The 57,671-nt window shown below is 66.1% G+C and carries 50 protein-coding genes (2 of these 50 running past the window's edge); 24 read left to right on the forward strand and 26 right to left on the reverse strand.

Going from position 1 to position 57,671, the window contains the following annotated elements:
- The 3 genes in view from mycP to QQ25_RS28970 are tightly spaced (each overlapping or abutting the next) and all read right to left on the reverse strand, a layout consistent with a single transcriptional unit that may run on beyond the window.
- Window positions 1-1,269 carry the 5' portion of a type VII secretion-associated serine protease mycosin gene (gene mycP, locus QQ25_RS28960; protein WP_039382500.1) on the reverse strand. The gene continues 114 nt to the left of window position 1, outside the view, so 1,269 of the gene's 1,383 nt are visible here — the first part of the coding sequence; its start codon is at window positions 1,267-1,269; its stop codon lies off the left edge, out of view.
- A complete protein-coding gene (eccD, locus tag QQ25_RS28965; RefSeq protein ID WP_039382501.1) occupies window positions 1,269-2,717 on the reverse strand; it encodes a type VII secretion integral membrane protein EccD in 1,449 nt (482 codons plus the stop codon). Before eccD (QQ25_RS28965) ends, mycP begins: the two co-directional genes overlap by 1 nt.
- Window positions 2,714-6,751 (reverse strand): type VII secretion protein EccC, encoded by a 4,038-nt coding sequence (locus QQ25_RS28970; protein ID WP_039382503.1) that lies wholly within the window; start codon window positions 6,749-6,751, stop codon window positions 2,714-2,716. The genes eccD (QQ25_RS28965) and QQ25_RS28970 overlap by 4 nt, the downstream gene beginning before the upstream one ends.
- Window positions 6,752-6,797: 46 nt before the next feature.
- Between QQ25_RS28970 and eccD (QQ25_RS28975) the strand changes: the two genes are divergently transcribed.
- On the forward strand, window positions 6,798-8,309 hold the full coding sequence (gene eccD / locus QQ25_RS28975; RefSeq protein ID WP_234711996.1) for a type VII secretion integral membrane protein EccD: 1,512 nt from the start codon (window positions 6,798-6,800) through the stop codon (window positions 8,307-8,309).
- A 4-nt stretch (window positions 8,310-8,313) separates the two neighbouring features.
- Here the strand turns inward: eccD (QQ25_RS28975) and eccB are convergent, their stop codons facing one another.
- Window positions 8,314-9,819, reverse strand: a complete 1,506-nt coding sequence (eccB, locus tag QQ25_RS28980; protein WP_039325937.1) for a type VII secretion protein EccB — start codon at window positions 9,817-9,819, stop codon at window positions 8,314-8,316.
- 65 nt (window positions 9,820-9,884) lie between these two features.
- Here eccB and eccE point away from each other — a divergent pair, with 65 nt between their 5' ends.
- Window positions 9,885-11,591 (forward strand): type VII secretion protein EccE, encoded by a 1,707-nt coding sequence (eccE, locus tag QQ25_RS28985; RefSeq protein ID WP_052236135.1) that lies wholly within the window; start codon window positions 9,885-9,887, stop codon window positions 11,589-11,591.
- A 15-nt stretch (window positions 11,592-11,606) separates the two neighbouring features.
- On the forward strand, window positions 11,607-12,347 hold the full coding sequence (locus tag QQ25_RS28990) for a DUF5336 domain-containing protein (RefSeq protein ID WP_131546251.1): 741 nt from the start codon (window positions 11,607-11,609) through the stop codon (window positions 12,345-12,347).
- Here QQ25_RS28990 and QQ25_RS28995 read toward each other — a convergent pair.
- Window positions 12,321-13,454: an acyltransferase family protein gene (locus tag QQ25_RS28995; RefSeq protein WP_039325941.1), complete on the reverse strand. Its 1,134-nt coding sequence runs from the start codon at window positions 13,452-13,454 to the stop codon at window positions 12,321-12,323. The two genes, QQ25_RS28990 and QQ25_RS28995, sit on opposite strands and share 27 nt — an antisense overlap.
- Before the next feature lie 119 nt (window positions 13,455-13,573).
- On the opposite strand from QQ25_RS28995, the gene QQ25_RS29000 reads away from it, so the two are divergent.
- The 4 genes from QQ25_RS29000 (at window position 13,574) to QQ25_RS29015 (ending at window position 16,499) form a co-directional block, all read left to right on the forward strand.
- Complete coding sequence (locus tag QQ25_RS29000) at window positions 13,574-15,055, forward strand: glutamate-cysteine ligase family protein (RefSeq protein ID WP_039327013.1); 1,482 nt, start codon at window positions 13,574-13,576, stop codon at window positions 15,053-15,055.
- Between the two features lie 18 nt (window positions 15,056-15,073).
- A complete protein-coding gene (locus tag QQ25_RS29005) occupies window positions 15,074-15,757 on the forward strand; it encodes a class I SAM-dependent methyltransferase (RefSeq protein WP_039325944.1) in 684 nt (227 codons plus the stop codon).
- A 71-nt stretch (window positions 15,758-15,828) separates the two neighbouring features.
- Window positions 15,829-16,071 (forward strand): ribbon-helix-helix domain-containing protein, encoded by a 243-nt coding sequence (locus tag QQ25_RS29010; RefSeq protein WP_039325946.1) that lies wholly within the window; start codon window positions 15,829-15,831, stop codon window positions 16,069-16,071.
- Window positions 16,068-16,499 carry a TA system VapC family ribonuclease toxin gene (locus tag QQ25_RS29015; RefSeq protein WP_039325948.1) on the forward strand — a complete coding sequence of 144 codons (432 nt, stop codon included), beginning with the start codon at window positions 16,068-16,070 and terminating at the stop codon, window positions 16,497-16,499. The genes QQ25_RS29010 and QQ25_RS29015 overlap by 4 nt, the downstream gene beginning before the upstream one ends.
- 87 nt (window positions 16,500-16,586) lie before the next feature.
- Here the strand turns inward: QQ25_RS29015 and egtE are convergent, their stop codons facing one another.
- The 12 genes from egtE to QQ25_RS29075 all read right to left on the reverse strand — a co-directional run bounded on the left by egtE (window position 16,587) and on the right by QQ25_RS29075 (window position 27,869).
- Window positions 16,587-17,702: an ergothioneine biosynthesis PLP-dependent enzyme EgtE gene (gene egtE, locus QQ25_RS29020; protein ID WP_039325950.1), complete on the reverse strand. Its 1,116-nt coding sequence runs from the start codon at window positions 17,700-17,702 to the stop codon at window positions 16,587-16,589.
- Window positions 17,699-18,664 (reverse strand): L-histidine N(alpha)-methyltransferase, encoded by a 966-nt coding sequence (gene egtD, locus QQ25_RS29025; RefSeq protein WP_039325951.1) that lies wholly within the window; start codon window positions 18,662-18,664, stop codon window positions 17,699-17,701. The genes egtE and egtD overlap by 4 nt, the downstream gene beginning before the upstream one ends.
- Window positions 18,661-19,353, reverse strand: coding sequence for an ergothioneine biosynthesis protein EgtC (gene egtC, locus QQ25_RS29030; RefSeq protein ID WP_039382505.1), 693 nt, complete (start codon window positions 19,351-19,353; stop codon window positions 18,661-18,663). The genes egtD and egtC overlap by 4 nt, the downstream gene beginning before the upstream one ends.
- Entirely contained in the window at window positions 19,353-20,630 is a 1,278-nt protein-coding gene (egtB, locus tag QQ25_RS29035; protein WP_039382506.1) for an ergothioneine biosynthesis protein EgtB, read from the reverse strand. The genes egtC and egtB overlap by 1 nt, the downstream gene beginning before the upstream one ends.
- Window positions 20,627-21,898 (reverse strand): ergothioneine biosynthesis glutamate--cysteine ligase EgtA, encoded by a 1,272-nt coding sequence (egtA, locus tag QQ25_RS29040; RefSeq protein ID WP_039382508.1) that lies wholly within the window; start codon window positions 21,896-21,898, stop codon window positions 20,627-20,629. The genes egtB and egtA overlap by 4 nt, the downstream gene beginning before the upstream one ends.
- A 77-nt stretch (window positions 21,899-21,975) precedes the next feature.
- A complete protein-coding gene (locus QQ25_RS29045; RefSeq protein WP_169748654.1) occupies window positions 21,976-22,617 on the reverse strand; it encodes a sensor domain-containing protein in 642 nt (213 codons plus the stop codon).
- 17 nt (window positions 22,618-22,634) lie between these two features.
- On the reverse strand, window positions 22,635-23,162 hold the full coding sequence (locus tag QQ25_RS29050; protein ID WP_039382511.1) for a hypothetical protein: 528 nt from the start codon (window positions 23,160-23,162) through the stop codon (window positions 22,635-22,637).
- 123 nt (window positions 23,163-23,285) lie between these two features.
- Window positions 23,286-23,723 (reverse strand): Fur family transcriptional regulator, encoded by a 438-nt coding sequence (locus tag QQ25_RS29055; RefSeq protein WP_039325959.1) that lies wholly within the window; start codon window positions 23,721-23,723, stop codon window positions 23,286-23,288.
- Between the two features lie 50 nt (window positions 23,724-23,773).
- Entirely contained in the window at window positions 23,774-24,226 is a 453-nt protein-coding gene (locus QQ25_RS30425; RefSeq protein WP_082017722.1) for a hypothetical protein, read from the reverse strand.
- A 196-nt stretch (window positions 24,227-24,422) separates the two neighbouring features.
- Window positions 24,423-25,505: a DUF4185 domain-containing protein gene (locus QQ25_RS29065; protein WP_052236162.1), complete on the reverse strand. Its 1,083-nt coding sequence runs from the start codon at window positions 25,503-25,505 to the stop codon at window positions 24,423-24,425.
- 62 nt (window positions 25,506-25,567) lie between these two features.
- Window positions 25,568-26,602 carry an aspartate-semialdehyde dehydrogenase gene (locus QQ25_RS29070; RefSeq protein ID WP_039382514.1) on the reverse strand — a complete coding sequence of 345 codons (1,035 nt, stop codon included), beginning with the start codon at window positions 26,600-26,602 and terminating at the stop codon, window positions 25,568-25,570.
- Between the two features lies 1 nt (window position 26,603).
- Window positions 26,604-27,869, reverse strand: a complete 1,266-nt coding sequence (locus QQ25_RS29075; RefSeq protein ID WP_039325966.1) for an aspartate kinase — start codon at window positions 27,867-27,869, stop codon at window positions 26,604-26,606.
- Window positions 27,870-27,948: 79 nt separating this feature from the next.
- Here QQ25_RS29075 and QQ25_RS29080 point away from each other — a divergent pair, with 79 nt between their 5' ends.
- A complete protein-coding gene (locus QQ25_RS29080; RefSeq protein WP_039382797.1) occupies window positions 27,949-28,587 on the forward strand; it encodes a nitroreductase family protein in 639 nt (212 codons plus the stop codon).
- Window positions 28,588-28,626: 39 nt separating this feature from the next.
- Complete coding sequence (locus QQ25_RS29085; RefSeq protein ID WP_039382516.1) at window positions 28,627-29,577, forward strand: UTP--glucose-1-phosphate uridylyltransferase; 951 nt, start codon at window positions 28,627-28,629, stop codon at window positions 29,575-29,577.
- Here QQ25_RS29085 and QQ25_RS29090 read toward each other — a convergent pair.
- Window positions 29,574-31,520 (reverse strand): hypothetical protein, encoded by a 1,947-nt coding sequence (locus QQ25_RS29090; RefSeq protein ID WP_234711997.1) that lies wholly within the window; start codon window positions 31,518-31,520, stop codon window positions 29,574-29,576. The genes QQ25_RS29085 and QQ25_RS29090 overlap by 4 nt on opposite strands.
- 208 nt (window positions 31,521-31,728) lie before the next feature.
- On the opposite strand from QQ25_RS29090, the gene efeO reads away from it, so the two are divergent.
- On the forward strand, window positions 31,729-32,895 hold the full coding sequence (efeO, locus tag QQ25_RS29095; protein ID WP_052236136.1) for an iron uptake system protein EfeO: 1,167 nt from the start codon (window positions 31,729-31,731) through the stop codon (window positions 32,893-32,895).
- Window positions 32,896-32,904: 9 nt separating this feature from the next.
- Here efeO and QQ25_RS29100 read toward each other — a convergent pair whose 3' ends face one another.
- Window positions 32,905-34,158 (reverse strand): glycosyltransferase family 4 protein, encoded by a 1,254-nt coding sequence (locus QQ25_RS29100; RefSeq protein ID WP_234711998.1) that lies wholly within the window; start codon window positions 34,156-34,158, stop codon window positions 32,905-32,907.
- Window positions 34,159-34,458: 300 nt separating this feature from the next.
- On the opposite strand from QQ25_RS29100, the gene QQ25_RS29105 reads away from it, so the two are divergent.
- The 7 genes from QQ25_RS29105 to QQ25_RS29135 are packed head-to-tail and all read left to right on the forward strand — an operon-like array spanning window position 34,459 to window position 42,958.
- Window positions 34,459-35,967: a lipopolysaccharide biosynthesis protein gene (locus QQ25_RS29105; RefSeq protein ID WP_039382521.1), complete on the forward strand. Its 1,509-nt coding sequence runs from the start codon at window positions 34,459-34,461 to the stop codon at window positions 35,965-35,967.
- Window positions 35,964-36,563 (forward strand): YveK family protein, encoded by a 600-nt coding sequence (locus tag QQ25_RS29110; protein ID WP_131546253.1) that lies wholly within the window; start codon window positions 35,964-35,966, stop codon window positions 36,561-36,563. Before QQ25_RS29105 ends, QQ25_RS29110 begins: the two co-directional genes overlap by 4 nt.
- A gap of 2 nt (window positions 36,564-36,565) precedes the next feature.
- On the forward strand, window positions 36,566-38,431 hold the full coding sequence (locus tag QQ25_RS29115; RefSeq protein WP_052236139.1) for an O-antigen ligase family protein: 1,866 nt from the start codon (window positions 36,566-36,568) through the stop codon (window positions 38,429-38,431).
- Window positions 38,428-39,621, forward strand: a complete 1,194-nt coding sequence (locus QQ25_RS29120; protein WP_039382524.1) for a glycosyltransferase family 4 protein — start codon at window positions 38,428-38,430, stop codon at window positions 39,619-39,621. Before QQ25_RS29115 ends, QQ25_RS29120 begins: the two co-directional genes overlap by 4 nt.
- 3 nt (window positions 39,622-39,624) lie before the next feature.
- Complete coding sequence (locus tag QQ25_RS29125) at window positions 39,625-40,617, forward strand: hypothetical protein (protein WP_082017723.1); 993 nt, start codon at window positions 39,625-39,627, stop codon at window positions 40,615-40,617.
- Entirely contained in the window at window positions 40,614-41,756 is a 1,143-nt protein-coding gene (locus QQ25_RS29130; protein WP_039382526.1) for a glycosyltransferase, read from the forward strand. Before QQ25_RS29125 ends, QQ25_RS29130 begins: the two co-directional genes overlap by 4 nt.
- Window positions 41,753-42,958 carry a glycosyltransferase gene (locus QQ25_RS29135; RefSeq protein WP_039382527.1) on the forward strand — a complete coding sequence of 402 codons (1,206 nt, stop codon included), beginning with the start codon at window positions 41,753-41,755 and terminating at the stop codon, window positions 42,956-42,958. The genes QQ25_RS29130 and QQ25_RS29135 overlap by 4 nt, the downstream gene beginning before the upstream one ends.
- Before the next feature lie 11 nt (window positions 42,959-42,969).
- On the opposite strand, the gene QQ25_RS29140 is transcribed toward QQ25_RS29135, so the two are convergent.
- The 3 genes from QQ25_RS29140 to QQ25_RS29150 all read right to left on the reverse strand — a co-directional run bounded on the left by QQ25_RS29140 (window position 42,970) and on the right by QQ25_RS29150 (window position 45,358).
- Complete coding sequence (locus QQ25_RS29140; RefSeq protein WP_039382529.1) at window positions 42,970-44,688, reverse strand: alpha/beta hydrolase; 1,719 nt, start codon at window positions 44,686-44,688, stop codon at window positions 42,970-42,972.
- A gap of 65 nt (window positions 44,689-44,753) precedes the next feature.
- Entirely contained in the window at window positions 44,754-45,158 is a 405-nt protein-coding gene (locus QQ25_RS29145) for a holo-ACP synthase (RefSeq protein ID WP_039382531.1), read from the reverse strand.
- Window positions 45,159-45,163: 5 nt separating this feature from the next.
- Window positions 45,164-45,358: an acyl carrier protein gene (locus tag QQ25_RS29150; RefSeq protein ID WP_276014763.1), complete on the reverse strand. Its 195-nt coding sequence runs from the start codon at window positions 45,356-45,358 to the stop codon at window positions 45,164-45,166.
- Window positions 45,359-45,688: 330 nt separating this feature from the next.
- Here QQ25_RS29150 and QQ25_RS31035 point away from each other — a divergent pair, with 330 nt between their 5' ends.
- Window positions 45,689-46,693, forward strand: coding sequence for a lipase family protein (locus QQ25_RS31035; protein WP_234711999.1), 1,005 nt, complete (start codon window positions 45,689-45,691; stop codon window positions 46,691-46,693).
- Between the two features lie 9 nt (window positions 46,694-46,702).
- Window positions 46,703-47,650, forward strand: a complete 948-nt coding sequence (locus QQ25_RS29160) for an amino acid--[acyl-carrier-protein] ligase (RefSeq protein WP_039382533.1) — start codon at window positions 46,703-46,705, stop codon at window positions 47,648-47,650.
- Between the two features lie 10 nt (window positions 47,651-47,660).
- Here QQ25_RS29160 and QQ25_RS29165 read toward each other — a convergent pair whose 3' ends face one another.
- Complete coding sequence (locus tag QQ25_RS29165; RefSeq protein ID WP_052236141.1) at window positions 47,661-49,157, reverse strand: sugar transferase; 1,497 nt, start codon at window positions 49,155-49,157, stop codon at window positions 47,661-47,663.
- Between the two features lie 359 nt (window positions 49,158-49,516).
- Here QQ25_RS29165 and QQ25_RS29170 point away from each other — a divergent pair, with 359 nt between their 5' ends.
- Entirely contained in the window at window positions 49,517-50,887 is a 1,371-nt protein-coding gene (locus tag QQ25_RS29170) for an alpha/beta hydrolase (RefSeq protein WP_039382536.1), read from the forward strand.
- A gap of 7 nt (window positions 50,888-50,894) precedes the next feature.
- Here the strand turns inward: QQ25_RS29170 and QQ25_RS29175 are convergent, their stop codons facing one another.
- From QQ25_RS29175 to QQ25_RS29185, 3 genes are read right to left on the reverse strand one after another with little or no spacing between them, the layout of a single operon-like run.
- Window positions 50,895-51,617 (reverse strand): GntR family transcriptional regulator, encoded by a 723-nt coding sequence (locus tag QQ25_RS29175; protein WP_039382539.1) that lies wholly within the window; start codon window positions 51,615-51,617, stop codon window positions 50,895-50,897.
- Window positions 51,614-52,339: a biuret amidohydrolase gene (gene biuH, locus QQ25_RS29180; RefSeq protein ID WP_052236142.1), complete on the reverse strand. Its 726-nt coding sequence runs from the start codon at window positions 52,337-52,339 to the stop codon at window positions 51,614-51,616. The genes QQ25_RS29175 and biuH overlap by 4 nt, the downstream gene beginning before the upstream one ends.
- The gene (locus QQ25_RS29185; protein WP_039325983.1) at window positions 52,336-53,631 is read right to left on the reverse strand and encodes a cytosine permease; all 1,296 of its coding nucleotides are present in this window, start codon (window positions 53,629-53,631) and stop codon (window positions 52,336-52,338) included. Before QQ25_RS29185 ends, biuH begins: the two co-directional genes overlap by 4 nt.
- A 186-nt stretch (window positions 53,632-53,817) precedes the next feature.
- Between QQ25_RS29185 and QQ25_RS29190 the strand changes: the two genes are divergently transcribed.
- From QQ25_RS29190 to QQ25_RS29205, 4 genes are all read left to right on the forward strand, one after another.
- Window positions 53,818-55,071, forward strand: coding sequence for an ammonium transporter (locus tag QQ25_RS29190; protein WP_039382815.1), 1,254 nt, complete (start codon window positions 53,818-53,820; stop codon window positions 55,069-55,071).
- A gap of 133 nt (window positions 55,072-55,204) precedes the next feature.
- Window positions 55,205-56,518 (forward strand): type III glutamate--ammonia ligase, encoded by a 1,314-nt coding sequence (gene glnT / locus QQ25_RS29195; RefSeq protein ID WP_039382544.1) that lies wholly within the window; start codon window positions 55,205-55,207, stop codon window positions 56,516-56,518.
- Between the two features lie 29 nt (window positions 56,519-56,547).
- Window positions 56,548-57,417 (forward strand): class II glutamine amidotransferase domain-containing protein, encoded by an 870-nt coding sequence (locus QQ25_RS29200; RefSeq protein ID WP_039325988.1) that lies wholly within the window; start codon window positions 56,548-56,550, stop codon window positions 57,415-57,417.
- Window positions 57,405-57,671: the start of a protein glxC gene (locus QQ25_RS29205; RefSeq protein ID WP_082017725.1), read on the forward strand. It continues 426 nt past the right edge of the window; the window shows 267 of its 693 coding nt (coding positions 1-267); it begins with the start codon at window positions 57,405-57,407; the stop codon falls past the right edge of the window. The genes QQ25_RS29200 and QQ25_RS29205 overlap by 13 nt, the downstream gene beginning before the upstream one ends.

Raw genomic sequence — 57,671 nt, forward strand, 5'->3', positions numbered from 1 at the left:
TTGCGGCGGGCCTGCGATCGGTGAACCGGCCGTGACGTCGCGCTCGGCGGTACCGGGCGGGAGCTGGTACGTCAGCGCCGCGACCGGGTCCACGACTCCATAACCAGTGGCCTGGTTGGGGCCATTCCCCGGGGTTCGGGCTGTCCGTTGGACCAGATCCTTGACCTCGCCTGCGGTCAGGTCGGGGTAGCGCGACCTGATCAACGCCACCACGCCCGATACGAACGGCGCCGCGAAACTCGTGCCGTTCAGCGGCGCCAGCCCCTGCTGGCCGAGTTGTGCGTTGATCAGGCCGGGCCCGGCGGCGTCCAGCGAGGTGATCCGCTCGCCCGGGGCGGCCACGGCCACCCATGGCCCGTGCAGGCTGAAGTCGGCCGGGGTGGCCGATGTGGTGACGGCGCCGACGGTCAGCACGTAGTCGGCGAACCAGGCCGGGCTCGCGATGGTGCTGACACTGTTCCAGCCGTTGTGCAGAGGCTGGTTCGGATCGTCCATGTTGTTCTGCGCCTTGCACATGCTCTGCGCGTTGAAGTTGCCCGCGGCGGCCACCACCACGACATTGCGCTCGTAGGCGTACCGCACCGCACGCCCCAGCTCCCGGTCGTCCATTCCCGCCGACACGGGTGCGCAGGCCACCTCCGACAGGTTGATCACCGTGGCCCCGAGGTCCACCGCCCGGGCGATCGCCAGCGCCAGCGTGTGCGTGTTGCCGTATCCGACCGATGTCGCGTTGGGGTCGTCGTTCTGGCCGCTGCTGGTGCCCGCGACGCTGAAGGCGCCGCTGTTCTGCCGGATCGACAGGATCGTGGCCTCGGGGGCGACGCCGGCGAAGCTGTCGCCGTCGGCCGGAGCCGCGGCGATGATGCCGGCGACCAGGGTGCCGTGCGCGTCGCAATCGACCAGCCCGTCGCTGTTGGACACGTAGTCACCGCCCGGTTCGAGCGCCGGGAGCCGCGGATGGCGGTTGACGCCGGTGTCGATCACCGCCACCTTCTGCCCGGCGCCACGGGAAAAGCGCCACGCCTTGCGGTATTCGAGCATGGCCTCCGCGCTGGTTTGTTTGGCAAGGTCAGTGCCGGGAAGCACGCCGGTGACAACCTGGCAGACCGTCTTCTGTTCGGTCGGCTGCGCCGGCGCGACGGGCCCGCTCGGCGGCGGACCGGGTTCGACGACAGGTGGCGTCACAGCACCGGCCGGCGGCGCGCCGAACCCGGACAGCGCCACCGTGAGAACCACGGTCACCACCGCGGTGCACCGCCGGGCGTTCATCAGCCGCCCAGCCGCTCGTACAGTCCGAGCGGCCACAGCGCCAGCGGGATCACCGCGGCGACGGCCACGTATTCGAGATACACCATGACCGCGCGCAGCTTTCGGCCTTCCCGGCCAACCGCACCTACCACCCCGGCGACGGCGAGCACCGCCAGCACGACCACCCCGGTGAGCTGCAACGGCCACACCCCGGTCTGGGCTTGCACACAGGTCACCAGCACGAGCGTCACAGCGGGCACCGCCAGCGCGGCACGCTCGGGCCAGGTATCAGCCCGGCGGCTGTGCAAGGCCGGCACCGCAGCGCAGACCATGGCGAAAGCGAATGCCGGCCAACCTGTGTCGACGCGCATCAGCGCGGTGGCGCTGATCAACGCGGCCGCGGCGGCACCGGCCAGCAAGCCGGAGCGGGTCAACACCGCTGAGTGCACCCGGTCCCACACCTGCTCCGCACTCGGCATGGGGGTGCTGGGCTGGGTCTGTACCGGCGAGGTGACTGCAGACGTGGTGAACGGGTCGTCCGCGCGCGATGCGCGGGCCGACGCCGTCGGGTACTGGTCCAGCCGTGCGGTCAGCGCCGGCACCACCAGGCAACCGAACACCGCGACCACCGCGGCGACGGTGGCCACCGTGGCGACCGGTACACCCAGCGCGCGGACGCCGAAGGCCACCGCGCCGAAGCTCAGCAGCACCTCGGCGGCCACGTAGGTCCAATGGCCGGCACCGATCACGCGGTGGCAGATGACGGTGAGGCCCAACAGTATTGCGCATGCCGCGGCCACGCCGACCGTACCGTGCGGGGCCGCAAGTACCCAGCCCGCCGCGGTGCCGATGGCGATCACCGGCGGACCGACCGCAGCGGCGATGTCGGCCCTGCCGAGGAATCGGCGTACGAGCGCAGCGCCGGCGACCAACGTGACGAGCGTCAGCGTCGCGGCGACCATGAGCGTCGGCCGGTGCGCCGACAACGCGGGGGCCAGCAGGAGCACCACCCACACGGCCGAGCACAGCCACAATCCTGCGAACGCCATCATCTGCGCCGCGGTGGCACTCCAGGCCGCGTACGACGCCCGGTTCAGCCGAGCCGCGGCGTCCACCACGTCGTCGTACAGCGTCGGCGGCGTCAACGCACGGCGGGCCGAGAGGCGCAGCAGCTCACCGTTTTCCACTCCGGCCTCACGCAAGGTGCGGTCGGGCTCCAGCGCGCCGGCCCTGCCTTCGCGGCTGAGCTCCCAGAATGTCCGCCGCTCATCGCGATCGGCCACGTCGTCGCTGCGCTCGTCGTCGCGGGACTTGATCAGCCGGGCCAGCTCGGGAAGGAATGCCGCCACCGGGACGTCGGCCGGGAGCGCGACATCGAGCTGGGTGCGGCCACCGACCACCGACACTCGGATCGCCTCGGGCGCAGCGGACACCACGTGCACCGGACGGAGCTCCTCGACCCCGGTCACAGGTCGGGCATCCTGGACAGTTGCACCACGCCGCTACGGGTGCTGCGCGACACCAGCATGCCGCGGCCCGGAGGCATCGCGGTCGCCTTGAATCCGCCGAACAGACCGCCCTCGTCCTTGCTGCCGCTCATCACCAAACCGTTGCAGGACAGGTCTTTCAGGCGTCCGACGATCGAGTCCATCATCGCGCGGCCGGCACCGCCGCTGCGCCGGGTGATCACGACGCGCAACCCGATGTCACGGGCCTGTGGCAGAAATTCGACCAGCGGGCCGAGCGGATGGCTCAGGGAACCACCGGGGATCAGGTCGTAGTCGTCGATCATCACGAACAGGTCCGGACCAGACCACCAGGATCGCTCCTTGAGTTGCTGCTGGGTGATGTCGTTGGGCGGCAGGCGATCTCTGAGCGCGCCGGCCAGCGCCGTCATCAGGTCCGTGCACGACTGCGGGGCCGTTGCGTAGCCGCCGAGGTATTCGTCGGGGACGACACCGAGCATCGAGCGACGGAAGTCGACCAGGATGATCTTGGCCTCGAGCGGGCTGGCGTTCTCCATCACCCCGGCCGCGATGTTGCGCAACAGACCGGTCTTTCCGCATTCGGTGTCGGCGAAGGCGACCAGGTGTGGCTGGGAATCGAAATCCAGAACCACCGGCGCCAGCTCTTCCTCGTTGATGCCGATCGCGATACGGGCCTTGCTGAGCTGCCCGGCCTCGCGGGCCACCCGCACGACATCGTTGCGGTTCACGTCGTGCGGCAACATCCGGACCTTCGGCGCCTCGCGATCCTGGTAGTGGGCGCGCACCGCCTCGACGGCCGCGGCCACACCGGCAGGCAGATCCTCCACAGCCGAACTGGAGTCCAGGCGCGGCAATCCGATCAGGATGTGCAGCCGCTCGGAGTTGATACCTCGGCCCGGCCGCCCTATCGGCACCAGTTCGGCCGACCGGCGCGCCACCTCGCTGTCGATCGGGTCGCCGAGCCGGAGCTCGACTCGGGTACCGAGCATGTCCTTGACCGCCGGCCGGATCTCCATCCATCGCGATGCGGTGATGGCCACGTGCACGCCGTAGGACAGACCCTGAATGGCCAGCGACTGGATCACCGGGTCGAGCTGCTCGAAATCGCTCTTGATCGACGCCCAACCGTCGACGACCAGCACCACATCGCCGAAGTTGTCCTGGCTCAACGGATCCAGCGCGGCCTCGGCCGGCGGCAGGGTGGCCAGCCGGGCCTTGCGCTGACGGAAGTCGCGCATCGACTCGATGCCGAGGTCGCGAAACAGCTGCTCGCGGCTCCGCAGCACGCCGGCGACCTCGGCCACGGTGCGCCGGATGGCGTCGGCGTCCATCCGGCCGGCCACCCCGCCGACGTGCGGCAGCTTCGCCAGGCTGGTCAGGGTGCCACCACCGAAGTCCAGGCAGTAGAACTGCAGCTGCTCGGGAGTGTGGGTGGCGGCGGCGGACAGGATGAGAGTGCGTAGCGCGGTGGACTTGCCCGACTGCGGCCCGCCGACCACCGCCACGTTGCCCTGGGCGCCGGACAGGTCGACCATCAGCACGTCGCGGCGCTGATCGTAGGGCCGGTCCACCACACCCATCGGCATCCACAGCCGGCCGTTGAGATTCTGCGGGGAGGACCAATCGGATTCGGGCAGAAGCTCGTTCACCGCGGGGCTGTCGTCCAGGGGCGGCAGCCACACCTCGTGGGCGGGCCTGCCGTGGCCGCGCAGCCGGCTGACCACCATGTCGAGCAGGGTGGTCTTGCTCGGCCCGGAACTCGCCCTTTCCGGCTCGACCTCCGGAACATCGTGCAGCGCAGGTACCCGCTCGGGCACCGGATCCTTCTTCACCGGGGTGGCGGTGAACAGCTTGGGAGCCAGCGCCCCCAACTGCGTTACCCGCCCGGTGCGCGCCGAGACCCGCGGTTTGACGTACTCCCCCGACACATAGCACGCGTTGAACCGGATCGGTTCGGAGGCATCGCATTTCAGGAACGCCGAGCCCGGAACGCTGGGCAGGTGGTAGGCGTCGGGCACACCGAGCACGCTGCGTGACTCACCGGCCGAGAACGTCTTGAGGCCGATCCGGTAGGACAGGTGCGAGTCCAGGCCGCGCAGCTTGCCCTCCTCCAGCCGCTGCGAGGCCAGCAGCAGATGCATGTGCAGGGAGCGGCCCAGCCGGCCGATCATCACGAACAGCTCGGCGAAATCCGGTTTCTGCGATAGCAATTCGGAGAACTCGTCGACGACGATGAACAGCGCGGGCAGTGGTTCGAGGTCGGCGCCCGCCGCCCGGGCGCGCTCGTATTCGGTGACGTTCGGGAAGTTGCCCGCGGACCGCAGCAGCTCCTGGCGCCGGTTCATCTCACCGGCCAGCGCGTCCCGCATGCGGTCCACCATGGTCAGCTCGTCTTCGAGGTTGGTGATGATGGCCGCGATGTGGGCGATGCCGTCCAGCCCCAGGAATGTCGCGCCGCCCTTGAAGTCGACCAGAACCAGGTTGAGTTGCTCGGGCGAGTGCGATGTGATCATCGACAACACCAGGGTGCGCAGGAATTCCGACTTGCCCGACCCGGTGGCGCCGATGCAGAGCCCGTGCGGACCCATGCCGCCCTCGGCGGCCTCCTTGATGTCGAGTTCGATGGGCTGACCGTTCGGGGTGATACCGATCGGCACCCGCAGCCGCTCCCGCGGGGACCGCTGCCGCCATATCTGTTCGGGCACGATGCCTGCGGCGTCGGGAATCTTCAGCAGCGCCATCAGTCCCGGATCGACCGCTCGCGAATCGGCCTCCAGGCTGACGATGTGCGCGGCGTTCGCCGGGCGGTAGCGCCCGATCCCCCGGGCCGTGGTCTCAGCCTCGGGGATCGTGATCGTGTCCGGGGTGGCGAAGCGTTCGACACCCACCGCGGTGCGCGCGGCCACGTCGTCGCCCTCGACGACCAGTTGCAGGCTGCGGCGGGCCGACGCGCCTGCGCGCAGACCGTTGAGGTCCAACAGCGTCACGCTGTCCAGCCCGGCGTCGGTGATCAACTGCTCGTCGCCGGTGACGAATCCGTCGTCGAGCACCACGACGAGTTGTTTGAGGCCCTGCGTCGGCTGGGCGTTGCGGGTGAACCGGCCGCGCTCCGCCAACTCCGAAGACAACGCGGTCTCCATCAGCTCCAGCGTGGGGAACAGCAGCCGCATCGAACCCATGCCGTCGCGGGTCGACGAATGCTGCGCGTGCGGCAGCCATTTGACCCAACTCCAGTTCTCACCGTCGGGGTTGGCCGTGACGATCGCCACCTGCACATGATCGGGGCCGTGAAAGGTGCACAGTTCCAGCACCATCGACCGCACCAGCTGCTGGGCGAGCTTGCGCTCGCCTTCGAATGTGATGGTGGGGAACGCGCGCAGCGACACCGCGGTCGGTAGCGCGTGCACCACCGAATGGGTCTTGACGAACCTGCGCAGCGCCACCGTCGACACCGGTTCCAGATCTTCGGGCGGGCCGGTCTCGGGTGCCATCAACCGCGTCGCCAACCGGTGGGTCCCGATACCGACGCGGATGTGGCAGTAATCCGCGTCGCTGGGCCGCCGCTCCCACATGCGCCGGGTGCCGACCACATCGCTCAGTGCGCGCGGATCGGGGTGGCTCCATTCCAGGGCGGTGCGTTGCTCGGCACCGGTGGTGTCGGCTTCCTCGCGAAGGTTCGCCAGATAGCTGAAGTAGTCCTTACGCTCCTCGTTGAGCTCGGCAGCGGCTTTGCCATTGCGCTGCCCGCCGCCCATGAACATGCCGACCATCGACATGATCATCATCATCGGGAAGAGCAGGAACATCGGGCTTCTGGCCATGTCCCTGCCACCGACGGTGATCATCAGCGCGATCATGCCGATCACGGCGACCAGCATCACGAATGGCATCAGACGCATCAGCAGGTTGCCCGGAATGGCGCGCGGCACCTCGGGGGGTGGAGCCAGGTTGACCTCGCCGCCCGGCATCCGCGGCGGCGCGACCCGTAGGCGTCGGACAAACCCCTGCGTACTCAACCTTCCCTCCCCGGAAGCTGCTGAAGCCGGATGCTGGGTATTGTTCGTGTCGAGCAATCCCATTGCGCAGGAGGCCGACTGGATTGTGACCCTACTTGAGCCAGAGCTTGATGCAGAAGCCGAACCCGAGCTGAGCCGCTTGACCTTGGTGGTCGGCGAGCTGAACATCGACGTCGGGCTGCCCGCACACGTCAGCATCGCCCAGTACATGCCCGATGTCATCGACATCGCGAACGAGCAGATCACCGCCCAGGACGCGATCATCGAGTTCGACGCCACCGACGGGCGCTGGACACTGGCCCCGCTCGGCGGCGAGCCGATCGCTCCGCAGCTGTCCCTCGGTGAGGCGGGCGTCTACGACGGCGACCTGTTGATGATCCGTGCGGTGGGCCAGCCGGTCAGTCCCCTGCTGTTCGACGACGTCGACGACACGAGCGCCGCAGACACCGGGCCAGGCACCGTGCGGAGCTGGCTCACGGCCAACGCCACCGCGCTGGCCGGCTTCGGTGTCACCGCGGCCGCCGGTGTCACGCTGGCCGGAGTGCTGGCGCATTGGACCGCCCAGCCCGCGGTGCCCGCGGCGGTGCTGATCCTCGGGGTTCTGGGAGTGCTACTGGCCTGCCTGGTCGCGCACCGCGCGGGGGCAGGCTCAGCGCCGGGCTGGATCGCCGCGGTGTCGACACCGCTGGTTTTCGCGGGCTCGCTGTACCTGGTGCCCGGCGGTTCCGGCGTCACATCCCTGCCGATGGCGTTCGCGCTGACCGCGTTCGGGGCACTGCTGGTGCTCCTCGTCTCGGGCAGCGGATCGGCCGTGTACACCGCGATCATCGCGGTATGCGCTTTCGGCGGCGTCAGTTCCACGGCAATGTTGCTGTGGCAGCCGCCCATCCGCTCGGTGGGGGCTTTGCTCGCGACCGTGGCCGTTATCGTCGTCTACCTCGCCCCTCGGGTGACCATCGGGCTGTCGAAGCTCCCGATCCCGCGGGTGCCGACGGCAGGTGAACCGCTCGATGACATCGAGACACAGGGCGGCACCACCGTCGAGGGCGTCAACGCGATCGGCAAGCAGATCATCCCCACCGAGGAAGACCTGATCAGCCGGGTGCGGCGGGCGAATCAGCACCTCACCGGGATCCTGGTCGCGGCCGCGCTCGCGGCCCTGGCCGGTTGTTACCTGGCAGTCGACGTCACCAACGGGTTCTATTGGCAGGGCACCGTTTTCGCCATCATGGTGGCGACGGTGCTGTGCCTGCGCGGTCGCGGCCATCACGACCTGGTGCAGTCGGCGACCCTCATCGGCAGCGGGCTGACCATCGCCGTCGCCGTCGTGCTCAAGACGGCGGTGAACGTCGAGGGCTGGGAGGTCCGCGCCGTCGTCGCGCTGCTCGCCCTGATGGTGCTGGTCCTGGCGTGCGGGCTGGTCGCACCCCTGCGCGAGTTCTCCCCGGTGATGCGGCGTCAGGTCGAGATACTCGAATACATCGCCGTGGGATCGCTGTTCCCGCTGTGCTTCTGGATCATCCGGGTCTACGCGTTCTTCCGCGAGATGCGCCTCTGACGGCTCACTGCTCGCCCGTCGACACCTTGCTGCTGTCGGGGTCGGCGGCCATGCCGTCATGGGCGACCAGAGCCGCCTCCTGCGACAGCTCCGGCCCGGGTGGCAACAACGACAGCACCGGCCACGGTGCCCACTGCGGGGCGTTGGCCGGTCCGTCGGGAACCTTGACGCCGCTGACACCGAGCACCTCGGCGGTCGGCAGATCCTTGATGTGGTAGCGCACTCCGGTATCGGAGACGTAGAACAGCTGCCCGGTCGAGCGACTGTCCGGATCGGTACCGGTTGCCTGCACGAACTCACCGGCCCCCGGGGTCAGGTACACCGAATCCGCTCCGGGCCCGCTGCCGTCGGCGCTGGCCAGCCGAACCATCTGCGCTCCGTCGGCAGTGGGCAGCCGGTGCCCGACCAGCAGCCGCACGTCGGCATGAGCGTCGGTGTTGGACCGCTGCCATCCCATGCACACCACGCGGTCCGGGTTCGGCGGCACGATCCGCGGCGACACCAGCGGGTAGTGGTCGGTCGGAAGCCGGTGCACTGTCGGCACCTCGGCCAGCGTCGCAGGCGCGATTTCGTCGATCTGCCCGGTGGCCACCTCGCCGGAGGCGCTGTAGCGGATGATGTCGGCGGTCGCCTGCGAGACCGGCTGCAGCCCTTCGCGCAGCACGACGTAGAGCTGCTCACCGCGGGAGTCGACGGAACTGACGATGGCGCCGACGGGATGGTCCGGTCCGAGCGGGCCGGGCTCCCCCGAACCCTGGATGAGTACCGGCGTGATCGGGTCGACCAGCGGGAACGTGTTGAGCAAGGACGACGACATCGGCCGGGAGGCGGCACCCTGGAGGTGAAGACCGTTGATCAGAACCGGATCTGACACGTCGATCGGGGCCCGCACGCCCCGATAGATGAGGTAGGTGGTGCCTCCGGTTTCGGTGAGGATCGCCTCGGCGGAATCGACCGGGCGGATGCCGTTGTCGAGCACCGGATCGTTGGCCAGCACCGTGGTCTGCAGACTGGCGGTGCCGGTGGTTTCGGTGACGGCCGGCATCAGCAGGTTGTCGCAGACGGTCCACGACGACTTCGCCAGGTCGTCGCCGCGGTTGATGCTCGCCGGCGCGCCGACGATGCCGACCATGGGTCCACGCGGTACGGCGTCGAGGAACTTGTCGTCGACCTCTTTGGGGCTGTCGTTCTTGCCGGTGATCAGCCGGGCCGACGCGAGGTTGAGCACGGGGTGGATCTGGTCGCCGATCCGGACGTACGGCGCACCGCTGGACTTGCTCAGCACGATCTGCGCGTCGCCGATGTTGGGGGACGGCTTGAAGAACGCCATCACGGCGGCCGCCCCGGTGATCAGCACGGCGATCACCATTCCCACGATGAGGGCCCGCATCTGACCACGCATGGGGTCGTGGATCATCCGCGAATCGCCCCGGATGAGTGCGTGCTCAAGGCGGCGGATCAGGAAACGGTAACCGTTCACCTGTGCGCGAGTGGTAACTTGCGCTGGCATGCGTAGGGTATAGCACGTCCGCACCACCTCGACATGACCTGCTGGAGAGCGGCTACTGAAATGCAATGCGTCCATTGACTTTCGCAGCAAAGCTGACCACAGCCGGCGATACCGGTCCGCAGCGGCTGGTCCCCCTGGTCGACCTGATCGCCCTGCAAATACTGGTCGTGGCCGGCACCGTCGTCGCCCAGCAAATGCATCGGCCCGGCTGGCACGGCGCGGCCGTTGGCCTGGTGGTGGCGTTGCTGCTGGTCGCTCCGGTGGTTCGGGGAACGACGGCGCCCCGGGCGCTGGCCCTGCGCGGCACATACCTTCGCAATCGACGACGGCGCACGCGTAAGCGCGCAGGCAAGACCGGTCCCGGTTCACTGCCTGTCGAACCGTTCGACGTTCCGACCTCCGACGGATTGCAGATCGGATTCCGTTGGAACGGCACGACGTTGCTGTCGTTGCTCAAGATCGACGAAAATCCCAGGGCTCTGACGGTTTTGGAGCCGGGAGTCACGGTTTCCGGTGAGATGGTTCCCGTGCAGGCCCTGCTGGACTGTCTGCGCCAGTTCGACATCACGCTCGAGTCCATCGACATCATCAGCCAGGGCGCCCGCTCGGCCGGTCACACCGACGTCGCCGCCGTGTATGACTCCGTGTTGGGGCCGCTGCCCGCGATCGCCCAGCGCACGGTGTGGATTGCCGTGCGGTTCAACCCCTCACGCTGCGCGGAGGCGGTTCGGCGCCGGGGCGGCGACCGCGACGGCATCCTGCGCGCCGCCACCACCGCGACCCGGCGTGTCGCCAATCGGCTGGCCGAGGCGGGTCTGCAGCCCCAGTTCCTGTCGGCGAGCGGCATCGCGGCGGCCACCAATCAGCTCAGTGACGGCGTCAACCTCGGCAGCGTCGAGGAAACGTGGGAAGACTGCCGCGAAGGCCACTTCCGGCTGTCCAGCTTCGCCGTGCAGCCGGACATGCTGACCACGCCGGGCCTCGGGCTGCTGTGGACAGTGCCCAGCTACTCCACCACCGTGTGTCTGTCGCTGCGCGAGAGTGCCGACCAGGATCTGGTCCAGGTTCGTGGTCTGGTCCGCTTCGACAGCGACGTGCGCGTCCCCACCCAACTGCGCGGCCTCACCCCGTTGCACGGGCAGCAGTATTCCGCGCTGGCGGCCACGCTGCCGATCCCGGCGGTTCCCGGGGCCGGTCGGCTCGGGCACTGGGCGTCGGGCCTTCGCGGCGACGCGCTGAGTGAGCTCGCGCTGCCCGCGTCGGGCTGCGGTCAGGTGATCGGTGCGGACCAGGAGGGACGCGCGGTAGCGCTGCCGGTGTTCGGCCCGCAGATCCGGCGGGTGGAGATCATCGGGACGCTGCACCTGGCCCAGCAGGTGGTGCTGCGCTCGCTCGCGTTGGGCGCCCGGGTGCTGGTGCACACCCGACGGCCCGCGTACTGGCGCGACATGGTCGACGCCGTCGGCCGCCATGACCTGCTGTGGGTTGCGGACTTCAACCGGCGCGCCATCCAGGCCGGCGCTGAGCGCAATTACACCGTCGAGATGTTCGACGGTGTTCCAGAACAATCGGTCCGGATCGGCGTCACCACCATGGTGCTCGCACCGCCCAACACGCCTGCCTCCGAGCACGCCGACGTGGTCCTGGACCTGATCTCACTGGAACACGACACTGTGAAGGCCAGCACCCAGGCCGGCTCGGCGGTGGTGACGATGGTCGCCACCGACGACGAGATGCGTTATCTGAGAGCATCGGCGAACAGCACTGACTGATGTGAAGGAGTGATCGTGGTCAATCCGCTTCACCGCAACTTGTCGATCGCGGTGGTGGTGCTGGGCCTGGCCGCCTACTGCGTCAGCTTCGGCCCGGTCGCCGATGGTGGTGGCAATGACTGGCACGTCAGGTTCGCCGTACTGGCGGCCCTGGTATCGGCAATCGGCTTGCTGCCCAAGCAGGCTGCGGGCGCGTGGCTGCCGGCCGTCCTGGCCACCGCGGGTTTCCTCGATGCCGTCTCGAGTGTCCTGGGTTCTTCCTCGGACACTTCGGGATGGGTGCTGACCACCATCGCGGTGCTCACCGGACTGCAGGCCGTGGCGGCCGCCGTGGCGTGGTGGCGGGCCCCGGAGGCACCGGCGGCGGCGACCGCGGCCGGCGGGTACGAGGCCTACCTCGACTACTACAACCAGGCCGTGCAGCAGTACTACCAGCACACCGCGGTGGCACAACCGGATTCGTCGCAGCGCAGCGGATATGCCCAGGCCTATGCCCAGGCTTACGGCCAGTCGCAAGCCCAGGCTCCGGCCACCGGTGCTGCCGCGCGGGTCACTCAACAGGCGCCCCAGTACGGCGACTATGCCGATCTTCTTTCCCCGCAACATGATTACGGCCAGACCGCTGCCGCGGCTCCCACCCAGTCCGGTGGGGCGGTGGCCCCGCCGGGGCGGGCCGGGGCGGGCACCGCCCAGTCACCGGTGCCGCATGTGCCCCAGCGCGCCGACGAGTCAGCGCGGCCGGGTCAGCCGATGTAGCAGCCAGGCGAACGGCACCGTGACCGCCAGCGTGACGACGAACAACACAGCGGCAGAGCCGGTGTAGACGTTCCAGCCCAGCACGAACTCCATGACCAGGCCCATGGCGACCACGTGCAGCAGAAAGATCTCGTAGGAGATCTCGCCGAGTGCCACCATCGGCCTGCTGCCCATCACCCGTGCGTAGAGGCCACCACCGCCCAGCACCAGCGGTGCCACCACCAGCGCCGCGATGAGCGCATAGAACATGGTCTTGGCCAGATCCTGGGGAAGGCCCAGGGTCATCGCGGTGGTGGTGCCCGCGATCGGCGTCGAGACCACCAGGTAACAGGCCAGCGCGAGCGGCAACACCGCCAGCGCATAGCAGCGCACGCCCATCCTCGCCAGTACGGCCAGCATCATCCCCGCCACGAACCAGACCAGGTAGTGCGGCAGCCAGGCACCGGCGCCCACCGGCAGCCAGTCGGTGTTGTGCAGCAACACCAGCCACACGGGGCTGACCGCGGCGAGCACCGCCAGCCCGGTCAGAAGCAGCACCGGCCGAAACCGATTGCGGCACACCAACACCAACAACACATAGGCCAGCAGAGGCAGGACCGCGTAGAACGCCACCTCCACCGCCAGACTCCACATCTGGGTCAACCCCTGGTGCAGATAGTCCGTGAAGTAGTTGTCGCTGTAGATCTGGGTCAGGGTCAGGTTGCGCAACAGGCCCGTCCAGGTGTGCCCGGGATTCGGGTGCACAGGGCGAAGTTCATAGATGGCGTAGACGATGAGGACCGTGACGGCATACGCGGGCATGATGCGGCGGAACCGATTTCGCGCATAACGCCGCGCGCTCGGCGCGTCGGCGCCCGAGGCCGCCGCCTGCACCCAGGGCCGGAACAGCAGCAGCCCGGACAGGACGAAGAAGATCGCCACCCCGATCTCCAGCCGCGCGCTCAACAAGCCCAGGTATCCCTGGGAGAGCAGGCCGGTGCCGTACGCCGCGTGCGTTCCCATCACGGTCATCGCGGCCACAGCGCGCACTCCGGTGAGCGCGGAGATGCGATCGGCGTGCGAGACCTGTTCCAGACCGCCCTGCTCGATCTCGCTCGACGACGTCACCGGGCCAGTATGCGACGGAGGCGCCCCGGTCCGGTTCGATGGCCCGGCCGCGGGTCCATGGCGGGACGAATATGCGCATTCAGTTGCGCGGACCAGCCTCGGCGTTGTTGCATCGCGGTGTGGGTGAAGAGGTCAGCAACACCGAGTTCAGCCGCGCGCACCGGCAGGAATACCGGCGCAAGGTGCAACTGTGTCTGGACGTGTTCGAAACCATGCTCGCGCAGTCGAGTTTCGAGTTCGAGCGTCCGCTCACCGGCATGGAGATCGAGTGCAACCTCGTCGACGACGACTACCAGCCCGCGATGACCAACCGGGAGGTACTGGCTTCCATCGCAGATCCGGCCTATCAGACCGAATTGGGCGCTTACAACATCGAATTCAACGTCCCACCGCGGCCGCTGCCCGGCCGGGCCGCGCTGGAGCTCGAGAACGAGGTGCGGCGCAGCCTCAACGCCGCCGAGATCAAGGCCAACGAGGACGGCGCGCACATCGTGATGGTGGGCATCCTGCCGACGCTGATGCCCGAGCATCTTTCGGACGGCTGGATGAGCGAGTCGACCCGATACCAGGCACTCAACGATTCGATCTTCACTGCCCGCGGTGAGGACATGCCCATCGACATCTCCGGGCCGGAACGGCTGAGCCTGCAATCGGCCTCCATCGCCCCGGAGTCCGCCTGCACCAGCATGCAGTTGCACCTGCAGGTATCCCCCGCCGACTTCGCCCACAACTGGAACGCCGCCCAGGTGCTCGCGGGCCCGCAGCTCGCGGTCGGCGCCAATTCGCCGTACTTCTTCGGCCATCAGCTGTGGGCCGAGACCCGCATCGAGCTGTTCACCCAATCCACCGACACCCGTCCCGATGAGCTCAAGGCTCAGGGGGTGCGGCCGCGGGTCTGGTTCGGCGAGCGCTGGATCACCTCGATCTTCGACCTGTTCGAGGAGAACGTGCGGTATTTCCCGTCGTTGCTTCCCGAGCTGTCCGATGAGGATCCGGTTGCCGAACTCGCGGCGGGCCGGGCCCCTCAGCTGGCCGAGCTGCGCCTGCACAACGGGACCATCTACCGGTGGAACCGCCCGGTGTACGACGTCGTTGAAGTGAACGGGGTCGGGGTGCCTCATCTCCGCGTGGAGAACCGGGTGCTGCCGGCCGGGCCGACCGTGGTCGACATGCTGGCCAATGCCGCGTTCTATTACGGCCTGCTGCGGACGCTGTCCGAAGAAGACCGGCCGCTGTGGACCAAGATGAGCTTCGCCGCGGCCCACCACAACTTCGTCGAGGGCGCCCAGCACGGCATGGACGCCCGGCTGTACTGGCCCGGACTGGGCGAGGTGACACCCGATGAACTGGTGCTGCGCCAGCTGCTGCCGATGGCGCACGACGGGCTGCGCCGCTGGGGTGTGGCGGGCGAGGTGTGCGACCGATATCTGGGGGTCATCGAAGGTCGGGCGAAGACGGGGCGAACCGGTGCGGCCTGGCAGGTGGCGACGGTGCAGAAGCTGCAGTCGCAGGGGTTGACCAGACCCAGGGCGTTGGCCGAGATGCTGCGGAGTTATGTGCAGCTGATGCACAGCAATGAGCCCGTCCACACCTGGGACTGACACGCGTACGTTGGAATCATGTCATCTGAACAGGTTCTGGACTGGGACGGCGCCTACAAGGGGGACGCGGGTTTCGAAGGTCCGCCACCGTGGAATATCGGTGAACCGCAGCCCGAGTTGGCGGCCCTGCACCGGGCCGGAAAATTCCGCAGCGACGTGCTCGACGCAGGTTGCGGGCACGCCGAATTGTCACTGGCACTGGCTTCCGACGGCTACACCGTCGTGGGGCTTGACCTGAGTCCGACGGCGATCGCCGCGGCCAACAATGCCGCCCAGGTGCGCGGGCTGTCGACGGCCAGCTTCGCCCAGGCCGACATCACCTCGTTCACCGGATACGACGGCCGGTTCAACACCGTGGTGGACTCGACCTTGTTCCACTCACTGCCCATTGAGGGCCGGGACGGATATCTGCGCTCGATCCATCGCGCCTCGGCGCCCGGCGCGAGCTACTACGTGTTGGTGTTCGCCAAGGGCGCGTTCCCCGCGGAGTTGGAGACCAAGCCCAACGAGGTCTCGGAGGACGAGCTGCGGGCGGCGGTATCGAAGTACTGGGAGGTCGACGACATCCGGCCGGCGTTCATTCACGCCAACGCCGTGGCGTTGCCCGCGGATGTGCCGTTCGAATTGCCGGCGCACGACTTCGACGAAAAGGGACGCATCAAGTTCCCGGCGTTCCTGCTGACCGCGCACAAGGCGGACTGACCGACCACCAGCCGGGCGAAGTAGCACATCGACGCCCCAGCGCATGCATTTGATGCGATAGCATCAGATGCATGCGCACCACACTGTCCTTGGACGATGACGTACTGATGGCAGTGAAGGAACGTGCGCGCCGCGAGAAGCGCACCGCAGGCGAAGTTCTGTCGGACCTGGCCCGGCAGGCGCTGACGCAGCAGCAGAGTGGAACCCCCCGGACGGGCCCGGAGAACTTCTATGGATTCGAACCGTTCGAACACCGAGGGCCTGCCGTGTCCAACGCGCTCGTCGACCGCCTCCGCGACGAAGAAGCCGTGTGACGCGCGCCTTGTTGGACGTCAATGTCCTGATCGCGCTGCTCGATAGCGATCACGTCGACCACGAGCGGGTTCGCCAGTGGGTTGGCGCCGAGATCGTCCACGGCTGGGCGTCGTGTGCGATTACTCAAAACGGCTTCGTCCGAATCATCAGCCAACCTCGGTACCCCAGCCCGGTGTCGCCCGCGCACGCGATCAGCAGGTTGGCTCGCGCCGCCGCGACCAAATATCACGAGTACTGGACGTGTTCCGTCAGCCTGTTGGACGATGAGCTCATCGACCACTCGCAGTTGCACGGGCATCGCCAGGTAACCGACGCATACCTACTCGCGCTTGCTACCGCCAACGGTGGCCGATTCGCGACACTCGATCAGTCGATTCCGATCACTGCAGTGCGCAATGCCAGCGCGACGAACCTCGCGGTGATCTGAATTCACCGGGCCTGCGCTCACGGGAGAATCGTGCACGGATCGCTGCCACGACATGCCTGGGGGCTGAGGCGCCCGACAGAAGGGGGACTACGACGCGTCGCGCAACACCCCGGCGAACTGCTCCAGATCCTCGTCCGTGGTGTCGACATGCGGTGAAATCCGCAGCACCGGCTTGGTCATCTCGAACGGCGCGCGCGCCAGTTCACATGCGGTGGTGACGATTCGGCGCTCGGCGATCAACCAGGCCCGCACCGCTGTCGGATCGGCGCCATCGGTGGGTTCGAGTGTGGTGATCGCGGTCGGTTCATCCACGGGCTCGACGACCCGCCAACCCGGTATTCCGGCCAGCACCTCCCGCGCGGCGCGGCCCACCTCCGCGAGCGTGTCCCGGACCAGTTCCGGCCCGGCAGCCAGGTGTTCGCCCAGGGCAACCGAGTATCCGATGCGGGTCGCGGCATTGTGCTCACCGTGCTCGAAGCTCTGCAGCACTGTCACCGGCACGTCCCACACCGCCGGCGGCAGCCGCCGCTGCAGCCGCGCAACCAGTTCCGGTCGCACGGCCAGGAAACCCACGCCACGCGGCCCGGCCAGCCATTTGCGTGACGACGAGTAGATCGCGTCGGCGCCGACGTTGCAGTCCAGGTGCCCGAATGCCTGTGCGGCGTCGACCACGATCGGCACGCCCGCTTCGCGGCACACGGCGACCATCGCGGCCAAGGGCTGGGCCACCCCGCGGTGGCTGGCCAGCGCGGTGAAGTGCACGAGCGCCGGTGGATCCGTGGCCAGCATGCGGGCCGCCTCGTCGACGACAACCCGGCCATTCCCGTCAACAGGCAGGGCGCGCACCTGAAAACCGTTGGCGGCCATGACCGCCAGGTTCGGCCCGAATTCGCCGGGCACACAGGCCAGTGTCCGCTCCCCCTGCCAACTGCCGAGCAGCAAGTCCAGGGAATGGTTGGAGCCCGAGGTGTACACCACGTCGGAGGCCGCGAGTCCGGTCAGCGCGGCGATGGCGCCCCGCCCGGCCTCGAGCACAGGGGCTGCCGCCTCCGCGGCCACGTATCCGCCGACTTCGGCCTCATGGCGCGCGTGTGCGGCCACAGCATCGATCACCGCGAGGCTCTGCCGTGAGCAGGCCCCACTGTCGAGATGCAGCCCGGCGACCTTGGGGCGGGCATCGACCCACTGCTGTGCGAGGTTCATTTCACCGCCAGCGACAGGCCGAAGTCACCGGCTTCATCGGTCCACCAATGGGTTTGCCGCAGACCGGCTTTCGCCAGTTCATCGGCCACCCCGTCGGCCCGGAACTTGCAGGACACCTCGGTCAGCATCTCCTCACCGGCACCGAATGCGACATCGAGACCCAAGTCGGCGATCCTGACCTGCTGCGGCGCCTCGGCCCGCAGCCACATTTCGATCCGCTCCTCGTCGGCATTCCATTTCGCCACATGCGCGAACGCGTCGAGGTCGAAGTCGGCGTCGAGTTCGCGGTTCACCACCGACAACACGTTGCGATTGAACGCGGCGGTGACCCCCGCACTGTCGTCGTAGGCGCGAACCAACCGGCCTGTGTCCTTGACCAGGTCGGTACCCAGAAGCAGGCTGTCGCCGGGCTGGAGGGTCTCCGCCAGGGACGCAAGGAAATCCGCACGCGGACCAGGTGTGAGGTTGCCGATCGTCGACCCGAGGAACGCCACCAGGCGCCGCCCCACCGATGGAATCTTTCCGAGGTGCTCCTCGAAATCCCCACATACCGCGTCGATTTCGACGCCCGGGTACTCGCGGCCGATCGCAGCGCCCGCCGCGCGCAGCACACTGGCGTCGACGTCGAACGGAATGAACCGTCGCAACTGCCCGCCGTCGCGCATCGCGTCGAGCAGCATCCTGGTCTTCTCCGACGTGCCGCTGCCCAGCTCGACGAGCGTGTCGGCCCCCGCGGCAGCGACGATCTCGGCCGAGCGGTCCCGCAAGATCCGCGCCTCGGTGCGGGTCGGGTAGTACTCGGGCAGCCTGGTGATCTGATCGAACAGATCACTGCCAACCGAATCGTAGAACCACTTGGGCGGCAACATCTTCGGCGACTGCGACAGACCCTCGCGCACGTCGCGGCGCAGTGCGGTGGCCGCGGAATCGGCCGCCAGATAGTTGGACAGGGTGAGCGTCATACCGAACCTTTCAGCGGGGTGAGCTCGACGTCAGAGCCGGCCACGGTGACCAGGTGCCGGTCCGGAATATCGGCCCAGCCAGGATCGTCGTCGTAGGGTTCGCTGGCGAGCACGACCCCATCCGGAAGCCGCAGCACCGACAAGGTGTCACCCCAGGTGGTGGCCACCAGGCGAGAACCATTGGCGGCCAGGATGTTCAACCGGGCATTCGGATCCAGCGCGCCCACCTCGGCGATGGTGTCGCCCAGCACGTCCATACCCCGCTGAAAGACCAACGCGGCCAGTAACGCGCTGTCCACGGTGGACTCGGCGACGGCACTCAACGGCAGCACCGCGCGGTCCACGATCCCGTTGTGCGACAGCAACCACTCACCGTCGGTGAACGGAGCCGACGCCGAGGGTTCGATCGGCATGCCGATGGTCGCCGAGCGCACCGCCGCGACCACGCACCCGCTGCGCAACGCCGGGGCCACCGACGCGAAGGAGGCATCGCCCCACAGCGGCTTATCGCTGCGCCACCGACGGGGTACACCGGAGTCGAAAAACCCTGCGCCCCAACCGTCGGCGTTCATCAGACCGTGCTTCTGCCGGCGCGGCGCATACGACTGCACCAGCAGGCCCTGCGGCGGGTCGAGCACCAGCGAGGCCACCGAACGCGGCGCGCCCAGCCAGCCCAGATGCCGGCACATCAGGCGACGTCCCAGGCCAGGCGCACACCGGAGAAGATCTGGCGCCGGATCGGATGGTCCCAGTTGCGGAAGCTGGGTCTCAGGATGTCGGCGGACACCGCCCAGGAGCCGCCGCGCAGGATCCGATAATCACCATCGAAGAACGGCTCGCTGTAGCGGTCGTAGACCATCGGGGTGAAGCCGGGCCATGGCCGCAGCGGGGAGGTGGTCCACTCCCAGACATCGCCCAACATCTGCTCGACGCCGTAGGCCGACGCCCCGGCCGGGTAGGCGCCCACCGGCGCGGGCCGACGCGATGCGCCGCCGAGGTTGGCCAGCGCTTCGGTGGGTTCGGATGCGCCCCAAGGGAATCGACGCCGGGCACCGGCTGCCGGATCCCAGGCACAGGCTTTCTCCCATTCGACCTCGGTGGGCAACCGGGCGCCGGCCCAGGCGGCGTAGGCCTCGGCTTCGAAGAACGTGACGTGCTGGACCGGTTCGTCGGCCGGGATGGTCTCGACATGGCCGAACCGGATCCGGGTGCCGTCCTGTCCCCAGAACTCGGGTGCGGTCAGACCCGCCTCCTGCCGATGCGCCCAACCGCGCTCCGACCACCACCGGGACTGCTGGTAGCCACCGTCGTCCACGAACTGGCGCCATTCACCATTGGTGACCGGCACCCGCCCGATACGGAAGGACGCCACGTCCACCTCATGTGCCGGGCGCTCGTTGTCCAGGGAGTGCGGTTCGGTCAGGTCGTCCACGCCGAGCACGAACGGGCCGCCCGGGATCAGCACCGAGGTGCCGGCCAGCCCGGGCCGGCCGGCGGGCAGCGCACTGCCGGTATCGAGCAGCGGCGGGCCCGACCGCAGGTTCAGGGCTTGCAGCATGGTCTCGTCGTGCTGGTTCTCGTGGCTGATCACGAGTCCGAAGTTGAACCCCGGGTCATCGGCGTCAAGGGAATCGAGGGCATCGAGCGCGCGCGACCGCACCGTCGCACAGTAGGTGCGCGCGTCGGTGGGCGGCAGCAGCGGAAGGGCGACCCGGCTGGCGCGTGAATGCACGAACGCGTCGTACAGCCGGTCCACCTCGGGATCGAGCATGCCGGGGCGGTCCGGGTTGCCCCCACGCAGCAGCCAGAGCTCCTCCTGCTGACCGATGTGGGCGAGGTCCCAGACCAGTGGGCTCATCAACGGGCTGTACTGCCGATGCAGTTCGGCATCGTCGAAGTCGACCAGGTGCAGGGTCCGTTCCCGCGCCCGGGTGAGCTGCTGCGCCAGCGTCTCGCGTGTGGTCAAAGCTCGCCCTTCACCAGTTGGCCCATCGCGGAAGCGATCCCATGACCCACCACCTGGTCCGCGAAATCGTCGGCCGGGCAGCGTCCCTCCTGGACCGAACGCGTCAACAGCGCCATCGATTCCGTCAGCTCTGCCGGAGCCCTCTCCGCCGCGGCAGAAACACAGGTGACGGCCGCATTCTGCAGCCGTCGATCGGCGAGCCCCGTCTGCGCCGCCCGGTCCCACGCCGTGGCCACCGGGGCTGTCGCCTCAGCGGCGATGGCGGCGGCCTCCGGATCGTCGAGCAGCATCGTCAACGTGAACACCACCGCGGGCCACAAGGCGTCGGGCACGCTGTCGAGGTAGCGGATCTCCAGCCACCGTCGGGGCCGCACCGGCGGGAACAGCGTGGTGAGGTGGTACTCCAGGTCGGCTTCGGTGGGGCGGCGGCCGCCGAGCACCGCGCGCCCGTCGGCCCAGTCCGCGAACGGAACCCAGTTGGTCACGGGCACCGCATCCGGAGTGTTGACGAGCATCACAGGTGCCCGCAGCGCATAGCGGGCCCAGTCGCTGGCCGGATCGTCGCTGTCAGCGCCCAGGATCGGCCCGCAGCGCGCGGAATCCAGCTGCCCCCATACCCGCTGCCGCGATGACTTCCACCCGGTGAACCGCCCGCCCAGCATCGGTGAATTCGCGGTGATGGCGATCATCATCGGGCCGAGGGCGTGCGCCAGGCGTACCCGCTGCGCCCAGCCTTCGCGCGGTCCGGCGTCGAGATTCACCTGAACCGAGGCGGTTGACGTCATCATGGCCGCACCCGCCTCGGCCGATCCGCTGGCCGCGAAGAACTGCTCCATCGCCCGGTAGCGCGGGCCCGGGTTCACCCGCCGGGTGGGCCGCACGGGATCAGCTCCGAGCAGCACCAGGTCCAGACCGCGACGTTCGAACTCAGCGCGCAGCACCGCCCGATCGGCCAGCAGCGCGGTGATCGCCGCCGATGGTCCAGCGGCGGGCGGGCCGGACAACTCGACCGCACCCCCGGGTTCGACGGTGATCCGACTGCCACCGGGCAGCGCGGGTACCGATGCGATGACGTCGGCGAGTTCATCCCAGTCCGGACGGCGCAGCGGATTGTCGAGGTCGAAACAGTGCGCCTCGATTTCCAGGCCGACCTGGCCAACCGGCCCGTCATCCAGGCAGCGCGCTCCGATGAATGCCGCCGCGTGTTCGGCGCTGGCGAATTCGACGGGAGATAGGCGGGCCGCATCGGCCCTGACGGGTACGGCCAAAGTAACCACCCCTCCCGGTCCTCACCGGTGCCGGACCATCCAGTTGTGTTCCATCATCCAGATCGGACCGACATGTTCTACTGCCCCAGCGTGTTCTGCATTGCCCCGGCCAGGACGTTGACCGCCGGACCGGCGTTGCCGGATTGGCACACCTTGGCTTGCAGCAGCACGTTTTCCCGTTTGCGGGTGGTGTTGAAACAGCGGCGGTCCGTACCGGCCTCTTGTTTCACCCAGTCGGCGTTGGTGTCGCTCGCCGCGCCGCCGGTGAAGGTCCACACCTCCGTGACGAAGTTGTCCAGGTGCATCGCGCTCGTCTGGCCCGAGCAGCCGTTGGTGCGGTCCACCACCCGATGAAACGCGCGGTCGGCGGCCTCCGGGTTGGCGAACACCCCGATCGCCTGCTTGACGTAATGGGCCTGGTCGTCGGCCGCGGTCTGGGTGGTGGCTCCGTTGAACGAGGCGAGATCCGGGTCGTTGAACACCTCGGGCAGGCCGATGTCTGCCCAGTTGTTGCACACCGGGTTCTCCACCGAGAAACCCTGGAAAGGGTTGGTGAACTGGGATTCCCACGTCATCGGAGCACCGATGATGTTGCCCACCGAGCCTTTGGGCATCACGGCATAGGACACGACACCAGGATCCGAGGGACGCGCACCAGCAGGTGCAGCCAACGCCAGGGCCAGACCGGCCAGCCCGAAACCGACAGTCAGGGCACGCATGGCCTCGATCATGCCAGTCAGTGCACCGTCCGCGTGCAATAGGTCCGCGCCGGAGACGGGTAGGGCCAGGCGTAGTGCCCCGTGTCGGCAGAGCAGGCTGAGCCGTCGCGCACATCCAGCCGTTGCGTCACCTGCACCGTCACCCCGGGGCCGCGTTCAGAGCGTGCGGTGCAGTCGGCCAGCTCCACCATGCCCGCGGGCATGCCGAGCTCGTAGCAGTGGTTGGCGACCAGGTTGGGGACCAGGCACAGCCGCGCGGTCGACGGATCGGCGGTATCGGCGGGCAGGTGTTGATATTCGGCGCTCGGGCAGGCTCCGGTGCCATCGGCGATGGCACCGACGGTGTAGCTGGGGTCGACGTCGCACGACACCTCGGCGGCCCGGGTCACGTCGGGGTCCTCGGGAGTGGCGGCTGGGACGCTCACGCAATCACCCACCGCGAAGACCATGGCCGCGCCGCGCTCGGGTTCGGTGCCCGCCGCGCAGCCGGCGGCCAGCACCGGCACTGCGAGCAGTGCGGCAACCAGGAGCCGATTGCGGGTCATGGTTAGCGAGAATCTCACGATTCCGGGTATCCCACCCACCGCTTCGGCTTACCTGGTCCGAAATGCCAGGCGCCCCGGCCACAAGGGGAAAGTGGCCGGGGCGTCGTTGGGCTGCAGAGTGGTCTAAACGGAAGCGGAGGTCTGGCAATCTGCGCAGACACCCCAGAACACGACCTCGGCTTCGTCGACGGCGAAGCCGGCCAGGTCAGAGGGCTCCAGGCACGGAGTCTGCCCCACGGCGCAATCGACGTCGGCAACTACACCGCACACCCGGCAGACCAGGTGGTGATGATTGTCGCCGGCGCGGGTCTCGTAGCGGGCCGACGAGCCGGCGGGTTCGATACGACGCACCAGACCCGCGTTGACGCAGGCCCGCAGGACGTCGTAGACCGCCTGGGTCGACACCGCGCCGAGGTTCTCGCGGGCCAGGCCCGCCACATCGTCCGCAGTCGAGTGCGGATGCTCGGCCAGCGCCTGGAGAACCGCGACCCGCGGTGCGGTCACGCGCAGCCCAGCAGCCCGCAACAGGGCCTTGGGGTCGTGTTCATGCACCGTGGTCACGGCTCCAGTATGCGCGCTCTTTGGAGTCAGTCCAAAAAGGCGGGCTGTGATTATGGTCGCGCGGGCGGTGCCGGTGTCGTCGGGGTCTCAGGACGTTCCGGGCCATTCCCTGGGCCATTGCCCGGGCCGGGCCCCCAACCGGGGCCTCCTGGGCCGAATGAGCCGGGGCCTCCGGGCCCGCCCGGCATCATGCCGTGCGGTGGTCCCATCCGCCCCGGTCCGCCATCTGGTCCGCCACGGTGAAACATCATCATGCCGCCGCGGTCGTGGCCGCGGTGGTGATGGCCGTCGCCACCGGCATGGGCGCCGAGGAAGAAGCCGGTACCGAACACAACGGCGACGATGAATACGACGCCGGCGGCGATGCCCACCCACGCGAGCGCTTGCATCAGGCGGCTTGGCTTGTTCTCGGCGGGCGGGGCGACCACGGTTGCCGGAGCTGCTGCGACGGGCTCCGGCGCGGCCACTGGTTCGGTCGCAGGAGCGGGGGGTGTTTCAGTCATGACATGAGCATGCGAGCACTGCTGAGGTGCTGATCAAGAATTGGCTGTGAATCAGCTTTGAAAGCCCCGGGAGCCACCGCCCAGGTGGGTCAGCGCCGCCGCCCAAGTGGGTCAGCGCCGCGCTTTCCACGCCACGGTTGCTCACACGCGCGAACCACAGCCCTGCGGTAGAAATCGGCGCGCAAGACTGTCGGTTCTACTGCTCCCACGGCTTGAACGGGTTCACCGCGTACTGGATCACGCGATACGGGGCGCCGCCTCGAGCCATGGTGTTCCACTGGCTGACGAAGATCCGGACCTGATCCAGCGTCGATCCCGGTGAGATGTAACCGCCATAGGGCTGGGCCAGCTGATTGACCTCCGGCGGAGGCAACGTGTCGACCGGGTCGGGCCAGGCACTGGCGAACACCACGGTGGTCACAGGTGCGGTACCCAAGCCGGTCGGGTCGTATGCGACCCGCACCTCCATGTTTCCGTTGGTGGCGTTGAAGTAGGACAGCACGGGCTTGCCGTCGATCTGCCGGATGCTCATCTCCCCCACCCGGTCGGAGAACAACGGGGTCGGAGGCTTACCCCACCCGCCCGTCGAGGACCAGCCCTGCCAGCCGGCCCGGTCGGTGAAGGTCTTGGGGTTGGCGCGGTACAGGAACGGCGGGCTGCTGCGGTCGAAGTTGTTGGCCAGGATGTAGACCCACCCGCTGGGTGAATCCGGCGCCGGGACCGGGTCGTAGTAGCCGCTGATCTGAGACTGGGCCCCGCCCTGATACTTGGCGTCGCGTACCGAACCGGGCACTGTCGGCCAATTCGGCTGGGCCGCATCGGCTTTCACCAACCGAGAACTCTGCGGACGGAGATCCTTGGTGGTGGTGACCATCATGTAGTTCTCGCGATTGATGGATATCACGCCGGCGGGCAACTGCGACGAACCGGCCGGCGCCGCGTCGGCCAGCAACGGCTTGTCCACACCGGTCACGCCCCGGTAGCGCACACCGCCGGCGTCTTCGATCGAATCGGCGTCGACGTGCAGAGCCACCGGCGAGTACCACCCGCCGAAGCCCACGGCTTGCCCGGCGAAGCTGTCACCGCAGACCTGGAGCACCCGGCTGGGAAACTCCATGAACTCACACAGGTCGGTGGCGCCGATGCCGTAATCACGAGTGGGAGTGCCGGTTCCGGCGCTCGGCCCGATCCGCAGCACCTGGCCGGGGGCCAGCGGCGGGACCACCGGATCGCCGAACCCGAAGCCTGGGTTCGCACCTGCTCCCGGCACCGCCGAAATGGCATTCCAGCAGAGAAAGATCGAGAGAACGCCTGCTGGAATGCGGTTTCGGCGCAAGGTGGTTACAGCTCGGCGGCCAGCAGTTCGGCGATTTGAATCGTGTTCAGCGCGGCACCTTTTCGCAGGTTGTCACCGGACACGAACAGGGCGAGACCACGACCGTCGGGCACACCCGGATCCTGCCGGATCCGGCCGACCAATGACTCGTCGACGCCGGCGGCGGCCAGCGGAGTCGGCACGTCGACCAGCTTCACTCCCGGCGCACCGGCCAGGAGTTCCTTGGCGCGCTCAACCGAAAGCGGCTGGGCGAACTCGGCATTGATCGACAGCGAGTGGCCGGTGAACACCGGAACCCGCACACAGGTGCCGCTCACCAGAAGTTCGGGGATGCCGAGGATCTTGCGGCTCTCGTTGCGCAGCTTCTGGTCCTCGTCGGTCTCGCCGGAGCCGTCATCGACCAACGAGCCGGCCAGCGGGATCACGTTGAACGCAATGGGTGCAACATATTTCACCGGCTCCGGGTACTGCAGAGCCGAGCCGTCGTGCACCAGCTGCTCGGCACCGTCGACCACCGCGCGCGTTTGCGATGCGAGCTCCTCGACTCCGGCCAGGCCACTGCCCGACACGGCCTGGTAGCTCGACACGATCAAGCGGGTCAGCCCGGATTCCTCGTGCAGCGGCTTGAGCACCGGCATGGCGGCCATGGTGGTGCAGTTCGGGTTGGCGATGATGCCTTTGGGGCGGACGCCGGCGTCACGCGTGAAGTTGACCTCGCTGACGATCAACGGGACGTCGGGATCCTTGCGCCAGGCCGACGAGTTGTCGACGACGACGGCGCCGGCCGCGGCGAACCGCGGGGCCTGCACGCGCGACATCGTCGCGCCGGCGGAGAACAGCGCGATGTCCAGCCCAGACGGATCGGCCGTCTCGCTGTTCTCGACCTCGATCTCCTGGCCGCGGAACGTCAGCTTCTTACCCTCGGAGCGGGCCGAGGCGAAGAACCGGACCGAGCTCGCCGGGAAGTTGCGCTGCTCCAGCAGGGTGCGCATGACCTGGCCGACCTGGCCGGTCGCACCGACAACGCCAATCGAAACCATGTCAGCGCCCCGTTCCGCCGTAGACCACGGCCTCGTCTTCGCCGCCGAGGTCGAAGGCCTCGTGCAGCGCGCGCACAGCGGTGTCCAGCTCGGTGTCCTTCACCAGAACCGAAATCCGGATCTCGGAGGTCGAGATCAGGTCGATGTTCACGCCGACCTCGGCCAGCGCCTCACAGAACTTCGCAGTGACACCCGGGTGCGACCGCATGCCCGCGCCGACCAGCGACACCTTGCCGATGTGATCGTCATACAGCACCTGGCTGAACCCGATCTCGTCCTTGAGCGCGGTCAGCTTCTCCACGGCCGTCGGGCCGTTGTCCATCGGGCAGGTGAAGGTGATGTCGGTCCTGCCGTCCTCCACCTTCGAGATGTTCTGCAGCACCATGTCGATGTTCACGTCGGCATCGGCGACCGCGCGGAACACCTGGGCGGCATAGCCCGGTACGTCGGGCAGACCGACGACGGTGACCTTGGCCTCCCCACGGTCGTGGGCTACTCCGGTCAGCAGGGCGTCTTCCATGGCGATGTCCTCGATCGATCCTTTGACGATGGTGCCGGGCTTGTCCGTGTACGACGAACGAACGTGAATCGGCACGTTGTACCGGCGGGCGTATTCGACGCAACGCAGCATCAGCACCTTGGCGCCGCACGCGGCCATCTCGAGCATCTCCTCGAAGGAGACCGTGTGGAGGTGGCGGGCGTTGGGCACGATGCGCGGGTCGGCGGTGAAGATGCCGTCGACGTCGGTATAGATCTCGCAGACGTCGGCCTTGAGTGCGGCGGCCAGCGCGACGGCGGTGGTGTCGGAGCCCCCGCGGCCCATGGTGGTGACGTCCTTGCTGTCCTGGCTGACGCCCTGGAAACCGGCGACCAGCACGATGACGCCATCGTCCAGCGCGTCGCGCAGGCGGCCGGGGGTGACGTCGATGATCTTGGCGTTGCCGTGGGTGCCGGTGGTGACGATGCCGGCCTGCGATCCCGTGAACGAGCGGGCCTGTGCACCGAGGGACTCGATGGCCATCGCGACCAGGGCGTTGGAGATGCGCTCGCCCGCGGTGAGCAGCATGTCCATCTCGCGCGCCGGCGGGGCCGGGGAGACCTGACGGGCCAGGTCAAGCAGGTCGTCGGTGGTGTCGCCCATCGCAGAGACCACGACGACAACATCGTTGCCGGCCTTCTTCGTCTCGACGATGCGCTCGGCCACGCGACGGATCCGATCGGCATCCGATACCGAGGATCCGCCGTACTTCTGTACGACGAGCGCCACTGTCTAACCCTTCAGAACGCTGGGAATGAGTCCCAAACAGGATAAGGGAGACGCGCACGCGATTTTCTCCGCCGGTAGCTTGGCTGACGTGCCTGACTCCCGGCCGGCCGCCACCAGTGTGCCGATCCATCCCGATCTCGCGGCCCGCTGGAGCCCCCGGGCGTTCGACCCCGAGGCCGCCATTACCGCTGACCAGCTCACCGCGCTGCTGGAAGCGGCGCGGTGGGCCGCCAGCTGGGGCCACCGCCAGCCCGTGCGGTTCGTCGTCGGCACCAGACACGGTGCCGAATCTGCTCCTCACGTGCGCGGCGAGACCTTCACCACACTGGCCGGCCTGCTCAAACGCGGCAACAGCTACGCGAACGCGGCGTCGGCGCTGGTCCTGGTGTGTACGGACGAGGGAGAAGATGAACGCACTGCTCTCTACGCGGCGGTCGACGCGGGGGCGGCGATCGCTCAGCTGACCGTCGAGGCGGTGTCCCGCGGACTCGTCGTCCATCCGATGGCCGGCTTCGATGTCGACGGGGCCCGGGCAGCGTTCGGCATCCCGGAGGGCGTGCGGCCACTCGCGGTGGTCGCGGTGGGGACGTTGGGCGAACCTGCGGACGAGGCCATCGCCGAACGCGACAGCCGGCCCCGGGAGCGGCTACCGCTGGAGCAGATCGCTTTTGGTGGAAGTTGGGGTATGCCATTGCCCTCACCTGAATCGCATCTGTGATAGACCACCTGGGAACCTTCTAAATCTGAGGAGGCACGCATGGCACGGCAGACCATTCGCAAGGCCGTCATCCCTGCGGCCGGTATCGGTTCGCGCCTCCTGCCGCTGACCAAGGCCATCCCCAAGGAGATGCTGCCAGTCGGCGACAAGCCGGTCATCGAGCACACGGTGCGCGAGCTGGTCAACTCCGGCATCACCGACATCACGATCGTGGTGTCTGGTGGAAAGACCTTGATAGAGGAGCACTTTCGCCCAAACACCCAGCTGGTCGAGCAGCTGCGCAAGGACGGCAAGGACGCGTACGCCGACGCGGTCGAGGAGGTCGGCGAGCTCTCCGCCCACGGCCACATCACCTATCTCCATCAGCACGGCCCGTACGGCAACGGCACCCCGGTGCTCAATGCCTCACGCTCTTTCGGTGACGAGCCGATCCTGGTGTTGTGGCCGGACGACGTGTTCGTCGCCGAGGTGCCCCGTGCGCAGCAACTGATCCGGGCCTACGAACAGACGTCGAGCCCGGTATTGGCTCTGATGCCGATGGCCCCAGAGGATTCACGCCGGTATGGAGTGCCGGTCATCAAGGAAGATTTGGACGGCGGGCTGCTACGGATCACCGGAATCGTCGAGAAACCGCAACCGAACGAGGCTCCATCGGACTACGCCGCGATCGGTGGCTACGTCATTACCCCGGGCGTCATCGACGAACTGGCTGAGCAGACGAAACGCTGGTATGAGCACCGCACCGGCGAGATCTACCTGACCGACGCCATCAATGCCTACGCCAAGGACCATGCCGTCTACGGCCAGGTGATCCAGGGACATTGGTGCGATACAGGCAACCCGTCCGACTATCTGGTGGCGCAGTTCGCATTTGCTTTAGCCCATCCCGAATACGGCCCGGTCCTGCGCGATCTGGCGTCCCAACTCGACGGACCGCTGCTGCACACGATTGCCCACGAGATCGACGGTTCGCGCGAGACGCCCACTTAGTCGGCCGCACCTCCGGTGGTGCGACGCCTCCGCGACCACATAGCCGACGCAGCGGCCCCGAGAGCAGCGACGACGGCCACTGCAGCGCCCACAAGAAGTCGGCGCGAATGGGACTGCGCCGACGTTTGAGCGGCGTCCGCCGGGTTGTCAGTCGCTCCGACCGCCAGATTCACCGGGTCACCTCCCACACCGGCGGCGAGGACATCTCCGGTGAGCTTGGAGAAGTCACCGCCGAACCCGTCGAGGTAACTGAAAACCGGGTCGACCAGCGTCCAAGGGCCCGTGGTCGTAACGAGTAGGACGGAACGGTCGCGAGGCCGATCAGCGAAGGCTTGGATCGATCCCAGGCCACCCTTGATGCTCGCTCGAAGCACAGTGGGCAGCTCGACATCGATGGCCGTGCCGTCACCACCGATGGGCGGCTTGAGCGAAGTCGGTTTCAACGCCGCGGAATTCGCCAGGATCAGCGCTCCGATGCTCGCACCGGCAGCGGTATTGAGATCGACCACCTGTGGCATCACCGGCGTGCTGGCGAAACGCGCGATCGAAACTACCAACCGAGCTGCGGTAGCGAGTTGGTTAGGGGCGCTCCCGTCCATCGCCACCATGAATTTGGGGCTGAACTCCGACGGTATGGCGCTGAACCCGTCGAGAGGTTGCCCACCGCGGTGCACCGTCAGCGTCGATTGCGGATTCACTTCGAAAGTAAGCGGAATGAGCAGCCCGCACGCTTCGCGTGGGGTGTACGTGAGGGCCATGTCAAGGGTGATGTACTGGCCGATCTTCTTGCTGTCCAGATCGAATGTCGCATCGAGCCGACCGGTATCGTCGAGCGCAGCTCGATAGACCACCACTCCGCCGGAGCGGATCACCACAGCTGCCGCGTCGTCTCTGGCCACAGGCGCGTAGTCGGCGAGCAGATGCACCTGCACGGCGTCGAAGCGACCCGACCCGAGCGATGCCCGGCCGACACCGACCGACATAGTTGCACTCCGAATGACATCGGTGCTGCCGGTCATGTTCAACTCGCCGAACGTCATCGTGTCACCGCGCGGGCCAGGCTCGGACGAACCCGCTTGGTCCACTCGGACGGTGTCCACCTGCGCCAATCGCTGAAGCTTGTTGACAAGCAGCGACAGCTGGGTGGACAGCGCAGCACCTTGACCTGAGACGCGTAGGAAAGCATCCGGCGCACCAGGGTTTTCGACTTGAAGGCCGGGCTTGTCACCCTTCTCGACGAGCACTGCGCGCGTCAGTTCGCCGGCCGGTGGCGGCACCGCTCCACGGGGCTGGGTGACCACCGTGATGACCGTCGGCTGATTGCTGTACAGCCGAGCCAGCGTGGACACCAGTGTCAGCACCGCTTGTTGTTCATCGGTGTTGGCGTCGACCGGTGTGTAGATCGTGGCTCGCTGAAGGACCGGCGGGAAGAAGTCTGCGATCGTCGTCGCCGGTGATTCTGAGCCCGTGAACACCATCGAGAGATCGCTGAGCACCAGCTGCTGTCGGGGCCAGCAATAGGAATTGGTGTACATCTGCGGGTCGAACCGTGGCCGTAGAGCGAAGGTCAGCCCGATCGGCGAACCTCGGCGTGCCGCCGAAATATCCACATCGAGCGGTGTTGTGGGCCTACTGGATGCTCCGGGCGGCAAATCGATTGCCGCGAGCAGCTTGCCGCCGTCGTCGCTGATGTCGAGGGTGCCTGCATCGAAATTCACGGGCGCCTTGATAGTGCCGCGCAACCGCACAGCCGTCAGTCCAGCCGGTACCGGCACCGAAAGATTCTCTGGGTTTTCGGGGGCGACGAAGATTTCGGATTTCATTCCGAGCTCAGGTCCGGGCAGGGTGAGGCTCGGCTGTTCCGGCGGTGGGGGAACATCCACGGGCTCCGCGTAGGCCGGTGCGGCGGATACCGCCGGCACGATCACCAGCATTGCCGACATCAGCGCACGTGCGAGGAACCGATGTGCATTCGTTGACGAAACAGACCTGACCGGGTGCACGCTGTTCGACCTGCTTTCGGATGTCCAAGCCTTGAGCCCAACCGAAATCGGACTATACCGGCGGGCATAACAGGCCGTCGGACCTTCGAATGTTGCAATTCTGCTGTTGGCTTGGCTATTCCGCGATGGTGCTGGAAAAGTCGATCAGATGCGACACGGTGCCCACCACGCGAAGGCCGGCCTGACCACCGCCCTCATACTGGCCGGTCTCACCGCAAACTCCCTTTCCGGGTGCGCCCCCAAGCAAACTTTCGACGACGGCACGCCTGCAACCGACGAGATCACGGTGGCCGCCTCAGACGACTTCTGCCAATTGTCGAGGACAACCGCAAGCACCGGTGCGACCACGTTTGTCGTCACCAACAACGGCACCCTGGTCACCGAGTTCTACGTCTACGCCGCCGGTGACCGAGTGATGGGCGCAGTAGAGAACATCGCCCCCGGCTTGCAGCGCAAGCTGATCGTGCAGCTGCCCGAGCCGGGCAAGTACTACACCGCGTGCAGACCCGCCATGGTCGGCGACGGGATCCGTGCCAACTTCACTGTCACGGGCACGGCAGTCACACCTACCCAGAGCAAGCTCGAGGCGACCGCCGTTGGCTACAAGAAATACGTCACCAACCAGACGAGCGAACTGATCACCGCCACCGAGGCATTCGTCGGCACGATCAAGAAGGGTGATGTCGAAGGCGCCCAGCCGCTGTACTCAAAGGCCCGCGCCTATTACGAGCGCATCGAGCCGGTCTCCGAATCGTTCCCCAACGATCTGGACCGGCGCATCGACCTACGCGAAGCGGATTTGCGCCCAGGCGAGAAATGGACCGGCTTCCACCGCCTGGAGAAAAACCTGTGGATGAGCAAGCCGCCGCCGGATACCAACGCGATCGCCGACCAGTTGGTGGCCGACGTCAAGGAACTCGACGCCGCCGTCAAGGACCCGAAGTGGTCGATCGGCCCCGCCGAGTTCATCAGCGGAGCGCAACGCGTGCTCGATGAAATGGCCGCGAGCGCGATCACAGGCCAAGAGGATGTCTTCAGCCACACCGACCTGTGGGACTTCCAGGCCAACCTCGACGGATCCCGCATCGCAGTCGGCTCAGTTCGCCCGATCGTGGATGAACGGCGTCCCGATTTCGGCGTCCAGATCGACCAGGCGTTCGCCAAAGTCGAAGGCGTGCTGGACAGTCACCACTGGAACGATGGATTCGTCTACTACGACTCGGTAACCGAACCTGAGCGCCAAGAACTCTCACAGGCCATCGTGGCGTTGAGCGCCGTCGTCAGGCAAGTGCAGGACGTCGTGACCCAGCGATGACCACCGTGTTCAACGCAGCATGAAAGCCTTGTCATAACAACTGAACACGGCGTCCTTCGCGAATGTGGCATCGAATTGCCCACGGGCACCGTCGGATATCTCACGGTTGCGTCCGGGATCAGTCAACTCACCCATCGCCTCGACAAATTGTGCAGGCTGGTCGGCGATGAACACCCCGTGCTCACCACCAGCGGCAAATCCATCGGCTCCTACGGTCGTCGAGACCACAGGTAGCCCTCGGCCCAGCGCCTCGATAACTTTCAGCTTGATCCCCGAACCGAATCGCAGGTGGTTGATCAGCCCGGCTGCTGAACTCAGCACCTCCGTGAGGTCGTCGACATAACCCTCCAAGCTCACCGAACCACCAAACCGCGCCACCACCTCGGCCAACTCGGGGCCGCAGTGCCGCCCGATGACGCGCAGCCGGGCGTTCGGCATCCGGGTCAGCACCAGCGGCCACACGTCGGTCAGGAACGACCGCACACCATCCTCGTTGTGCGGCAACGACAACAGTCCGACAAAGACGAAATCAGGGGCTCCGCCGTACTGACGGCGGCGGAACGGCGGCGGCTCGACCAAAGGAGGTACCGCCATCACATCGGCCGATCCCCGGTCAGCGACCCGGGCAGTCAACCTGGCGGCCTCCCCAGCGTTCACCAACAGGTTCCGCCGGAATCGCAATGCCGCACGGTCCTCGCTACGCCGGACCAGGGCCGCCTCCACGCGGAGGAGTGCCCGTTGTGGAAGCTTGGCGTCGGCTAGGGGCCGCAACATCCTGGGCACGTGTTCGGCGAAATTGCCCAGCGGCCGCATGGTCACATCGGGGTAGCGATCCGCCGCGTCGAGCATGGCGGTATAACGCTCGGAGAACAGATCATCGAGGTAGCACAGCTGCCGATCGGCATGTGCCTGGTCAGCGTATTGCGCCATCCGAATGGTGTCGTAGATCTCCAGATCCGGGCCGATCCGCTCCAACACCGTGTGCACCGCCCGTCCGACTTCCGGCGAGTACAGCAAGGATTCCTGCAGGGATGCCCGCCCGGTCGGTATGCGCCCAGCCACCGCGGTCAGCGTCGCTTTCCGACCAGGCTTCGGCAGCGGGTGCAACATGACCGGGAACTCCGGCTGAGGCCGACCACCGACCAGCAGATAATGCACATCTTCCGGACCCAGCCGTTCGCGGAAGTACTCCAGAAAGCCGGCCAGCACCACCTTCTTGCCGGCGTCGGTGGGATATGGATCAACCGCGCTCACGAGTGTCACGGACACCGCACACCTGCCTCGATTTATTCAGTCGCCCGCCCTATCTCAGGCCGCAATTGCATCACAATTGAACCCACGATCGCGTACTGACACCTCGGTTTTCCGCTGCGCTCAGCGCCGCTGGCATACACTGTCCCCGCACGTCAGTAGCAAGCCGTCACTGGCCAAACACGCGCGTCAATACAATTTCAGCAAAGTCGACAGGAGCGATTCGGCGGTGAGACACAATTCTTCACCGAACCGCATCTCGGTAGCGGACATGCAGGCGCACGCACCGAAACCGGGGAAGATGCGGTCTAGATGACGCCGATCGATCCCGCTGAGCCGCCGATCGAGAATCCAGGTCGAACACTCCAAAATCCTCCGCCGGTCAAAGCGCCAAACCTCGGCAAGCAGACGATCTGGAACTACTCCGTCTTCGCCATAAGCAAGAGTTCGACGCTCTTGATGACTGTCGTGGTCGCCCGTCTGCTCACCCCAGCCGAATTCGGCATCTTCGCCCTGGCTTTGTTACTGGTCAACTTGTTCGATTACGTCAAGGACCTCGGCGTCGCGGAGTCGCTGATCCAAAGTCACCGGCCCTGGAATCGCATCGCCCCAACCGGATTGACCCTCTCCATCGGATTCGGGGTGATCGCCGGAGCAGTACTGGCGGCCACGGCCGGCATCGCCGCCAGGCTGCTGCACCATCCGGACCTCGCGCCGCTCATCCGGGTCCTGGCAATAGCGTTGATGATCTCGGCCTTCAGCGTCGTGCCGTTGTCCTGGCTGCGCCGTGACCTGAACTTCCAACGCCGGCTGTTGCCGGAGTTCGTCGGCGCGATGGTCAAGACTGCGCTGACGATCTGGCTCGCCGCAACCGGCCACGGGGTGTGGAGTCTGGTCTACGGCCAACTGGTCGGCGTACTGATCACCGCAATCCTGTACTGGTGGGTCGCTCCGACCTTCATGTGGCCGCGGTTCCAACTGGACGAAGCCAAGGCGCTGTTGCGGTTCGGGATCCCCGTCACGGGCGTAACCTTGCTCGCCTACGCGATCTACAACGTCGACTATCTGGCCGTCGGGACCCGGCTCGGCACCACCGAACTCGGCCTGTACACCTTGGCATACCGGGTGCCCGAGCTCGTGGTGCTCAATCTGTGCAGCGTCATCAGCGACGTGTTGTTCAGTGCAATGTCCCGGCTGCAGCACGACCGCGGGGCCATGTCCTCGCAGTACCAGAAGGCACTGGGCATCGTCCTGGCGCTGACCGTGCCGGCCGGCGTCGGTCTGGCGGTGGTCGCCGGTCCCCTGTTGCACACCCTGTACGGCACGCAATACGACGACGCCAAGAACATCTTGGTGGTGCTGGCGTTGTACACCGCGGTCTACTCCGCTTCGTACCACGCCGGCGACGTGTTCAAGGCGGCGGGCCGCCCGGGGCTGCTCACCGCCATCAATGCCGCCAAACTCGTGCTGCTGGTCGGACCCATCTGGTGGGCTGCGGGACATAGCGCGACGCTGGTTGCCGTTGCCCTACTCAGTGTGGAGCTGGTTCATTTCGCCATCCGGATGACTGTGGTCCGTCGGATCATTCCACTACGTTGGAAGCAGATTTTCTCCGTGATCGGGCGGCCTGTGGCAGCAGCAATCCCCATGGCTGCCATCCTGTTTGGTATCGGTCCGCTCGTTGCCCACTGGCCGGCACCGGCCCAACTCGCGCTCCTGATTCCGCTGGGGATGGCGATCTACGCAGCGGCGCTGTGCGTCACCGCGCCGCAGTTGGCGCGGCCGGTCGCCAGTCGATTGGCGGCAAGATGGCGAACATGAGTAGCCCGACGCGCCTATGGCGGAACCCAGTCGTCGTGGCCTGTGCGGTCATCGGCCTCGTCGTGGGTGCTGTCGCCGGATTCCTTTTCCCGGTGTCGACCACCTATCGCGCGACGGCGCAGGTTGCCCTGGTCCCCGGACCCAACCTGACGACCGCGGACGCGTCGGCCTACTGGGAAGTACTGACCCAAGGACAGGTTTCACGCACCGCGGCAGCAGTTTTCTCTGATCCTCGCTGGGCCTCCAGCGCTGCACTGGCCTCCGAAGTCGATGAAGCGAGCCTCATTCTGACGGCCGGCGCCGTACCTGACACCACGATGGTGTTAATCTCGGCCGACGCACCGTCGGCCCATGCCGCACAGGCCGCCGTGGCAGATCTTCTCGCCAAGGCCACACCTGAAGTCGCCGCGGTGTCGGCTCCATTCCAAGTCCGGGTGGTCTCACCCCCCAGTGATGGGTACGCGATGGCGACACCACGGAGCCAGCTGATCCTGGCCGGTGCGCTGGGCGGGTTGATGTTCGGCGCTGCGGTCGGGATCGGCGTCACCTGGTTTCGCTCGCGTGGAAGCAACGCCTCGCACCGAAGCAAACAATAGCCATGCCCGAGATGACGCGCTCCAACAGATGGATCGTCGGCGTCCTCGTTGTCATGGTGGTCGTCGAAATTGCCAACCTGTCGGAGGTCGCCAGCGCGTACACCTCGGCACCGCTGCTCAAAGCCGGCGTGGCCCTTGCCACCATCGCCTTGGGCTTGACGCTGCGCGACCCCGCAGCCCGGGCCCGGCTCAACCGCTGGACGGTGGCCGGCGTCGTCCTGATCGGCATCTACGTCGCCGGGCAGGCGATCGCGATGGTCGGATCCGTCGACCTCGCCGCCTCGTCGAGCGTGATGTACCGCTCCTCGGTCGACCTGGTGTACCTGTTCATCATCCTTATGTTCACCCAGATCACCGGGCGCCCATGGGCAGTCGCAGGGGCTGTGGCTGCCACCCTGGCTGTCCTTTCACTCTTGACTTTGGCCAGCTATCTGACGGGTGGGGTCCAGACTTTCGGCGGGCTGGCACAGATTTCCGCCGCCCAGGGTGAGTTGATCACCACTCAGCGGTACAGCGGGCCCTACAACGACTCGAATTTTTGGGGCCGGGTACTGGTGATGGGCCTCGCGATGGCCTGGGCCCTGGCCTACCGCGCCCGCCGCGCGGCGCAGCAGCGACAGGCGCTGGTCTGGTTGTTGGCCGGTGTGGCCATATTGATCGGCGCCTATCTGACGCAGTCCCGCGGGACACAGTTGTCGGCCGGGATCGCTGCGGTGGTGTGGTTCATCGCATCCGGACAACCGAAGAAGCTGGCACTGGTCCCACCTGCCGTGCTGGTGGCGTTTGCTATCCCAGGTATCGGCGACCGGATGGTGGCGCTGGTCAATGACGTGCTCGGTGGGTCTGGTGGTCAGCGCAGCTACGACATCGACCCATCGGTCCTGGGCCGCGAGGCATCGCAGGAGATGGCCTGGCAGATGTTTCGACACCGGCCCGCCTTCGGTTTTGGCCCAGGGGCATTCGGCGCCGAGGTGCCGTACTACACCGACCGGGTCAAGACGGCAGTCAACGAGGGACTCGTCGCGCCGCACAATCTCTACGCACAGCTCCTCGCCGAGACTGGGATGACAGGGCTTCTGACCTGGGGGATCATGGTCGGCGGCTGCCTGACGATCGTGGCGCTGCGAATAGCCGCCGATGCCAAGTCAGTCGATCGCGCATTGGCCGCCGCAACGCTCACGGGCATCATCACCTGGTCGGCGGCGAGCGTATTTCTGCACTTGGCCTATTTCCGGTCGTTCGCCATCGTGCTCGCCCTGGCCTGCGCCCTCGGACCACCCGAACCCGTGCGACCGGAGGTGATCCGCAGCATGATGCGGACCACTGCAGTGTGGGCAGTGACTGTCGCTACGGGCGTCGCAGTTGCTGTGGGAAGCATGTTGATGGCAAGTACCCCCGCGGTGCGGGCCAGCCAGAAGGTCATCATGATGCCGGTCGGCCCACTCGACGGCTGGGCTTCCTACGCGATGAATGTCCGTGCGCGAGAGGCATTCCTGCCGACCATGGTCGAAGTCATGTACAACAACGACGCACCCGCGGATATCGACTCCGATTCGATCCGCGGTATCGCTACGTTCTCGGTCATCGCGTCCGACTCCGAGAGCGCCAAAAGGCGTCTGGCCAACGCATTAGCGGTGTCACGCACCCGGATTAATGACAACATTGGTCCAATGCAGTACACCGTCGAGGCCATTACCGGGGTGGAACTGGAACGCACCTCTGTGCGGTCCAAGTCAGCGCTGCTGTACGCGGGCGGTTGGGGTTTGGTCACGATGGTGCTTACCCGCCTACTGGCACTCCGACTTGCTACCCGATTCTGGTCGCCCGCACGCGCAACCTCACCGGAACCCGTCGAGGCCGGGACATGACGGACAATCGCACAGTCCTGATTGAGTTCTCACCGTCGGGCGGCCTCTTCCAGTTCGCCGCCCAACTCGGCGGCGCTCTGGCGCGGCACGGCGACGAGGTTGAGTTGTGGACCGGGCCCGAACCCGAAATAACGTCCGCCGAAGCTGGGTTCACGATCCGCTCCGCGCTGCCCACGTGGCATCCCAACGACAACCCTGACCACGGCTATCTCTGGTATCTGCTGCGCCGCGGTTGGCGCGCCGGCCAGTTGGTGCTGGCCTGGCTGGTGCTGGCCTTTCAGTTACGCCGTCGACCTCCACGCGCTGTTCTGTTCTCGCAGTGGCGCTTCACCTTTGAGCCGTGGTTCGTTGTCGCCATCGCTAAGTTGTTGCCACACACAGTTTTCGGCATCATCGCCCACGAACCGCTCCCTCGTTCCGATGCCACGGATACCAGCAAGCCCAAGGAAGGGCACCTGCTACAGGCCTCATTCGCCGCTGCGTGGCGGCAGATGGATGTCGCGTTCGTGTTGGGGCCGCAAACCCGGCAGATCGTCCTAGACCACTGGCAACCGAACGGCGAGGTCGTCATCATCCCGCATGGTGACTCCGGAGCCATGCGCCACGGCCGCGCACCTGCACCCGTCGCCCAAACTGAGCCCGTCGCACTTTTCTTCGGCACATGGACCACCTACAAGGGCATCGATGTGTTGATCGACGCATTCGGCTTGGTCAAAGCCGAGATGCCGACCGCACGCCTGATCGTCGCAGGCGCGGTCAGTGCCGACGTTGATGCCACGGATCTGCTTGCCCGGGCCGCCGCCAACGGAGTGGACGCCCGACCGGGCTACTGCGCAATGGACGAGGTCCCCGGCCTCATCGAATCCGCCCGAGTCGTGGTCACGCCGTATATCCGCGCCAGCGCCAGCGGCGTGGCGCACCTGGCCTACACATTCGGCCGTCCGGTCATCGGCACCACGGTCGGCGATCTACCTACCGCTATCGAAGACGGCGTCACCGGGCTGCTCGTACCGCCGAACGACGCCCCGAAGCTTGCCGACGCGATGCTTCGACTGCTGCAGGATCCAGAGCTGGCCGCAAGTCTCGGGGAGGCGGGACAGGCTGCGGTACAACGGTCTTGGAGCATTGCAGCGGCCTCGATCAGCGATGCAGTGACGGCTGCCTGCCCACGTGTCAGTCCACGGAAGTGAACCATGATCGCCTGGAAGATCGCCATCGTCGCGCTCGCTGCGTCGGCTGCGGTCGTCACCGTCACGAAGAGTGCCACGGACACCTCCCCGCATGCATTCGTGCAGCCACCAGCATCCTCGCTCCCCCCGCTGACTACCGCTCCTCAACTGCCTGCCCTACCCCAGCCGTTTGCCGAGAACAGCCCTTTTCGGACACCGATCCCACCCGACGCCGAAGTCGACCCGAATAGCGCGGCAATGATCGGTGCCGTGGGCTGGGATAACAGCGCATATGTGTCGACCATCGAATTCGGCATCCCGATCTACACCGCGAGCGCGGATACCCCCCGCTACTCGGTGCCGTGCCTTATCACCACGTGGGGCCACTGCCCGTTCAATGGGCACCGCGTGCCCATACCCGACGACGCGCGGCCGCAGTACGGCTCCGACGGCTCAATGGTGGTGATCGACCCCGAGAACCGGAAAATCTACGAATTCTGGCGCGCCAAACGTCAGAAGCACTATTGGACAACTGAATTTGCCGCCGTGAATGACCTCGATGGTTCTGGCTGGGGCGGCGCCGCCACAGGTTCGGGCGCATCCCGACTGGCCGGTGTCGTTCGGGTAGCAGAGATCGCACAGGGCTCGATCCCGCATGCGCTCGCCATCGAAAGCAATAACGTGTGTGCCAACGTGTTTCGGCCGCCTGCCCTCAAGACGGACGGTCGATCGACGAGACCCGACTGCATTCCCGAAGGCGCGCGGATACAGCTGGACCCAGATTTGGACATCGATTCCTTGGGGCTCGCACCGGCCGAGCACTTCATGGCCGAAGCGCTTCAGCGCTATGGCGGATACGTCACCGATGTCAGCGGATCACCCTTGAGCATCAGCTTCGAACGGGACAACACGGCGGCCCCGGGAACCGTCGGCTCAACCTACAGTGACGCCGGGGTGCGATGGGACTATGACGGGATGACGGACATACCTTGGAAGAAGTTGAGGGTTCTCAAATGAAGCCGATTCGGGTGCTCACCCTGATTGACGGGTTTCGGATGGGTGGCGCCGAAACACTGTTGGCACCATTGGCGGTCGCCATGCGCGACACCGATGTCGACATGGAATTCGTCGGTCTGGACAGCCCATCGGTGAACTCCGAGAAGACCATGAGAATTCTCGCCGAGGCCGGCGTTCACCCACGCTCGCTCGGGATCACCCGACTTCTGGACCCCACCGGCGTTCCCCGACTGGCCCGCGAGATCCGCAGCGGTGGTTACGATCTGGTACATACACACCTGGAGATGTCGGCCAGCTTCGCGGTTCCGGCAGCGAAACTCACCGGCCGTCCCGTAGTCTGCACGTTCCACCATGTAACCGAGCGGTGGCCCGGACTCGAATACTGGCGCGAACACGTCGCCACCATCGCCGCGACGCAGGGGGACCGGGTGTTGTTCGTGTCCGAGGCCAGCCGGGTGTCATGGGCGCAGGTTCATCGCCGGGGCCGCGTCGCACCCAACTGGGACGTGCTGCACAACGGAATCGACGTCAGCAACTTCCACCCTGGCGAACCAGATCCGGCGGTGCGTAGCGAACTCGGTGGTGGGCCTGGGCCGTTGGTCGTTCTGCCGGCCGCCTTCCGCGACTTCAAAGGCATACCGGTAGCCATCAAGGCCTGGCCGTTGGTATTGCAGAAGCACCCGGATGCCATCCTGTCGCTGGTCGGAGGCGGCGAGGAAGAGGCCGAATACCGCAGGCTGGTCAGTGAGTCGGGCTTGACCGACTCGGTGATCTTTGCCGGGATCCGCTCCGACATGCCAGAGGTGTACCGGGCCGCCGACGTCACATTGCTGCCGTCGATCTACGGTGAGAACCTGCCGACCGTCTTGATCGAGGCGTCGGCGTCGGGCAAGGCCATCGCGGCGTCACGGATCGGCGGTATCCCTGACATCATCGTCGACGGTTCCACCGGACTGCTGTTCGAACCCAACAACTCCGCCGCTTTGGCCGACACCGTGACGCGGTTGCTGGATGACACCCAGCTTCGAAGCGCGCTGGGACCGCCGGCCATCGATCGTGCGCACAGCGAGTTCTCGGCGACCGCATGGGCCCACCGACTGCAGGACCTCTACCGCGAACTAATCGAGAGCAAGCGTTGAGCGACAAACAGATCGACTACCTGGTTTCCCGCTTTCCGGTCACGTCGGAGACGTTCATCGTCAGGGAACTCGATGCCCTGTCTGCTGATGGGCGTCAGCTAGGGCTGCGGTCACTGTTTCCGTCGCCGGATCCGCAAGTTCATGACATCGCCCGGCCATGGATGGAAAAGTTGGTACGGCCAAGCATCGGTGCCAGTGCGGCCGGATTCTTCTGGGCGTCGATTCGGCACCCACTGATCACTTTGTCGATCCTGGCCGACGTGGTGCGCGGATACGGTGCCAAACCCGGCCTGCTGACCCGTGCGTTGGCCACAATTCCGATCGCCGCCGCACATGCCCGTGATCTACACCCTCTGGGTAACACCCGGCACATTCACGCCCATTACGCCACGTACCCCGCATTGGCCGCGTGGGTCTGCGCACGATTGGCCGGCGTGACCTACAGTGTCACCATTCACGCGCACGACCTATACGTGGACCAGTCGATGCTCGGCCGCAAACTGGACGGCGCAGAATTCATCGTCACGATATCGGAATACAACCGTCGACTGTTGGAGCGCTGGACCTCAACTCCAATACATGTGATCCACGCCGGAATCAACACCGCGTCATATCCTTTCCATCCCAGAAAGATTCCCGGCCACGGTCCGGTTCGCGCCCTGTGTGTCGCGTCGTTGCAGGAGTACAAAGGCCACGCAGTGCTATTGCGTGCACTGGCGCTCGGCGGCCCTGGCGTCGACCGGATCGAGGTGGACCTGATCGGCAATGGACCGCTACGCGACGAATTGCAGACCATGGCAAACGAACTCGGCCTCGGGTCGCGGGTTCGATTCCACGGCGGCCAGTCCGAGACGGTCGTCAAGCAGGCTTTGGCCGAGGCGAACCTGTTCGTACTGCCCAGCGTCGTTGCCAGCGACGGTCAGATGGAAGGCCTCCCGGTCGCTCTCATGGAGTCGCTGGCCAGCGGGATACCAACCGTATCGACGAGCTTGTCCGGCATCCCTGAATTGGTGATACCTGAGCAGACCGGCCTGTTGGCGAAGCCGGCTGACGTGCAGAGCCTGCGTGATGCATTGGAACAGCTGATCTCGTCGGGTCCCGCACTCGAGGACTACGCCCGCGCCGGACGCGATCTGGTCGAGCGGAAGTTCGACATCAATGCAACGACCGCCGCGCTGCGCGCCCTACTTGCGACTGTCTGAGAAGAGTGCCTTCACAGCTGGTCGGCAAACTCTCGACGCGCGGCGTCCAGCAGATACCGACGGATGAAGTTCTGCAAACCGCGATGTAGCACTGCGTGGTCACCCGCGGGTGCCCGCATCAGCTTCGGCTCCCAACCGCGACGCGCCAGCCGCTTGGCTCCGATCGGGCCACGATGTCCTACATACCAATCGAAGTCCATCGGTGACAGCACGAGCTCAGCGGGCACGCCACTCTTGCCAAGCGCCTTGAGCAGCACCTCGGGCGCCTGCGTGTAACCGAGCCAACCCAGTAGCAACCAGCCTTGATACGGCAGCCAATTTCGCAGCCCCTGCTTGACCAGGCCCCATACCCGCCGCTCCTCAGTGCCCTCATCGCCAGTGTCCTCATCGCCGGCAACGGCGTCGGTCACCTGCGCGATCCGCTCAGACCCGCCGTCGGAACGCCGCAACGAATAGAGCAGGATGTTCACCAGGACGACCAATTTCGCTCCGCGCTCCAGACCCCCGTACGCGGAATTCCAAGCACCCGAGCAGATTCCGGTCATGACCAGGCGCTCCGCCGGCACGCCCAGGGCATCAATCGCGTCACTCACATCGGCTTTCGCCACCGGAGAATGCATCCACGGGAAGTCCTCGGTCGCGACACCGGTGTCTCCGACCCCACGACGGTCGTAGCGGACCACGCTCACGCCCAGGGCGGCCAGTTCGCGGGCTGTGTCCGGCCAGATTCGTCCTGAACCGACCCGATGTTCACACGCGGTGTTGTGGAACAACACCGTCGGGCCGCACTCAACAGTGCCGGCAATCGCGGTCCGGATGGCAAACAGCCGGTTGGGACCGAGTTCGGTGATCGATTCGGTGACCGTTCGGCCATCAGGCAGCACACCGACGACCGCAAGATCGGCAAACACCGGCTGGAAAGCGGCCGTCTCCGACGACAAATTCGCATCGAGCCATTTCTCGATCACCGCCAGGGTATCGATCGGAATCTTGACCACAATGCTGGGTGGTTCGATGAACTCGGGCTGTCCTGCGATTTCCTGGACTGTGCAGTCACCCGCTTCTATCAGGTCGGCGAGCCGTCGGTCACCGGTGTTTTCCGGTCGGCTCAACACGAGCACAGGAGTCGAGCCAACGGTTGCCGGCATCTTCAGCGCGCGAAGCGCCGCGGCAGCGGTTGCCGAGAGGCTGATGCCGAGCAGTGGCACCTCGTCGGGTTCTGTCGGCAGTTCGTCGCCTTTCTCCCCGCCGACCGTCATCTGGTAAAGCGCCTGCTGTTCGCGCAGGTAGCGACGGCCATCGGCGGCCGGGTCCCACAGGATCAGGCCCCCGAGGTCCTCGATCGAGGAGGCCGCTGTCGCCGCCAGCAGCGCACCGGCCCGCAGGCCCACGAGCGCCACACTCTGCGCGCCGGACGCACGCAGATAGTCCACTGCGGTCCGTATGCTCTCCAGATAGTCATCCACGGCACTGTCCCGGCATTGGTCGCCCGTCGAGTCCCCGGTACCCGGGTAATCGAAGCGCAGCGTGGCAAATCCACTGGCGCACAAACGTTGCGCCAGCATTTTCAACCCGCGGTAGGTATCCAGGTGCTGACGACCGAGCGGCGGACAGATGACCACACCAGCCCGCGCAACCCCGCCGTCCGGGACGTGGACGACGCCGAACAATCGCGTTTCCTCAGGCCCGAACCACGTCGGCACGCCCTGCACGCCCGTTCCTGCCGTCATTCCTGCGTCCATACCGTCACCCCTCAACGACACCAAACTCTAGCTAAACCGTCGCGGTGTCACTGCTAGTCAGCGCAAACAGCGACCACCACAGCGGCCGCGTGGCATTCCGCGTGGGTGATCGACAGCGAGATCTCCTGCCACTGCTGCTCGGCCGCCAACTGCGCGGCCGAACCGGCGAGCCGCAATGTCGGCAGATGATCCACAGCGACCACCTCGATTTCGAGCGGGAGAAACGCGGCATCGGGACGTGCGAATGCTTTCATCGTGGCCTCTTTGGCGGCGAAACGGGCAGCCAGTCGCGGAAGTCGATTCGGCCCAGCGCAGGTCGCCACCTCGTCAGCGGTGTAGATCTTGGCCAGGAAACGCTCTCCGAACGAGGCCAGTGAATTCTCGATCTCCTCGAGCGCCACCACATCGCACCCGACGCGGATACGGTGCCCGGGCAACGCGAAGTCCGGCGGGTTCATGCGTGCTACTTGATAAGGCTGTTCACGGCCGCTTCGATGTTGTTGATCGATGCAAAAGTGGACTTCTTCAGCGCCTCGTCGGGGAACTCGATATCGAACTCGTCTTCAAGGGCAAGCATGACGTTGACCGAGGCATGCGAGGTGAGCCCGAGTTCATAGAGGTCGGCATCGGCGTCGATGCCGGTCGGATCGACCGCCATTCTTCCGTGATCAGCCAAAGCCTTCTGAATTTCTTCCCGCATGATCGCAAGCATAAGGCGCGACTGAAGGCGATGCGCCGGTCATTTCCCAAGACGAATTCGGCGAAGCACGCCGCCCGCCTGACTAGGCTCAAACCGCACACGATCCGAGGGGAGCTGACGATGCGTCGCGGTCTGACACTGATCACCGCAGCTATGCTGGCACTCGCTGGTTGCGGATCGCACTCCGAGACCGAGAAGGCCGATTCCGGGAACACAGCCGACCCCCACCACCTCAGCTCCGCCTCACTGACGAACGTTGTCGACTCCGTCAGTGACGCCTCCGCTTCCATGAACGTAATCACCCACATTTCCCGATCGGGCATTTACGACGGTGAAACCCATTTCAATACAACGGTTTTCACACCAAAGAGCAACGCGCCCGAGGGCGGATTCCCAATCGTGGTGGTGGGTGGGCGGATCACAGGCACGACCGCGGACTGTGCACCATCCCTCTCACCGAGCCTGCTCGACCTGGCACCGACCGTGGTCGCGCTGCTGAAGGCCGGTTACGTCGTAGCGGTTCCGGACTTTCAGGGTCTCGGCAAGCCGACGGCCGACACCAACTATGACGACACCTACCATCCGTATCTGGACGCCACGACCGGCGGGTACAACATGATCGACGCGGCGCACGCGGCACACATCGCCGAACCGAAAACGTCGACGTCGTGGTTGGCGATGGGCATCGGTGAAGGTGGCCAGGCTGCGTGGGCCGCCAACGAACTTGCCGTCGATTACAACAACTTCGAGGGCAATTTTGTGGGTTCGGTGAGCGTTTCACCGATATCCGACCTCAACGGACTTGCCGAAGCCGCACAGAACAGCACGTTGAACGACGATCAGAAGGTTGCATTTGCCCGCTTCGTGAATGCACTTCACGCCGAGTATCCCGAAATCGTCAACCTCGACAGCTACCGTCGCGGTGCGGCGACCCAACAGTGGAACGCCCTGCTCGGCTGTCAGCCCGCTCCCACCCCTCAGCAGATAGCGGCACAGATTCCGGCTGGAGATCTGCGGCCCGCTGACGCGGACGCGTTGAACACATTGCGGGGATTCATCCAGAAGACAAACCTGCCACAGGGGCCGGCACAGGCCCCGATGCTGGTCGCTTACAGCGGTGACGAGCCGCTCAGCCCGGCCGCCTGGACCGACCGTGCACTCGCAGCGGCCTGCAAGATGGGCGACACCATCACCATCCAACGGCAGCCGCAACCCAGGTCCGACTCGGCCGCGACTCTGTCGTGGATAAGTGACCGATTCAAATCAACACAGGCCCCGAACGACTGTCGATAGGGTTGGCGGATGACCGAAACCCAGGACCTGGATACACAACTCGAGGCGGCCCGCCTGCGGTTCCGCGATGAACTTGTCGCCGCCGGTTTGCTGGTCCCGATGGGTATCGACGGGCTGTACGGCCGCGGAGCGGTTTTCGAGAGTGTCGTCGACGGTATCGATCACGCGGTGCGGGCCAAGGGCTCCGAGGTCCACGGCGATCGGGCCAAGGTGCTGCGATTCCCGCCGGTCTATCCGCGCGAGCAATTCGAGAAGACCGACTACATCGCATCTTTCCCGGATCTGACCGGCGCCATCTCGACGTTCACCGGCGGGAACGCCGAGCATCGCGCACTGTTGAGGGATCGAGATGCCGGGTTGGCGTGGGACGGACATCTGAGTCCTTCTGGGACCATGCTGGTCACGGCGGCCTGCCATCCCAGTTATGCGACGCTGCCGTCCGACCTGCCCGACGGCGGTGTGGTGATGGACATCTACGGATACTGCTTCCGGCACGAGCCGGCCGTCGACCCGGCGCGGATGCAGGCCTTCCGGATGCACGAGTACGTGCTGGTCGGTACACCCGATCAGGCGCAGACGCACCGTGACAGCTGGGTAGACCACGGCATGGCGGTACTGACCGAGCTCGGCCTTGACGCCCGGCCCGAGGCGGCCAACGACCCATTCTTCGGCCGGGTCGGCAAAATGCTGGCCGCCAACCAGCGTGACGAGGGTCTGAAAACCGAACTACTGGTACGGCTTTACGGTGACCTGCACGAGGGCACCGCCCTGGTTTCAGCCAATTGCCACCGGGAACACTTCGGCGAGGCGTTCGCCCTGCGCACGGCCGATGGCGGCGTTGCGCATAGCGCCTGCGTGGGATTCGGTATGGAGAGAATTGCCTTGGGGCTGCTACGGACTCACGGCCTGGATCCGGCGTCGTGGCCGGCAGCGGTTCGCACCGCGATGGGCTGGTAGCTCGCGTACGTCAGTACGCGCCTTTGCGTTTCAGGACGGCGCCGACGGTGCGCCAGATGATGACCAGATCCCCGACCACGGACCAGTTACCGGCGTAGGACACATCGAGCCGGATACGGTCCTTGTCTTCGAGGTCCGACCGTCCTGACACCTGCCACAACCCTGTCATGCCGGGTTTGACGTGTTCGCGGTGTTCGATGAACGCGGCATCGGACCCCGCCTCTCCGAGGGCCAGCGGCCGTGGCCCGACGATGCTCATCGACCCGCCAAGGACATTGAACAACTGAGGCAACTCGTCGATGCTCGTGGCCCGAAGGAATTTCCCGACCCTGGTCACGCAGGAATCGGAGGTTCGTTTGTGGAAGATGCTGCCGTGCTTGTGGCTCTCTGGTTGCGCTGTCTTGTCGGTGTCGACGTACATGCTGCGTAACTTGATGATCTTGAATGGCTCGCCATCCATGCCCACTCGTTGTTGCCGGTAGAAGACCGGGCCCCGGTCGTCGAGCTTGATCGCCAGACCGGCGAGCACGATCACCGGAAGCGCGATGATCATTCCGATCGTGCCGAGCACCAGATCCAGGATTCGTTTGGTGATCATCGACACCCGGTCGTGGGTAGGTGCGTCGATCACGAACAGCGGCAGATTCTCCAGCGGCCGCAGCTGCAGCCGGTGGGTCGCCACCTCCGTCAAACCAGGGACCACCATCAGTTCGGTGTTGATCGCCTGCATGCGCCACGCCAGATACTTGACCTTCTCAGGCCCCATATTCTCGGAATAGACCGCCGCCAGGGCGTCTGCACCGGCGGACTGCACGGCGGCCTCGATCTCGCTGTCGTCAGCGAACCCGAGGATGGGAACGGCCCCTGTGGGCAGGTCGACGTTCTGGCCGATCTTGTCACCACTGTCCGGAATGCAGAGGCCCACCACCTTGTACCCGGCACTCGGCGAACGCTTGAAGTATTCGTCCAACGTGCGCACCGCGCCGATATCACCCAGTGCGACGACGCGGGAGACATATTTTCCCCGCTTGCGGCGTCGACGCACGTCCGCGCGCAGCAGATGCCGGGCGAGGAAAAGACCGATGAATCCGAGTCCGAATGTGACACCGAACTGGATACGCGAAATCGGCATGTCGAGGAAAACCTCGGCGGCCGCGGCAAGCGCGAACGTCCAAGCAGTCGCAATTGCGACAAGTCGGTATTCCTCGGCTTCCTGCCCCACCAGCGTGAGATCGCGCGAATGTACGTACCCGAGCGCGATGAGCCATCCGATATATATGCCGACCGAAAACGCCGTCGCGGTGGTGAAGCTGGCGAAATGACGGTGCGCCAGCGAGGTCCCGATCCACTCCGCGAAGACAACGACCACCGCGAGAACCAGGGCATCGACAACCAGGACGCGCCGCCGATAGGCCGACTTCCATCGGTGAGCTTGAGCTTTCGCCGCGGCCGAACCAGCGGCGGAGTCGCGCTTTACCTGTGATGACGTCGTCAGACGCTCATTCATGGCAGCACTCGCAGGTCGCTGTCACCAGTTCCACGGGTTCGTCCCATCTGCACGTGTGTCTCGTGATTATTGCGCCAAGCTGTTGGTCGAACAACGACTTTGAGACACCGGGCCGAGTTCGCAACAGTTGCAATGTGATTGCAACCGGCTCCCTCGCCGACCCGTTCGCCGGTATAGTCCGACGCCAGCAGCGGTTTCCGCCGGTTGCGACCCCGAAGGTGAAGATTCGTGAAACCGATGAACACACCGTCCTCACCCAATTCGGATTATCGGCCGATATTGGGGCGGCGTCGTTACGCGCCTCTTGTAGGCCGATTTGTTTCGAGGCCAGTCCCAAACGATTGTGAGGGCCGAACCAAATGAACCTGTCCCTGACCAACGGACTGATCCCGATAACGCTCCAACTGCTCGCCCTGATTGCGATCGCGGTGGCCATCGGACGGGGACGATCGCGCGAGTGGATGCGGCGCTGGCTGCTCGCCGCCGTGCTCGTCGGCGTGGGCCTGGCCGCGGCAGGGCGACTGTTCGTACGGGACCAAGGCTGGTCCGCCGAGGCCATCTCTTTCGGCACGGTGTTCTGGACGGTCCTCTTCGGCTTCGCCGCGACGGTACTGATCGCGGGCTGGCCCGGAACCGCATGGTGGCGCCGGCTGGTGTCGGTGCTGTCCGTGGTGCTGGTGGTCGTATGCGGATTCGCCGCACTCAACACGGCGACCGGCTACTTCCCCACCGTTCGTGCCTTCTGGCTCCGGGTTACCCAAAGCGAACCGGAACAGTGGATCGATGAAGCCCAGCTCGCCGCACTGCAACAATCCGGCGAGATACCAACCCGGGGCACCGTTGTGCGGGTGAACATCCCCGCCGACGGGTCAGGTTTCGCGCACCGGACCGAGACTGTCTATCTCCCTCCGTCCTGGTTCGCCAGCAATCCGCCACCGCAGTTGCCCGCCGTGATCATGATGGGCGGCGAGTTCAACCATCCCAACGACTGGCTGCAGTCGACCGACGCGCTTGAGACGCTGGACAACTTCGCCGCATTGCATCACGGCAACGCCCCGATCGTCGTATTCCCCGATACCTCGGGAAAATTCAACAACGACACCGAATGCGTCGACGGGGTGCGCGGAAACGCCGCCGCTCACCTGACCAAAGATGTGGTGCCGTATATGATTTCGCGCTTCGGGGTGAGCCCGAAGGCGGAAAACTGGGGTCTGGCGGGGTGGTCGTCGGGCGCGACCTGCTCCTTGACCACCGCGGTACGCAACCCGGAGATGTTCAGCGCCATCGTGTGGCTCGACGGAACCCTCGGCCCCAATGCCGGCACCAAGGACCAAACCGTCGCGCGACTGTTCGGTGGTGACCAGGCGGCCTGGGAGGCATTCGATCCCAAGACGATCATCACCCGCCACGGGCCGTACGACGACATGGCGGCATGGCTCGGCGTTGCCGAGGACACACCGACCGTTCATCGCGACGCAGGCACCACTCCACCGCCCGAGGGGGCGATCGCCGACTGGGACACGTTCTCCGAGGAGCATGCGGCCAACGCCAACAAATTGTGCGCCCTGCTCAGCGGCTACAACATCGAATGCTCAGTGGTGGGCTACAAGGGCGTGCACAGCTTCGAGTCTGCCGGCACGGCGTTCGAGGCAGCCCTACCCTGGCTCGCCAGCACGCTCCACACCCCCGGCGTGCGGGAGCGGACCCTGCCCGGCGCGGACGGCAAGTAGCGCTCCGCTACCTCCACAGCGCCTCCAGCGAACTCACCGACCGGCCGAGGGCGCGGGCACTCAGCGCCCGTAACGCGCGCCGCTCGACCACCTCGAAGCTCGCTCCGACATGCTCGTGCAGGGCGGTGCGCCCGGCGTCGAGTTGATCGTCCAGCAGCAGGTCGACGATCTCGAGGTGTTCGTCGACGGTGGCGCTCACCCGCTCCTCGGTGACGAAGTCGTACATCCGGATCAGCCGGATGCGCCGGTTGACGTTGTCGAGCGTGGCGACCATCGCCCGGTTGCCGGATGCCGCGCACAGTTCGACGTGAAAAGCCTCGTCGCGCAGCACCATGACACCATCTGGCGGAGGCGGGCTGGCTTTCAATTCCAGCCACTCGGCGCGCAACGCCGCGAGCCGGTCCTTGTCGTACTGCAGCTCTTCGGTTTCCAGGATGCGGGTGATGCCGCGCAGTTCGATGGTGATCCGCAGCTCGTAGAGGTCGCGGACGCCCGGGATGTCCAACGCCACCGGGTAGTACCCGTCAGGCCTGCGTTCGAGCATGCCGTCCGCGTGCAGCCGGACCAATGCCTCACGCAGCGGGGTGCGGCTGACGTTGAGCGTCTCGCACAGTTGTGACTCCACCAGCCGGGTGCGATGGTCGATATCGCCGGCCATGAGCAACTTGCCGAGATCGAGGTAGACGCGGTCACGAAGGGAGACCGGCTCCTCGGCCCGCACGGGCGTCACTGCAGTCCTTTCAGCGCGGCCACCACGTCGGAGCTGGTCGCGTGTGCCCCGAAAACCCCACCTTGCATGGTGATCATGTTCAGTGCCGCAACATGGTTGGCGTAGTCGGTGGCACCGGTCGCATCGGAGACGACGAGGCATTCATAACCACGGTCGTTGGCGTCCCGCATCGTGGTGTGCACGCACACGTCGGTGGTGATGCCGGTGAAGATGAGGTGGGTGATGCCGCGGGTGCGCAGCACCAGGTCCAGATCGGTGGCGTAGAAGCTCCCCTTGCCGGGCTTGTCGATGACGGGTTCGCCTGGCAGAGGTGCCATCTCGGGGACCAGTTCCCAACCCGGCTCACCCCGGGTGAGGATTCGCCCACATGGACCGGCCGAGCCGATCTCGGCTCCGATCTGGGCCGAACGCCAGCGTTTGTTGGCGGGAAGATCGGACAGGTCGGGGCGGTGGCCTTCGCGGGTGTGGACGATGAACAGTCCGGCCGCGCGGGCAGCCGCGAGGACTTGCTGCGCGGGACCGAGCGGCGTACGGACCAGGGACAGGTCGTAACCCATGGTGTCGACGTATCCGCCTTCACCGCAGAAGTCGACCTGCCAGTCGATGTTGATCAACGCTGTGCGTCCGGCGGGGATATCTCCGTCATACGGCCAGACGTAGGGGTTGGCCGTGATCGTCACGGGGCTGGTGCGCGATCCCGCTTCGCTTCTCGCTTGGCTCATGCTGTTTCACCCACCAACACGGGTTCCGCGGTGCGCACCGGCAGGTACGCCAGCGCGGTGAAGGCCAGCCCGCCGACCACCATCGCCACCACGGCATCGGATAGCTGCGGCGCGTAGTAGTGCGTCAGCAGCGCGCCTCCCGCACCGATCGCCCACGCCGCGAACGGCTTCCAAGCCAGGGCCGCGGTGGCCCGACGGTGAGCGAACACCAGCTGGTCGAGAATGAGCACGACACCGATGGGCGGGACGAGGACGCCGAGGATGTTGAGCCAGGTCGCGAAGTACGACCAGATGCCCGCGACGGCGGCGATGGTGCCCACCACACCCAGCACGATCGTCAACTGGCGCATGGTCTTTCCGGTGATGTTGCCGAACCCGACGGCGCCGTTGTAGAGGCAGTGCGCACATACGCTGCCGAGGTTGACGAACACGAAGATGATGGCCAGCGGCACCAGGATGCCCCCGGCACTGACGAGCACGTGCAGGAAATCCCCGCCCGCGGTGCCCGCAGCGGCCGCTGCCCCCAACGCCACGACGAGCGCTCCGACAAGCTGGGCGATCAGGTAGGCGACCGGGAAGGCGGCGAACGCCGCCAACGCACCCTCTTTGCCGTTACGGGCCCACCGGGTGAAATCGGCTGTCATGGTGCCGGAATCGGCGAAGCACGCGAACACCATCGTCACCGCGACTCCGAAGCTGAACGCGCCCGCCCCGGCACCGCCGTCGTAGGCCAGTGCCGAGCCGATGCCGCCGTCGGCGGCGGCCAACACCACCGCGACCACACCCAGCGGGATGAACAGCGCCGAGGCGACCACCCCGATCCATGAGATCGCCCGAATCCCGACGAACGTGAGCGCCACGAACAACACCCCGGCCAACAGGGTGATCCACGGGGCGCTCCACCCCATGGACAGATTGAGCGTCGAGCCCACCATGCCGGTCTGGAACGCGAACCAACCGATCACCAACACCGAAAGGAACGCCGACACAATGCGAAAGCCCTTGGTGCCGAAGGTGTCCGCCGCCGTGAGGGCGAAGTTCTTGCCGGAACGCCCGGCCAGATAGCTCAGCGTGCCCACATACGCCATGAGGATGAGGTCGCCGACGAGGATCGCCGCCATGCCTGTCGTGAAACCGAGGTTGTAGACGACGATGCCGGCGAACACCGCCGAGGTCATGATCATCGGGAAACCCACCCAGACTGCCGAGACCGCGAACAGCGACTTGCGGGCGGACAGTGGGACGGGTTCGTTTTCGTATTCCTCGCCGAGGGCGGATGGCGCTGTATCCATGGCTGTATACGGTGCGGTATACGGATTTCTCTGGCGTTTCAGCGAATAACACTCCGGTTACGAGGTCCTCACCGTCGGCGTGACGACGTTAACGACACCGCAACACGGCACGTCGGTCTACGTAACAGAAACATCATCTACTGCCGGTGATCGGCCCGTCCGGGCCGCCACCCCCAGGAGATGTTGATGGATACAGGAACCACGGCGTTCATGCTGTGTTGCATCATCGGCTTAACGCTGATGATTCCCGGCCTTGCCCTGTTCTACGGCGGCATGGTCTCGGTCAAGAGTTCGACCAACATGATGATGATGACGTTCGGCGCAGTCGCCCTGGTCGGGGTGCTGTGGGTGCTCGTCGGATTCTCGATGGTCTTCGGCACGTCCTACGGCGGGTTCGTCGGCAGCTTCACCGAGTTCGCCGGAATGAAAGACCTCATGGAGCCCATGACGACCGTGGCCGGGCTGCCGGTCAGCTTGTTCTCCATCTTCCAGGCCCTGTTCGCGGCCATCACGGTGGCACTGATCTCCGGCGCGGTCGCCGACCGGATGAAGTTCGGCGCCTGGATGATCTTCGCCGCCGTCTGGGCCGTGCTGGTGTACTTCCCCGTCGCACACTGGGTGTTCGCGTTCGACGGTGTCGTCACCGAGAATTCGGTCGGCGGCTGGATCGCGAACAAACTTCACGCCATCGACTTCGCCGGCGGCACCGCAGTACACATCAACGCCGGAGCCGCGGCCCTGGCGGTGGCCATCGTCCTCGGTAAGTCGGCGATGTTCGGTCAGCTGCGCAAGCCGCACAACGTTCCGCTGACCTTGCTGGGCGCCGGCATGCTGTGGGCCGGCTGGTATGCCTTCAACGGTGGATCCGCCCTGGCCGCAGGCAATTCCGCAGCCATCGTCATGGTGACCACCTTCGTCGCCACCTGCGCGGCCGTGCTGGCTTGGCTGGCCGTGGAGAAGTTCAGGACCGGCCACGTCACCGGCGTCGGCGCCGCTTCCGGCGCGATCGCCGGCCTGGTCGCCATCACCCCCGCGTGCGGTGCGGTCACCCCGATCGGCGCAATTTTCGTCGGCGGCATCGCCGGCGCGGTCTGCGTGTACGCGGTCGGTGTCAAGGAGAAGCTCGGCTATGACGACTCTCTCGACGTGGTGGGTGTCCACCTGGTCGGTGGTGTCGTGGGCACGCTGCTGGTCGGGTTCTTCGCCAGCGAGGGTATGCCCAACGCCGTCAACGGCCTGTTCTACGGCGGCGGGGTGGATCAGTTGTGGCGGCAGGCCGTCGCCGCAGGCGCGGTGGCCTGCTACTCGTTCGCCGTCGCCTTCGCCATTGCCTACGTGATCAAGAAGACCATGGGCATCCGGATCTCTCCCGAGGAAGAAGAGAAGGGAATCGACACCGCGTTCCACCGGGATTCGGCCTACGAGCTCGAATTCGCCTGACAGTCAGTCCGATTCCCCGGCCCGGCTGCCGTGGGCCGCTCTCACGGCAGCCGGTGACCGGGGTTTCCTCGACTTGCCGATGTTTCCTACTGTGATACTGTGATTCTCAACAAGAGACGAAAGTGCTGGTGCTATGCCCTCCGATCTCGCCACCCTCGCCGAACAATCCGGCACCAAGTTCATCCTCGCCCTGTTCGTAGACCTGCGTGGAAAGCCCTGCGCCAAACTGGTTCCCGTTGAATCGGTCGAACTTCTCGCCACAGATGGCGTCGGCTTTGCCGGTTACGCCGTCGGCGCCATGGGCCAGGAACCCAAGGACCCCGACCTGATCGCGATCCCCGATCCGGCGTCGTTCACCCCGATACCGTTCATCAAAGAGGGTCTGGCCCTGGTGCACTGCGACCCCCATGTCCAGGGCTCACCGTGGCCGTATGCGCCGCGAGTGATCCTCAAGGGACTGATCCAGCGCGCCGCCGACGCCGGATACGAACCCTGGGTGGGTGCCGAGGTCGAGTATTTTCTGTTGCGGCGCACCGCCGATGGAGTTCTGAGCACCGCCGACGCGGCCGACACCGCCGCGCAACCGTGTTACGACGCCCGCGGCGTCACCCGCATGTACGACCACCTGACCGCGATCTCCACCGCGATGAACACCCTCGGCTGGTCCAACTACGCCAACGACCACGAGGACGGCAACGGCCAATTCGAGCAGAACTTCGAGTTCTCCGACGCTCTGACGACCGCCGACCGGGTGATCACGCTGCGCTACCTGTTGTCGATGATCGCCGCCGAGCGCGACATGGTGGCGACCTTCATGCCCAAGCCGTTCTCCGACCGCACCGGCAGTGGCCTGCACCTCCACCTGTCACTGACCAGCGGCGGAAACCCCGTGTTCCCGGCAGGATCCGATGAACCAGACCAACACGGCCTCGGCCTGTCCGAGACGGCATACGCGTTCATCGGCGGCATCCTGGACCACGCCTGTGCGCTGCAGTCGGTCGTGGCCCCGACTGTCAACTCCTACAAGCGAACCGGCGCCATCTCAACCGCGTCCGGAGCGTCGTGGGCCCCACGCAAGCCCAGCTACGGCGGCAACGACCGCACCCATTACATCCGGGTGCCCGACAGTCAGCGCATCGAGTTGCGCGGCGGCGACGGCTCGGCCAATCCGTATCTGGCGATCGCCGCGGCGCTGGGTGCCGGCCTCGACGGCGTCAAACGCAGCCTCGATCCGGGAGCGGTGGGCGCTCAGGGACCGGCGGCACTGCCACCGACGCTGCTGCACGCGGTCGAATCACTGGAGATCGACCCGATCGTCACCGGTGTGCTCGACGTCGCGGGCGACGGCGTCGCCTCCTACTTCGCCAACGTCAAACGCGAGGAGTTCTTCGCCTACCACGGCACCGTGACGCCGTGGGAGGTCGACCAGTACCTGACGGCGTTCTAGCCGAACGGCTCTCACGAAAGGAGAGGACTATGTGCGGGATTGTGGGGCTTCACCTGCGCACACCGGAACTGTATCCGCGCCTCGGCGAACTGCTCGCCGCGATGCTGGGCGAGATGTCCGACCGCGGTGCCGACTCTGCGGGGATCGCGATCTACGGGGACCCGGAGTGGGCGCCGTACGGGCAGGGCTGCGTCTCGGTGACGGACATCGCCGACTCGCCCGACCTGGGACCGGATGTGGATGTGGTGCAGGTTGATTCGACCTACCTGCTGTCAGCCGACATGGACTCCGAGGAATTGCTGGACCTGGTCCGCTCCGCGTATCCGACCGCGCTGATCTCCGGGTTCGGCCCCGATCTGGCGGTGCTCAAAGGGGTCGGCCATCCCCGCGCCCTGACCGAGGCCTGGGGCCTGGCCAAGGCTCAGGGCTGGCAGGGTGTCGGGCACACCAGGATGGCCACAGAATCGGCGGTGACGCCGTCGGGCTGCCACCCGTACACGGTCGGCCCCGGACAGTGCCTGGTGCACAACGGATCTTTCGCCAACCACGCCACCATCCGTCGCGATCTGCGCCGCGCCGGTGTGGTGTTCGACAGCGAGAACGACACCGAGGTGGGCGCCCGGTTCGTGGCCGAACAGCTGGCGGCCGGCCGCGATGTGGCCACCGCCCTGAAGGAACTCCTCGCGGTCTTTGATGGCTTCTACACCCTGCTGGTCTCCGATCACGACTCGTTCGCGGTGGTGCGTGACGCCATCGCCTGCAAGCCGGCGGTGATCGCCGAAACCGCCGACTGGGTGGCGATGGCCAGCGAATACCGGGCCCTGGCCGGACTGCCGGGGGTCGAGCAGGCGCGCATTTGGGAACCGGAACCGGAGGTGGTCTACGCATGGACCAGATGACACTGACCCGATTTGACCTCCGCACAACGCCTTTGCGTGAAGTCAACGCCGCACTGCATCAATCGGACGTCGAGGGCGAGTACGTCATCGCCCATCCCGACGGCGCGCACAACGTGGCGGTCGGGCTCAACGTGCCGGTGCGTGTCACCGTCGAAGGCCACGTCGGCTACTACGCAGCCGGGATGAATCAGCTCGCCGAGGTCACGATCGACGGCAACGCCGGTACCGGAGTGGCCGAGAACATGATGAGCGGC

The sequence above is a fragment of the Mycolicibacterium setense genome (assembly GCF_000805385.1).
Classification (GTDB): domain Bacteria; phylum Actinomycetota; class Actinomycetes; order Mycobacteriales; family Mycobacteriaceae; genus Mycobacterium; species Mycobacterium setense.

Bases quoted from the DNA above. Each gene is read 5' to 3' on its own strand.
- egtD (WP_039325951.1), bottom strand. From the start codon at position 18,664: ATGACGCTCACCCTGTCCAACTATCTGGCGGCCGATTCCGCGGCCACC.
- egtC (WP_039382505.1), bottom strand. From the start codon at position 19,353: ATGTGCCGGCATCTGGGCTGGCTGGGCGCGCCGCGTTCGGTGGCCTCG.
- efeO (WP_052236136.1), top strand. From the start codon at position 31,729: ATGCGACACGGTGCCCACCACGCGAAGGCCGGCCTGACCACCGCCCTC.
- QQ25_RS29125 (WP_082017723.1), top strand. From the start codon at position 39,625: ATGATCGCCTGGAAGATCGCCATCGTCGCGCTCGCTGCGTCGGCTGCG.
- QQ25_RS29070 (WP_039382514.1), bottom strand. From the start codon at position 26,602: ATGGTTTCGATTGGCGTTGTCGGTGCGACCGGCCAGGTCGGCCAGGTC.
- QQ25_RS30425 (WP_082017722.1), bottom strand. From the start codon at position 24,226: ATGACTGAAACACCCCCCGCTCCTGCGACCGAACCAGTGGCCGCGCCG.
- QQ25_RS29185 (WP_039325983.1), bottom strand. From the start codon at position 53,631: ATGGATACAGCGCCATCCGCCCTCGGCGAGGAATACGAAAACGAACCC.
- QQ25_RS29050 (WP_039382511.1), bottom strand. From the start codon at position 23,162: ATGACCCGCAATCGGCTCCTGGTTGCCGCACTGCTCGCAGTGCCGGTG.
- QQ25_RS29110 (WP_131546253.1), top strand. From the start codon at position 35,964: ATGAGTAGCCCGACGCGCCTATGGCGGAACCCAGTCGTCGTGGCCTGT.
- QQ25_RS29090 (WP_234711997.1), bottom strand. From the start codon at position 31,520: ATGTCGGCAATGCTGGTGATCGTGCCGGCGGTATCCGCCGCACCGGCC.
- QQ25_RS29085 (WP_039382516.1), top strand. From the start codon at position 28,627: ATGGCACGGCAGACCATTCGCAAGGCCGTCATCCCTGCGGCCGGTATC.
- QQ25_RS31035 (WP_234711999.1), top strand. From the start codon at position 45,689: ATGAACGTAATCACCCACATTTCCCGATCGGGCATTTACGACGGTGAA.
- eccE (WP_052236135.1), top strand. From the start codon at position 9,885: ATGCGTCCATTGACTTTCGCAGCAAAGCTGACCACAGCCGGCGATACC.
- QQ25_RS29160 (WP_039382533.1), top strand. From the start codon at position 46,703: ATGACCGAAACCCAGGACCTGGATACACAACTCGAGGCGGCCCGCCTG.
- QQ25_RS29130 (WP_039382526.1), top strand. From the start codon at position 40,614: ATGAAGCCGATTCGGGTGCTCACCCTGATTGACGGGTTTCGGATGGGT.
- QQ25_RS29120 (WP_039382524.1), top strand. From the start codon at position 38,428: ATGACGGACAATCGCACAGTCCTGATTGAGTTCTCACCGTCGGGCGGC.
- QQ25_RS29105 (WP_039382521.1), top strand. From the start codon at position 34,459: ATGACGCCGATCGATCCCGCTGAGCCGCCGATCGAGAATCCAGGTCGA.
- QQ25_RS29170 (WP_039382536.1), top strand. From the start codon at position 49,517: ATGAACCTGTCCCTGACCAACGGACTGATCCCGATAACGCTCCAACTG.
- QQ25_RS29145 (WP_039382531.1), bottom strand. From the start codon at position 45,158: ATGAACCCGCCGGACTTCGCGTTGCCCGGGCACCGTATCCGCGTCGGG.
- QQ25_RS29045 (WP_169748654.1), bottom strand. From the start codon at position 22,617: ATGCGTGCCCTGACTGTCGGTTTCGGGCTGGCCGGTCTGGCCCTGGCG.
- QQ25_RS29010 (WP_039325946.1), top strand. From the start codon at position 15,829: ATGCGCACCACACTGTCCTTGGACGATGACGTACTGATGGCAGTGAAG.
- QQ25_RS29165 (WP_052236141.1), bottom strand. From the start codon at position 49,157: ATGAATGAGCGTCTGACGACGTCATCACAGGTAAAGCGCGACTCCGCC.
- glnT (WP_039382544.1), top strand. From the start codon at position 55,205: ATGCCCTCCGATCTCGCCACCCTCGCCGAACAATCCGGCACCAAGTTC.
- QQ25_RS29150 (WP_276014763.1), bottom strand. From the start codon at position 45,358: ATGGCGGTCGATCCGACCGGCATCGACGCCGATGCCGACCTCTATGAA.
- QQ25_RS29115 (WP_052236139.1), top strand. From the start codon at position 36,566: ATGCCCGAGATGACGCGCTCCAACAGATGGATCGTCGGCGTCCTCGTT.
- QQ25_RS29190 (WP_039382815.1), top strand. From the start codon at position 53,818: ATGGATACAGGAACCACGGCGTTCATGCTGTGTTGCATCATCGGCTTA.
- eccB (WP_039325937.1), bottom strand. From the start codon at position 9,819: ATGCCAGCGCAAGTTACCACTCGCGCACAGGTGAACGGTTACCGTTTC.
- egtE (WP_039325950.1), bottom strand. From the start codon at position 17,702: ATGAACCTCGCACAGCAGTGGGTCGATGCCCGCCCCAAGGTCGCCGGG.
- QQ25_RS29005 (WP_039325944.1), top strand. From the start codon at position 15,074: ATGTCATCTGAACAGGTTCTGGACTGGGACGGCGCCTACAAGGGGGAC.
- QQ25_RS29140 (WP_039382529.1), bottom strand. From the start codon at position 44,688: ATGACGGCAGGAACGGGCGTGCAGGGCGTGCCGACGTGGTTCGGGCCT.
- QQ25_RS29200 (WP_039325988.1), top strand. From the start codon at position 56,548: ATGTGCGGGATTGTGGGGCTTCACCTGCGCACACCGGAACTGTATCCG.
- biuH (WP_052236142.1), bottom strand. From the start codon at position 52,339: ATGAGCCAAGCGAGAAGCGAAGCGGGATCGCGCACCAGCCCCGTGACG.